The organism is Pseudomonas sp. SDO5532_S415 (assembly GCF_054071155.1).
This window is the reverse complement of the sequence record NZ_JBSVWS010000002.1, coordinates 54285-103090: the sequence shown is the minus strand read 5'-3', so window position 1 is coordinate 103090 and position 48806 is coordinate 54285. Positions and strand designations below refer to the sequence as shown.

The following is a 48806-nucleotide window of genomic DNA, read 5'->3' as shown; positions in this document are numbered from 1 at the left end:
CACCACGACTTTTCCTTGCCGTCGTTTACGCGATTGCGGATGGTCCAGGCCACGGCGATCTGGCCATTCAGACTTTCACCCCGCGCCTCCCCCCACAGCGTCCGCGCGAGGATGTCGCGGTCCTTTTCGGTTGCAGTCATAACGTTTCTCCGGACACAAAAAAAGCCGGCAATTGGGCCGGCGCATGGATTTTTCGGATACTGAACCAATGAGAAGGCGTTGCTCAGCCATTCGCAGCTCAGCAAGGTTGTGGTTTATCAGTGGTGACTCAGACAGAATGTCTCGGTTTTTCTTAAAAAATCACCATCAAGCTAAGCAAGGAAGCGCAAAAATGAAATTCGTCAGCATTCTGTTGGGAGCGGCCCTATTAACAGGCTGTGGGACGATCAACACCGTCTTCAGAAATGACATGGTCTCGAGCAACAAGCTTGCCCGCTGGAACTCTCATTGCGACTCAATTCCGCGAATCTACAGCGGTGCCTCGTTGAATTACTGCACCTTGGATGCAGAGCCTCGCCGCTCTGTGGGCTTTGATGGGTACCCTGCGGCGCCATTGATCGTTTTGGATTTGGCGTTATCTGGGGTCGCGGACACCGTAGTTCTGCCATACACAATCTACTTGCAGAACAAGTACGGAGATATTCCGAAAGCGCGCTTCGAATGACGCAGTCACTGTGAACCTCTGGTTTTTACAGGTGCTCACACCGGCGTTCGGGAAGATCTGCGGCAGTCGCTGCGCGCTGATCGACATACTTTTCTCCAGGCAAAAAAATACCCGCACAATGGCGGGTTGCTGTATCTGCTGCGTGGATTAGGACGGTCGAACAGGTCGATATTCCGCTTCTGGGAAGTGCTCAGCGTCCTCTTTCCAGGCTCTGACTTTTGTTCGGTGCGCTCTCCATTCGGTCTCCGTCACGGGGAGTGCTGAAGGGTCTGCGTCCTCCAACGCGATCAACTGGTCGGCGATAAGTGCCAGCTCGTCGGCTCGCCATTGATCCTCGATTACTGTCTGCTCGCGCTTGATCCTGTCCGCCTCCATCTTCTCATAAACCCATTGCGGGACGTCTTCGTAATAGGTCTCCCCTTCTTGAAGCTCCATATAAGGATCGATTGCGCGGAAACTTCCGTCGACTTTAATGGCGTATGGCATTTCTCTAACTCTTTATTGATTGTTAACGTTAGCCTCTGTAACCGGCATAAAAGCCCTTATCTTTCGAACTTGTAGCCGTAGACAAACGACGTGACCAGTGAGCCGGCGATATTCTGCGCTGACACCAGATAGTAGCCAGCTGTTACGCCGCCCCTGCGGTCCAGGGGGACCCATATATCGCTGAGGATGTTGAATGAGGTCGCGGTACTCCCGCATACCGTAACAAAGTGCGCTTGATCGCCTACAGACGCCTGCTCGTATGAGTAGAAGTAGGCCAGTCCAGTGGATTGCACCCCCAAATGGGCGTGCGTAGCTGTCTCTTTCGGGCAGATAGTGCTAGTTGGTTGCGGTGACGGCGATGTTCCGGCCCATGCGTTCGTGATCAGGAACGGAGCTGTCGGCGGCGACCCCTCAAGGTAAACCAGCTCATTACTCAATAGGACATGGCGGAACGCCCACATTTGCGCGCTACCATTGGTCAAGAAACTGCCCAGGTATCTGCGCGAAGTGTCACCGTTTTTGTGGTAGGCGGTGCCGAAGTATCGCACAGGCGCCGCCCCCGATACTTCGATGTCGGCCACCCCCGCGTTCTCGTACAAATAAACGTGATGCCATGCGGTTGCAGCCAAGGCCATACTGGTTAGCGCTTTGTCGGCAGACAACTCGACTATCTTTCCAAGGCTCGGGATGTAGGCCGAACCCGACCCTATGGTCAGGCTGGTGCGACCGGCATAAACCATCTGAAGGCCGGATATTTGACCCTTGCGGAACTCTGACGTTTTGCCTGTGCCGCCTTGGGCGACCGACATGGGCGTAGTAAGACCCGACAAGCTTGTGATGTCGCTGTTAGCTCCAGCCTTGGCCGATATACTCCAGGCGCTCCATGTCGGAGCTGAGGGGGTTCCCGTCCCGCCGCGCGTGGCTGTGGCGCCCGCCAATGATCTTAGCGTTTGCGTGTATTCGCCCGTAGTCGATCCATCGCCAGTCCGGACGCCGTAACTGATCGTGCTCGGAGAGAACCCGGCGGGAATGTCGGTTACAGCCCCCGCCGTCGAGTAGTTGCCCTGGCCGACGTTGGCGACGTTGTTCAGGGAGGCATTAGGCCAAACAACGACACTGTCCGCGCTTGTTGAACCCAGGCCGAAATCGCCAATCTTGGCTGCTCGACCTATTGTGGTGTCGGTCTGACTCGTGGTGATTGTCGCTGTAGCCGCTGTCCCAAGGCCGAGCCCAGTACGTGCTGTGCTCTGAGAATCGCCTCCTGTTCCGCCCTTGGTGATGGGCAGAATGTCGTAATTGCCGGTGGTGCCCAGGGCTGCCAACTTCTCACCGTAGGTGTTGACCAGCGCCCGCAAGGCATCCGCCGAATCCTTGACATAACCCTGCATGGGCGCCAGGGCGTAGACCCCGGCTGAATTTGGTGCGCCTTGGTAATTGGGCGAAATAGCCATGGCTGTGTCGCTGGCGATATTGGTGATCTCGTACCAACCGCCATCGGGACCGCGAAATGCATCACCGACTCGGCCATTGGCAATAAAAGCGGTACCGGCGCCGATCACAGCGTTCGAATTTTGGGCGACAGAAACCGTTCCTGATTTATACCAGGGCATGGGTTATCTCCAGAAAAATAAGGCTCAGGCCAGTAACTTGGCGCAGAGAAATGGCCGGTGACCTTGGTCAGTCCAGGCGTTGGTTGCGAGGCTGTACATCAAGATTCGGGCATTGGCGTAGTCGACGGCCAGGGCGCAGCCACCGCCGGTTGAGGCGTTATGGCAGTTCATCGCGAAGGGGTTCAGCGAGATGTACTCCCCAGCCCCAAGCAGTTTGCCAATGCCCCAGATGTAACGGCGCCCAACGGAAAGCACCTCGTCACCGAGATAAGCCCAGTTGCCGGCGGCGTGGGTCACCACCACCGCAGGGACTCCGCTGTCATAAACCAGCGCACCATCGGGCCCCCATAGCCGCATGCCGTACGTCGCTGTCCCCATCGAGGCCCAAGCCGCGACGAAATACAGACCGCTGAGACTGGCATTGACTACCGAGGCCTTCATTGAAAACCCGGTCCAGTTTCCCGGGCCGCCGGTGAACCACACCGATATCGGGACCTGCATCACACCGGCATCCGGACGGATGAAGACTATAGGAGGATCCCCGCTCGTTACGGGTCGAGCAAAAACGCCAGTGGCATCACCGCTACCGGCGTACGCCCCTTTTGTAAGCATGCACAACCGCGGCGCTTCGGAATCGATCTGAACAAATGCATTGTCGTTGATGCTTTGGAATCCATAGCTCATGTCGAAAACCTTATGGCGTAGCCCTTGGCGACAATCCTTGTCTGGCCAATGGAAGCGCCAGCGGAAGGGTTTTTTGGCAGGACAGTCACGACCCCTGCGCCAGTGGTGACATAGGGGTATGACTTCGTGTTTCCCAGGCCATCGTTCTCAGCGGATTGCACGTCCTGCGCTCTCGTCGGGATGATCATGAACACGCAGGTGGCCGGGTTGAACCCTGGAATGCTGATCGAGTAGCTGGGCACGGCTCCGCTGAAATCAATCACGCCCTGCCAGAGCACCTGGTAGGTGAACGAGTTGGTGTCCATAGCGAGCTGACCGCTCTCGTTAAAGACACGCAGGCCAAATAGAGCCATGAATTACCCCAAATAGCCGAGACGGACACGCAGCACGTTGTTTGCGTCGTAGACCGACACATTCAACGAGTTGATCACCAGACGACCCTGACCAGGGACGATACCGTTGATCTCCAGTGTTCCGTCTTTATTGAGAATCCAGCCTTGCTGGCCGGCGATGTAGTTGGTCGAGCTGATGTAGCTTCCAATCTTGGCGTTGGTGATGGTGCCGTCCTGGATGAACGCCGAGTTCATGAACACCTGCCCGCCTTGAACCGCAAACGGCACCGAGATGGCGCCGCCGGCGATGGTGTTGACGATGGCGAAGCGATCCGCACTCACCAGGAACTGGCTCTGGAAAACCCCATCGACGTTTTCAATGCCAAGCCCAATGCCCGCCGCGACATATTGCCCATTGGCGGTGACCGACATCTTCACCGACCACATGGTTCGCAAGTTGCCATCTAAGTCGGCGAAAGCCTCGGCGGTTTCCTGAATGGCTGACGTGTTTTCGCCCACCGTCGCCGTCAACTGGGTGATCGCCGTGGCGGTGGCTTCCTTTTCGGTGGCCACGACTTGTCGAAGATCGGTGACGTTCGCCTCGTTTTCCCCAACCGCGGCAGTCAGTGTGGTGACCTTCTGCGCCGTAGCAAGGTTTTCCGAGGCTCGGACCTTCTCTTCGCTGGCAATGGCGGCGGTACTGCTCCAGCCCTTCAGTGCATCGGCGAGGTCACCTTCTCCATCATCATCACGAAACGATGCGCGCAAAGCCTGAAACGCTGTGGCCTGAGCCGTAACGACACCATCGATCTCGGTAATATCAGCCGTGTTGGTTGCCACCTGCTGCGCCAGGCCGTTGGCCGTCTCGATCGTCTGGCCGACATCCAGCCAGTAAGTGGCATTGGGCGGCGGCGAGTTCAGTGGAACATCGCCAATCGCCTGATATATCCGCTTATCAGAAACCACCAGGTCGCCTTCAACGTAGGTGACATCAGGGTCGTATCCACTCAACCCATCCAGCGCATCAATCTGCGCCTGCAGGTCCGGGATCTTGCCGATCTCATCCAGAATGTCTTGGCCGAGTTCCGTCCGGCCAATCTCGCCTGCGATCATCTCCAGAATTGCCGCTGCATCCGCACTCGATTGACCCTGAACACCGATGCCCACCGGATACCAAGGACCGATGTTGCCGATCCGATCCACCAGGCGAGCCCAGAAATAGAAGGTCACGCCTGCACGCAAGCCCAGCATCGAGAAATCGCTTTGCGGATAGGACAAGTCCGTCAGCTTGATCGCGGCTTCAAGACTGGTCGTCGGGCTGTACCAGATTTCCGTCCGCTGGGTGTCCTCGGCTCCAGCCGGGAACCCCCATTTCAGATAGATGCCAAACAGTAGCGGCGTTGCCGTGAGGTAAGCCACCGCCGGCGGCAATCCCTGCTTGCCGCTGAGGTGGGTCAAGATCGAGTTACGCCAGATCGACGAGATGTCGAAGGCACTCACCGCGCGGACGCGCGCCACGTAGGCGCCGGCGTATATGCCGACCACGTCTACGCTGGTCATGCCGGTGCGCTGCAGCTTGATCCAGTTGCCACTGTCCTTGCGCCACTCGATGTCGTAGCCAACCGCACCCGGTACCGCGGGCCAACTGATGGTCATCGTGGCCACGGCCAACCCTTGGGAAACAGCCGAAGTAGATGTCAGCGAGACACTGGCCGGCGCAGGCACGACGGTGATCGGAATCACGCTGATCGGCCGTTCTTCCAGACGGGCGCCGGTATCGATGAAAGCAAATTTGCTTGGCTCGTACTGGAGCGCGCTAATTTCGAAGTCGCCATCGACTGTGCGCTTGGTTCGCAGCACACGATAGAGTGGGATTGCCAGATCATCAGCATCGAGCGCCCACTGCAGCTGCGGCATCGGCGCTTCGCTGTACGCCACTGTTACGGTGACGGCTCGGCCATTCACACTTTGAACAGTCCGACCTTCGGCGCGGCCACCCGGTAAGTTGATGATAAGCCGATCACCGGCTTTGGCCTGGGTGTCGCGATCAAGCGTCACGACGCGGCCAGCCGCCGCGGAGATCCGCCCACCCACTTCACGACCGGCGAGCAACGAATCCGCCACTGGGATGATGTGGCCCGGCAGCGGGATCACACCCTCCATGCCGGTCTTGAACGAAATGGTGCGGTCTTGGTTGTTGCTGAGGATCGCCCACTTACCCCGGCGCTGGGCCTCGGATGCGCGGGTGCAGCCGATGGCACTCAGCTCTGTCGGCCGATCACCGTAACGGCGCTGCAGGTCCAGATCGGCGAACGGAATGACGTCGGTGTCGTAGTTGTTCGCTGGGTTGTCGTAGCTCACTAGCGCGCGGGTGTACCTGGTCTTGGCCGACGCGCTGCCGTAGGAAAACTTGCCATCGATCACGTTGGCCCGGGTGAACACGTAGTCGAAGTCCTGGGCGCGCGGCATGTCGGCCTGCATCACCAGCTGGCCCTGCGCCCAGTAAGTCATGCCGCGGTAAATCCCGGCGATGTCACGCAACAGCGACCAGGCATCGGCCTTGCCCTGCAGGTTCATGTCGCACAGGAAGCGAGGCTCCAATCCGCCAAGGCCATTAGGCACCATCTGGTCTGCGTATTGCGCGATCCGGTAGAGCTCCCATTTGTCGACCATAAACGGCTTGATGCGCTTGCCCAAGCCGAAACGGTCCTCGGTGCACACGCCGTAGGTGACCCAGGCCGGGTTGTTGGTCCAGGCCTGCTTCATGGTGCCGTCCCACGTACCGGTATAGGTGCGCAGGATAGGGTCGTAATTGCTCGGCACCTGCCATTTGCGAGCGCGGCACTTCACGGTAACGGCCGGAATGTTGGTGAACTGCTCGGCGTCGAACTCGATGTAGAGCAGCGCGGTGTTCGGGTAGCGCAGCTTGGCGTCGATCACTTCAGTGATGCCGGCGATCAGCATGGTGTCGGCGATCTTGTTGCTGTTCTGGTTCGGTGTCAGGCGGCGGACGCGGATCTGCCAGCCGGTGGTAGCGTCCGGTAGATTGATGCGCGGCGAGCGCTCATAGCGCGTGGTGGTCTTGCCATCCACGGCATCGACCAGCACCTGCTGATAAGCGCCACCGTCGGTGGCCACGTCGATGGCGTAGTCGATGCGGTACCCGACGACATTGCCTTCATCGTCCTGACGTTGCAGAGCGGGCCAAGCGAGGCGCACGCGCGCGGCGGACAGCTGAATGTTGGTGAGCGAGCGCACCCAGGGCGCGTCGCTGCGCAGCTCGACGTTGAGCGAGGTTTCATTTTCCACCGACGGAATGCCAGGGATGTAGGTCTGATCGATGGAACCAGAGCGCCAGTCCCACTTGACGTTGGGGAAGTTGACGTTGCCGCTGGCATCGCGGATCGGCGTGTTGTCCAGGTAGATGTCGTAATCGGTCGGGACTTCATCGAACTCACCCTCACCCACGGCGATCAGCAGCTTGGCCACGTTGGTCGAGCGCAGGCTATCGCTGGCTTCGGTCTGTGACTTCGGCTTGCTGCTGCCGCCCTTCTCGCCGTGGATTTCGATCATCTGTGCTGAGCCCATGCTTTCCTCCAGGCGTAAAAAAACCGCCTCTTGGGCGGCCTGCGTGCTGCGTGGTGGTTTACGCTTTGTCTTGGGCGTAGATCGATGCCGAAATGATCATGCCACCCCACCGGCGTTCGCCGATGCAGATTGGTACCGGGTTGCCACTGGCTGTGGTGTTCTTGGCGCTGCCGAAGGCGTAGGACGGGGCGTTTTCTGGTGAGGAACTTTGTTTCAGGCCTGACGCTTGAGGGCTGAGCATTTGGATGACACCGCCAATAACCATTGCCGCGCCAATCTGGTAGAGAAATGGAGACGCGGCGGCAAAAGGCGTAAACGAAAGGACGAACGCGGCAGCAATGAGGACAGACCCAATAACAGTTTGCAGGGCTCCCGCCCTCTTGCTGCCGGTGATCACAGGCACTATGCGCAACTCCCTGGTCCCACCGAGTTCGAATCCATCTGCACCGACGTTCCTTCTATTGCGGAATATCGCAAAGGTCAGCCCCAATCGCTCAAGCCGCTTTAACTCTTCAGCAAACCCATCGATGGTTGCATTCAGCGCTCGGAAAACCTCCGCAGTGGTTCCGCCATCAAGAAGATATGACCTGCTGCGGAAGAATTTTTTTGCCAACGAGCCCGAAAACATAACCTTGGTCGTGGGGGTGTAGGTGATGGCTGAGCACATGCCCTTCTCCAGACATTAAAAAACCGCCCGTAGGCGGCTAATTCAAAGCGTTGTGGGGAGTATATCTATCTGCCCATCACCGCCGGTAAATACACGATATTTTTTAACGACGCCGTCCTTCACGATAGCCTCGCGCTCAATGCGCGCAGCTCCCATAGAGCAGATGCCAGAACCGGTATATGCCGCCCCCAGTGACACTGAATCAAGCGACAAATAGAACGATGCCTTCTCACCCGGGTCGAGCTTGGCCGCCTGCTTGCCGTCAATAAAAACCGCCATCGAGCAAAGACTGCCGGTATGTCCAGAGTCACGGATCACTTGAAGAGTGCCATAGGCTCCAGATGGCTTGCTTTGATACGCCACCACTTGGCTCAGTGGCGCCTGGCGCGCCTCACTGGATGGTGTGGGAGAAGTTGCGCACCCCGCCAACAGCGCTAACGCCAGCGCCCCTACGATAAATTTCATGCAGGTCACTCCTGTGGGAAAGGGTGCACTGTACCCCGACACTGTTCGGGCATCCAGCGTGGATGAAAGGACAGTGGAAAATTCGGATCCAGCCATAGTAGCGTTCTGAAACCATAGCCATTCACGCGTATTCAAAAATGAATTTAGAAGAAATTGTGGAAAACCTCGATGTACAAGCCGGTGTAAACACCGCCGTTATCGAAATTCTCAAAAGACTTTCGTGGACAATTACAGCAAGGCTTCCCGCAGAATTCCGTTCAGATTTTCAGGAGATGATTGCCGACCTTTCTAAGGACGAGGTAGTCACCCAGGAGCTCTCAGATCTACAGAAAGAAGCGTTCGACGAAGTAGTCGATGTTGTCGCCTCAACCATCGAGCAAGCCAACAGTAGCTTCAAGTAAAGGATTCCCCAGTCCTTTGCCTGCAAGCCCAAGGACTGGGATAGCGCCAATTTCGGCGCGCTTATGACCTGGAGGTCAATGTGAGCGGAACACCACCTGGATTTACAAGGAACGATGCTTTCAGCCTTGGACTCATTAAAACGATCCAAGCACTTACCGCAGTAGTCTATCGAGACGCACCAGAGAGAGATAAATTGGAATCTCAGCTCAGGACCTATCTGGCATCCGACACTGGATTGACCCCAGAGATGCACGACTTTTACAAGTCGCCTATTGAGGGTGCTCTTTTGGTTATCGAAGAGATAAAGGCAACACAACCAAAGGGCTAAGCTTCGTTTGACTTATCTGACATTGCAGATAATTAAGCACGGCTTGTGCATTGTCGATAATCACTGCGTCGACAATGCGCACCTGGCCATCAACAGTCACTTCAAAAGGCTGATTCATAAACTCTCCCGCGGCGCGGCCGCATCATTGGATTGATTGTGCATCTTTGTGCCTGAGGATCAGGCGCGCCCTATCGAGCCATGGCCCGCCGAACACAATTACTTCCGATGGCCTGCCGTACAGATGGTGCAGCAGGAATGGACCAGGGCCGAAGGTTGCCGCATCCTCACCAGGCAGTGCTGGATCAGTGCCGAGAAAAACCCCCGCATGGTTCGGGTAAACCGTCCGCCCCACTTCCATCACGATCATGTCACCGCGGCGTGGCTGGTCGACCTTGTAAAAGCCGGCAGCCTCGTAGTTCGCCTCGTACAGGCTGGTGCTGTCCTTGCTTTCCCACCAGCCATCGGCACGCTTGAAGGCTTCAAATTCAAGGCCCCACTCGCGTTTGTACCAATCGGCGCAGACCTGCCAACAGTCCCATGCACCGTGCACAAATGGCCGCTTGAGCAATGGAACATCGCCGGATGGCATGACTGTGCGCAAGTCACCCTCGGGCCAGCTAAGGATGTGCCAGGGCAGCCCAGTCGCCTCACACATGGCTAGGTCCCGCGGCGACGGTCGGCTTTTAGCGTCCGGGTGCGAATGAACAATGCCGATCACTTCGCCGACGTCTTCCGCTGCGGCGTATTCCTCGGGATCGATTCGAAATTCTTCGTTTGGCTCGGAGGCGACGTTTCGACACGGGTAATACTGCTGCTTGCGGCCAATGCCCAGCAGCAGCCCGCAGCACTCTTTCGGGTACTCGGCCGTCGCGTGAGCCTGGATCGCGTTCAGGATGTGCTTGCGCATGGTCAGCTCCGGGCAATCAGTGAAACGGCTGGGAAGCCACCGAACGGCAGCGGGTTGCCTTCGCCGAAACGCGGGATGCACCCTCGCCCCAGGGTGGCATCGCACTCGTCCAGTTCCGGGTTGTCGGTGACCACTCCATCCTTCGTGACATATGGCCCGGTGTAGCCGCAGTTAGGCCCGCGGTAACCGCCAGTGAGGCACCAGTGGCAAAGCGTCGTTGCCTGCCGGCCGATGGACTCGCTGCCGACGTCACCGGGGCTGGCCAACTCCCAGCTGACCGTCTCCCCGTCCTCGTTCGTTTTCTGGTCGATGTACCAGACCTCGATCGTCTCTTGGGTTGGGTCCGCAGTCGGGTTGCCGGCAGGGAAGTTCGCCGCGTCGAGATATGTGCCCAGCGTGTGGCGCATCGTCAACTTGAACTCGAGCAGATCGGCGAACGCCAAGCAGAGCGCAGTGATACGTCCGTTGACGTTGCCGACCGACAGCGTTGGCCGGACCGCCGTGCCGTCACCGTTCGCCTCGATGCCATCGATTTGCATGGGCCAGGCGCTGTATTCGTTGCCCTGCCAGTAGATCGCCTTCGCCGGAAGTTGGTCGGCGTCAGCACCGGCGGCGATCAGCTCAGCTGGCGTGTGCGGGATCGCATGCCCGTGGAAGCGCAACACATCCGCCCCATACTCCGTGCCGTCCAACTCAAAGAGCAGCACTTCGCTGCCAGGCTCAAGCACCTGGATGTCACTGATCAGTGGCATGGTTGCCCCTTATGGTTGGAACGCACGGTCAAAAGTGGCCGTGAGTTTGAAAACGCCACCGCCCACAGGAGTGGGCGCCGGGTTCTTGCAGGTGAAAAGTCCGAGCTCACCGAGCGGCGTCGCCCAGAGAAACGCTTTCGCACCGGCATGCCGATCCAGAAACCCCATGATTTCGACCACTTTGGCCTTCGACCCGGTGAAGGAAATCGGATAGGAGTCTTCTTTGTTGTTGGGGCCGTCGCCAGCATTCTGCGTATAGCCGCTGCCAAACTTCGAAGTCCGCACCCGATATGTAATCTCGGGTGAACTCCCGCGCTCTGTTGGCCAGGTGAATGTCTCGATTGCCATCAGGCCCTCCCATTGACGTTACGGAAGCTGGTACCACCCGGCCGCCACGATTCGGCTACAGCTTTTTCGGCTGCGGCCCTCATCTGCGTTTGAAGGTTTTGTGTCAGTGCCTGCTGATCGAGCTGCATCCCTTCAGAACTTCGATCTTGGGTGACAACGCTGACCGGCGCGTTGATGCTGATTCCGCCCTCTCCGCCGCCTCCACTCATTGCAGCAATACGTGCGCCGGAAGTAAGCGGAGTGACGCTACCGCCATTCGCGCCGGTCATGAGAAAAGACCGGCCGCCCTCGTTGTAGAGCTCCGGACCGAGCTCGTTGACCTCGTACAAGGAGTTAGGCGCGACCGGTCCGCCGGCTGCCCTGTACCCAGAAAAATCGACGTCGGAGTATCCGGCCTGGGTAGATCCCGCTGACGACGGCGTCGAGCCACTACCAGCGAAGTAACCAGTAGCCGCGCCGACCAGGCTGCCCAGCAGCGCAGAGCTGGCCTGCCGTGTGGCGATTCGCGCCATATCTGCGAGGATCGACTTCGTGAAGTCGGCGAACGACAGTTTCCCGGTCATGGCGAAGTTGACCACCGCATCCTCCATCGAACTGAACGCATTGGTGAACAGACTCTTCGTCTGCCCCGCGACATCCCGCGCCGATTCCAAGTAGTTCTGCCACGCTGACGATGCGCCGGCGCTCCAGTCACCCTGAGCAGCCGTCATGTCGTCGTAGTTGGCCCGCACGGTGTCGTGCAGGTCCTGCTGGGTAGCTTTCAGCGCTGCCAGCTTCTGTGTGTACTCGTCGAGGCTCATACCACGCGAGCCGTCGCCGTATTGGTTGGCCAGTTCCAGACGCTGCTGGTTGAAGCGGTCGTCGATTCCGTTCTGCTGATCAGTCAGCCCCCGCTGCCGGTCACCCTGGCCGAGGCTCGAAGCTGCGCGCAGGCCCTGCTGCCGAAGCGTATCGACCTGCTGCTGCAGGGCGCTTGTGTATGTGTTGACGGCCAGGGTCTGCTTGCGCAGGCGTCCCTCTTCGTTGGTAGCGATGATCGCCAGTTCGCTGTCACTGTCTTGCTGAGCCTTGACCATAGCGGTTCGGGCGTCGGCGATCTTCTGGTCAATCTGGATTATCTGGGCGCCAGTGGAGCCCTTCTTGGCCTTGGCCGCTTCGAGCGCATCGATCTCCGCCTGGTAGCCCTGGGCAACTTCGTCGGCCTGCTGCTTCAACAGGCCGATCCGCTGCTCGGTGTAACTGGCTTGGCTGATCACGCCAGCTCGCTGGGAAGCCTCCAGTTCTTTATCGGCGTTTTTGTAATAGGCCAGGGTTTCGGCCAAGGCGTTTTTCGCGTTGTTGAAGCCAGTGGTGTCAACGCTGCCAGCCGGCGTCTTGGCGTCTTTGAACTGGTCGTTGATGTTCGCAATATTCTTATCGATGGCGGCTTGATTCAGCCGAGGATCAGTCGGAGCGACCTTGCGAATGTCGTCGAGCTCTCGCTTGTAGTCCTTCAGTGCCTCGGTGCGCTTTTGCTCATTGCTCAGAGCGGATTTAGTCCGCGCATCGACTTTGCCCATGGCAATAACTGCATCACCCTGGGCTTTCGCTTGCTCCCCTTCCCACTTCGCAATATCGGCTTGGGCTGCTTTTTCATCTTCCAGCATGTTCAAGCGGTTGCGCCTGAACTCGATCAACGCATCCTTGGACTTCTGGCTCTGGAACAAGCCATCCATGTTTTCTGCTTCACGGAGATCGTTTTGCGCGGTCTCAATTTCCGAGTTGATATCGCGGCGGCCGATGTTCTTCAAATTGTCAGCCGCGCGCGCAACAGCGTTGTAACCCTCCTCCCAGAAACTCAGGTTTTCGAGGATCTTTGGCGTGCGCTCGTTGATGGCGTCGGCGTATTGCTCGGTTGCCAGCTTGACCGCGCCGGCGTGGTCGCCCTGCTTCTCCAGCGCGGCGATCTGCGAATAAACCGACGCAGTCAGGTAATGGTATTGCTCATTCAGCGCAGCCGAGGCCTTCACTGGGTCGTCGGCCAACTTGGAAAACTCAGCGACCGTTTCGCTGACTGCCTTGCCGGTGGCCTCCTGCATCGACACGGCAGCCTGGGTAATTCCGGCGAAGCTCTCGCCGGCGATCTTCCCGTTTCCCGCCAGCAGTGCGAGCACTTCGGCCGCCTGCCCGGTGGTGCCTACCGTGGCGCTCACCTGGCGAGCCATATCGCCCAACTGCGCAGCGCTCACACCTGCGGAATTGCCAGTAAGGATCAATCCCTTGCTGTATGCGTCCTGTTCTTTGCTGCCCTTGTAATAGGCAACGGCCAGAACGCCGACGGCAGCAGTGGCCAGGGCGATCGGGGCAAGTACAGCCAGCAGTCCGGCGGCGGAGGCTCCCGCACCGGCACCCAGTTGTGCCACGGCACGCACACCACTTCCCCAGTCACCAGACGACAACGCATTGCCAAGCTGGATGACGTTTTCCTGAGCCTGGCGAGACCCAAGGCGAAGTTTGTCGAAACCGGTGGCCGTTTTCTCGAGCGCCGCATAGTTGCCGTCAATCTTGCCAAGGGCAGCGTTGTACTGGTCCTGACTGATGCGACCAGCATCGAGGTGCTTGCCCAGCTGTTCAACTTGAGTGTCCAGCTTGGCTATGGCCGCCCGGGCCGGGTCAATTGCGCCTAGCAGACTATTCAAGGCCTTCTGTTCGTCCAGTGTGGACTTGGCCAGCGCCGCCTGCTGCTTGTCGAGCTGAGAGGTGATTTTGGTGAATTCAGCTTCGCCATAGGCACCGGTCTTGGTTAACTTCGCCAGGCTCTCACGCTGCTTGGCCAGTTCCTGCGTGGAGGTCGCGCCTTTCGACAGCGACTTCTCCAGCGCCTCCATCTCTTTCATCAGGCCGACGGCGGACTGCTCAGCTCGATCACCAGCCTTGGTCAGCTTGTCGAGATCGGTCGCAGCGTTGGCGGCATCAGCCGAATCGACCTTTATGCCGAGTTCTGCAATGTTCATCGACTCACCTTGAATAAATGCCCGTTGTCACGGGCTGTTGTTGCGCGCTTCAGCCATTACCGCGATGGCTTCCGATTCCATGACGCGGATGTCCTGGAATACGCCGGGACGGTCCTTCGCCGGGATGCCAACCAGTTTCATCACGTTGGGCAAAACGGCGTAGTCGAGGCCGGTCGCGCCGCATGCGCCTGTGCGCCACTGAGTCCCCATCGAGTCCATGACAAGGAATGACGGCCAGTTGTCCGGCCAGACTTCGATGGTTTCGTCGTAGTCCTCTGGCGAAAAGCCGAACATAGCCATCTGCTCGGCAGATCCTTCTGACTCATACAGCGCACGGGCAACGGCCGTCAGTTTCCCAGGCGGGCCTTTCCGAAGGCTTCGCTGTAGGCCTTCACGACCGCATCCGAGACTCCTATACAGCTTTTCACCAGAGCAGTAATCGACTCGTCGTTGAGCTTGTCGCCGAAGCCCCACGACGCCACCAAATCCTTGATCTGGTCGACGCCCTGCTCGACCTCCGCCGCGGTAACTTCCGTGAGGGTCGGTTCAGTGCCCTTGAAGCGCTCTCCGATGGCGTCTGCTTTTGCCTTCCAGGAATCGAATAGCTCGGCCAGCTCGGTACGATCGCGATATTTGAACGTAAACGGCACCATTGCAGGCTTACTGCCCACCTGCGGGATGGCCACATCGACGGTGAACGTCGGCTTTGGCGCTATCGAAAACTTTGCCATGCGGCCCCCTTAGGCGTTGTAGCGGGTTGGGCGGGAGGCGAACGACAGAGTGATGGTCCGCGTCATGATGTTGTTGCGGCTCAGCGTTGGGGTCGCAGTGATCGACACATAGGCGTAGTAGTAGATCGTCGCGCCGCCCGGGAGATTTGCGCGAATCAAGCGCGGCTCTTTGTCTTCGTCGGCAGCCTCTACGAGTGCGACGTATGCCTGGGCCGGATCATCGGCAACGGGCAGGGTCATGCTGCTGGCCGATTTGGTGGTGGGCAGCTGACGATCATCGTCGTCTTCGAGGAAGCCATAGGTGAGGAACTGCTGTTCGCCACCGTTGGCCGCTGGCTCAGTGATTTGCGAGATCTGGGTCCAACCAGAAGCGGATCGAACCTTTCCTGCACCGGAGCCTGCCGGGTAACTCTTCACGCTGGTGGTGTCGATGCCTTCCGCCGCGAAATCACCAGTATCCGAATCGATAACGCGAGCCGGCCGACCGTTCAGCTTCGCCCAGGCGGATTCGATCACGATCACGTCGCCATCGGCCAAGCCATGGGCGGCAGCGGTGAGCACCGCGGGACTGGCATTGCTGATGGCGGTGAACGCTTTCGGGGCGCTCAGGGTTGCCGCAATCTCAAATGTGGTGCCGTTGGGAATCTTGACGCTCATGGGTTTTCCTCTTTGCAGAAATGACAGAACCCGCTCAATGGCGGGTTCTGGGTTTGCCCAACGGGCTGATTCAGTCGGTGTCGGCTCGGTACATGAACGAGACGGGCACGGTGAAAGCGGTGTCGTCAGGAATGCCAGGGCCGGGATCTACCGGGCTCATGGTCACTACGGTAAGCGCGCCTTTCGTGATTCGCTCGTACAGAGGGAACAGCGCGGCAATTTGGTCTGCTATTGCACCGGCGGCGCCGCGGTATTTACCGGAAGGCGTCACGATGCTGACCTGAAACACTCCGGTGTACAGCTTGTGGTCGCCGCCGAGCGTATTGCTGGCGGTATCAGCCGGGAGCGTGAAGGCTTTCAGGTAAGTCGCGCCGTTGACGGGTGTATACGCCTCGTTCTCGACGACGACCTTTAGTGGCACCGGCAAAGCCTTCGCCCAGTTGATCAACTTGGCCTCGTAGATCGAAGCGATGATGTTGTGGCTCATACCTGGTTGTTCCTGATGGCCTCCTGCACGATCTGCTGGAAGCGGGCCACAGTGATGCGGACCATGCCGCCGGGTGCCTGGGTCGAGTGTCCAAACTCAAGCGGAATCGCGTACGGCAGGTTGTTCACAATGAAGGCTGTCTCGCCGGCCTTGAATTCAATTGCCCCGTTGACCAGTCGGGCAGTAGCAGCCTCGCCGGTCGGGTCTGGATGGATGCGGAAGCTGTTGTCGAGGTAACCGATTGAGAAGTTCCAGTTCCCCCGGAACCGCCCACCGACGTAATCCTTGCCGGCGACCAAGCCGTTCACATTGAAGTTCTGGTCGCGCTCAGTCTTGGTCAGCGGCTTGGCGTATTTCACGCCGCGCTTCAACTTTCCGGCCTTCGTGAAATTGCTCTCGTCCAGATTGATGAGCGTGTTCCGCACAGCGACCTTGAAGTCATAGTCATCGGCTGCCCGAGTGTTGGATCCTCGATGCGCGACGTTCGCCGCCCAGATCTCCGGGTTTCCAACCGGTGACATTCGGATCACGCTGCTGCCAATCTCGATGATGATCTCGCGCAAGCTGGCGTCGATGGCTTCAGTAGCCTGGGCCGCGAACTCAGCGAGACTCAGAGCGAAGCTGCCGGACTGCCCGGCACCCGCCCGGCTCATGACCGCACCTGCAATTCGTACAGAATGGGCGTGCCGGCTGGGTTGATCTCTTTCAGCGGCGGGACAATTGACCAGGTGCGGCCTTGGATGATGACCTTGTTCAGCAGGTCAGGCACCCACTCCAGCCCCCGCGCGGCGATCTTCAGTTTCTTGTCGCCCTGCTTGATCAGACTGTTGTTCTGGAACTCCTGCCCGGTGAAGTCGAGCAGGATGCCCTGTGCAGTCTGATCAGTAACCGTGTCGGGCGGTGCCGTCCCGGTGTCGGGGTCATACTCGCCGACAGTGATTGCCCGGATGGTCACGCTCTGGCCAAACTCTGTGATCATCTCCAGAGCCATCACGGCCATTTCGTCGTAGAAGGCCATGGCGGCTCCGTTTCATCTATGCGCGGACGGCGAACAGGCCCCGCTTCTGTAGGTAATCAGCGAACTGTGTAGCGCTCGGCCGATCCGGCGCCGCCGGCAGCAGCCGCCCGCTGGTGTTCGGGACCGTCGCGTATTCGCGAGTTACTGCCCCCTCAACACGCTCGAGTGTCACCGCGCCTTTGCGCTTCTCAATCGGATCGATGTCGTCCTGATGGATCTCGGCGGCCAGGGCCATCTGGCCATACTGAATACGCGCAGGCAGGTAGTTGTCGGGCTTGATCTCCTGATCCAGCTCGACGCCGCGGCGTGGCCAGGACAGTGCCTGCTCGCTGTTGGTCTTGCGCCCTTTCCACGTCTTGCCATCCATCGCCAAGGCGGCCCGGCGCAGCAGCGCTTCTTGCGCAGGCTCTTCCGCAGGAATGACGACGCCGTACTTCACCGCGTAAAGCGTCAGATCCTCGGTGGATGCGTAGCTTTCGGCGCCAGGCTTGCCAGTGCCGTCCTCGATGATCAGTGCCATGTGTCAGCTCGCTGTGTTTTTGGAGATCAGGCGCCGGTTACCCGGAGCCCGAAAAGTTAAGCCTTGGGCAGTTCAGCAACCGCCTTTTCCAGCGATTCTACCGAAGCGTTTGCCCGATATTGCACGTTGGCCGCGTCGAGTTGCGCTTTGAGGGCTGCGATCTTCTCGGCATTGTCAACGGGCTCCGCTGCCGCCTTGAGGCGTTCGATTTCAGCGCGGAGCAATTCGACCTCGCCCGCCAGAGTATCGCGTTCACCCTCGATGGTGACGACACCTTCGTGGATGGCTTTCAGCGCATCGAACAAGCGGATCGGTAGTTCGCCAGCACCCGGATGTTCCAGCTCCGACAGGCCTTCGGCCGCGTTGATCAGCAACACGATGCCGTCACGCTCCGCACTCAGCTTGTCGATCAGCTCCTGCAACGCAGCCGCATCACTGTCTTGATTGTCGATCAGCATTACCGACGCCGACTCAACCTGTCGAACCGTCACCTCCGGAACATCGTCAGCCTCATCCTCGCGGCTTCCGGTGGCGTTCGCGTCGACAATGCGCAGACCGTTTTCCTTGGCCAGCGCCTTCACATCTTCCTGGTACTGGTGGAATGGACCGGGCAAGTACCAGATGTTTTTATTGCTCATGATCATTACCTCGTCGAGCCGGGCACGTCGCCCGGCTCAACATTCAGGAGTTACTTGGAAGCGTCACCGATCAGAGCCACACCGGCGGTGTGCTTGATGCTGGTGGCAGTCTTGTCCCAGTTGGTACCGGTCGCCAGTTCGGCGTCGGTTGGCGACTTGCCGCCGGTGGTGGTGTCCCAGGTGTAACCCTTGAGGCCCAGGCCGAAGGTGTAATCGGTCTGGAGCGTGGTTTCGATACGCTCTTTGCCGTTGGTGGTCTGGACGTTGCTGATGATGTCGCGGCCGTCGTGGACCAACGCCGCGCCCTGCACCAAGGACAGGATGATTTCCTTGTTCGGGGTGCCGGCCTGCATCAGCGCTGGCGCGTCCGTCACAACCGAGATCTTGCCAAGGATGTCCACGACGCGAACGTTGCCCGCCTGGAACAGCTGCTGCTGGTTTGCCAGGTTCTGACCGACCAACTTGTGATAGCTGGTGCCCTGCATCACCTGGGTGACCAGGTTCTGGCTCGCGTCGCCGAACTTCGCATGGGCGTTGTTCAGACCAGCGTAGGTGATGCCTTCGGTAGCCGACACGTCGTTGACAGCGGCGGCCTGGGCGGTGATCGCTGCAACCAGTGCAGCGATTGCGGTGTTCAGTTGGTCCTTTAGCAGGATCTCAGCGAACGCGCGGCTCGCGACTTCGACGCCCTGGGCAGTTGGGCGCTCCAGCCAGGTCATCTGCGATGGCTCGTAGCGAATCGGACCGAAGCCGCCGGCTACCTTCACAGAGGTGTTCTTCAGCTCGGTCAGGTCGGTGGCAGCAACAGCGGCGTTTGCACTGTAACGATCCACTCGACGCTGGGCAGCCGCCAGGGTCTGGAAGAACGACTCTTGGAGGAAGTCGCCCGTGAAGCCGTCCGGAGACAGCACGATCGCACCGCGGCTTGCGGCGTTGAAAGAGGCGAGATACTGATCCAGCGTCTCGAGAGTCGCCGGCATGATGTATTCGTTGAAAACCTGCATTTGCGACAGGGACATGAGTTATTCCTTACGATTGAGGGAGATCCGGGAACCGGCTCGCGATTGCGGCCGTGCGTTCCTCTTTGGTGCCGCCGATTTTTCCTTTTGCGGCCCCGCCGCCACCTCCAGCACCAGCGGCCCCGCCGCCCGATGCCTTGCTACCCGCGATCAACGGCGCGAACGCCGTGTCGTTTGCGAATTCCGCTTTCAGCTCATCCAGCGTTGCCGCCGAGAGCTTGCCCTGAGGGTCGAGCACGACAACCACAGGCTTCCCATCGCGCTGCTCGACGCCCAAGCGGCGCTCAATGTGCGGCAACAGGGCTTTTGCGCTGCCTGGGATTGCCAGAGCAGACGCGATATCAGTAGCGGTACGGCCGACAGTCAGATCCCGGATCTGTCCATGCGCCATAGCGCGCTCCTGCTCCAGCGTGCCGCTCAGCTCAGCTTCGCGACGAGCGTATTTCTCGGACCAGGACTTCTCGAGCTCTTCGACGTTGCCGGACTTGCGAGCGGCTTCCTCGCGATCGAGGCGGGCCTGCTCTTCAGCATCCTTGCGCGCCTTATCGGCGGCCTTCTTCTCGTCCAGAAGCTCCTGGACTTTGGATTTCAGGCCGGATACGTCTTCTGGTTGCGGCAGGCCTTCGATACCGAGGACAAACTTGCCTTCCTTCTCGGTGTATAGCGATTTAACGGAGTCATCGAGACCGTCAAGAGTGTCCAGCTGATATTTCAAACCCATTTGCTTGTCTCCCAGAGACGATTTGCAGGCCCTGCCCGCAGATATGAAAAAACCGGCTCATGGCCGGCTTGTAGAATTCGAAGCTGGATCAGTCGATCAACTGCCAATCATCGGCGAGCATGTCCGTCTGCGAAGCGAGCCAACCTGCCACCAACTTGTTGTCGGCGGTTTTCATGCAGATGGTTGATACAAACTCTGGCTCTCCCACGTACTCACCGAAGCCGTATTTGAGGCCTGATTGCAGCTCGCTCGCTTTGATCAGATAAAGGAACATGCCTTTACCATTCCAGCCGGCACGAGCAACGCGCTTACCAATCTTCAGCGCTTCTACGGCAAGACCGAAGCTCATTCCGCTCGTTGCGCGGTAGGCCTTATCGAACTGCTCCTTTGGCGACCAGCTGATGTAGCCGGCGTGGTCTGGATGGTTCGGAGCACCGCCGTCGGTGTACTCGACCAGGTAACCATCATCCGCACCATTCTCGTCGGCGGGCAGGCTCCAGCCCCGGTATTCGTTGTAGGCGAGCCTGGTCATTGCCAGCGCCAGGATAATTTTGGTACCGATGTAGTGCTTGCTCATGCGTGTCTCCTGGTTAATTGATCCCCGCGCGCTCGAACGCCAAAGGCTCAAGCGCCTTCATCTGTACGAGGGTTAGAGGTGAAAAGTTGCGATCAAGCTGCAGCTCAGCAAATCGCTCAACAGTCAGTCCGCCATCGCGAAACAGCTTCGCCCGGACCGGGCCGATGGCTTTGTCTTGAAACGCCGCTGGCTGCTGCTTAAGCCAGTCGTAGTAGCTGAGGTCTGCCCTCACCTGCTGAGCGCCACCATCGCCGATGGATGCCCGGGTGGCGTCCTTGGCGAACAGGGCGCTGAAGCGCGTCACCGCTACCACCGTCGAGCGGCAGTTGATGTGGATCGGAGGCCGCGGCCCCTCGGTCAGCTTGAACCGGCGCTTGTCGAGCGTTCGGCACTGGCTGGTCGTCTTCGAATCCAGGGTGCTGACCCATTCCACCGACTGCACGACGTCGCTGTTTTCCTTCAGCGTCTCCATGCGCGCCTGGGTGGCGACGTGCTGTACCGCCGTCCGCACTACGGCACCGGCGTTCCGGCTGGTCGTGGCCAGGATGCCGTCGTTGTACTGGAGTGCCTTGGTCCCGCGAATGTTCTTGATGATCTGGAAGTTGGTTTGGCCTTCGAAGAAGCCCTGCCGGATCGCGCCAGTGAGGCGTTGTCGCTCGGTGGCGGTGAAGCCATCGATGAAGGTCTTGAGCAGCTTGCCGCCATCTGCGCCGCGCACGCTGAGCGGGTTGCTGAGGATTGCCGCCCTGATCGCGGTAGCGCCAGGCACCGCCGCATCAAACGAGACGCCCACTGGTGCCGCTCGGGTCAGGCTGGTCGCTTCGAACTCGGCCTCGTAATTGGCAATGTCCACCAGGTCGAGGTTCAGCTTCTCGCTGTAGCGTTCGAAGATGCCCAGCAGCAGGCTGTCCACCTCGCTCAGCAGTCGCTCCAGCCGAGCAACGGTGTAATCCGTCAGATCGGTCCGGGTCAGCCGCTCCCGTATCGAGCGGTCGATCTCCTTGAGGAATGGCGCAAACTTCGCAACCTCTCCCGACTTCAGTTGCTCGAGGAAAACAGCGTGCCGAATTGTGGCATCAAGGATCGCCTGGTTTACCGCCATTCGGGATTACCTCGTCGTCATCCAAGTCAGGCCCGGGGTTCTCGGCTTCCAGTTCGTCGCGGATCTTGTCGTCGGTCTTTTCGGGATCGATAACCCCGCGATCACGCAGGTACTGCCAGAAGTCGCCCGCCGGCAGCTTGCCGCCCTGCACTGCGTTAAACAGTGCAGAAAGGATCGTCGCGTCCAGGGTGATCTGGCTGAAGTCCTGATCGAGCTTGTAGAGCGCTTCGCCGGGAGCGTTCACGAACTCAGCCATCCAGACCAGACACTGGCTGTAGGCCTCGCTGACGTTGCTCACCACCAGCGATAGGACGCTGTGTTCGGCTGCGCTGTCGTTATCAGCCTGGGTCGCAGTCTTCACCGCGCTGCCGCGCTCGATCAGCCTGGCGCCGAGCGACACCATGTCCTCTTTCTTGGCGTCCATGGCCTCTTTGGCCACGGTGTTTGGCTGAGCCTGCCAGACGCCGCACGTGCCGCTGACCGGTAACAGCCAGGGTGCACGGGAGCCGAGGAAGATGCCGTTCTTCTCCATGTGATCACGCCACTGCTCATCGAGCCCCGCCATCCACGGTTGAGGCTGGCCCACAAGGTAAGCCGCCTCTTCGTAGTCAGCGCTGTTGCGATAGTGGCCGACGTTGACTTCGGCCATGTCGTACAGCGGCGAATCATCGATAGTCGTGTCGTTGTTCTCGCTACCCAGAAACTGAAACGGGATCACGCGCCACGGCTGACCAAGGCCATTCAATGGGGTGAAGGGAGCGATGATCATTGCCGTTTGGCTGGAACCCTCTTCCCATACTTCTTGCGTATAGACGCCGGAGGCATCCAGACGGAGCACGCGGTATTGGACGATCTGCTCACTACCAAAGCCGTCATCAGTGTCGACGTCGACCGTCTCGCGCAGCACGACAAGGCACAGCTGGTGCTGCCCGCCGACCTGGCGTGTCTTCCAATTGATGATTGCCTCGGCCGGGTAGCTGGCGACGTTCGCTCGAGCCCGGCCGGCTTGTTCATCCGCCTTGCTCACCGTGCCTGCCTGGACAGCCGCGTAATCCACCAGCAGTCCGTGGCGGCCAACTTCGAGCAGATGCCCAATGATCGATTGCGACTGCTGGTAGATGCTCACACCCTGACCGTCAATGTCCTTCGACACGTAGTCAAGAGCTCCTGGAACAGTCAACGTTGGCCAAGTGCGAAACACCGCGCCAACCAGACTGTGCTTCGTCCGGCCCGTGGCGTTGTAGAAGACAGCGCGTTTCTTGTACGCGTCGTAGCGGTCCCGGTTGTCCTGGCTGGTGTCCGATGCGTTCGGCCGCGGCAGATATCGGTCACCAGCAGCCTTGATGGTTTCCGAACCTTTGCAGACGTCGCGCACCAAGCGCCAGCGGTACTGCGCCGCGTCGTACTCAGGACGGGTAAAAGTGACGTCCGTCATCGGGCGACTCCCATTTTCATTGAGGTGACCGGCTTCACGATCGGGTACTCGCGGTGGATGAAGTAACCGCCGCCGTCGTTGGCGTGGTCGTTGCCTTGGCTCTTGTCCGGCTCACCATTGGGCGCCCAGATCTGTTGCTCAAGACCGTCTGCATAAGTCGGACAGGTGAATGGATTGACCAGGTAGCGCCGCTCGCCCTGCGCGTTACAGAACATGGCGTTCATGGCGTTGATCCGGTCCTTCACCGGTGGGTTAGCCGCCGGCGCGATGATTGCGAAACCGGCCTGTTTAAGCATGGCCAGGTCTGTGACGCTGGCGTTGACCGACTTGCGCGAGTCGCCCGAGGCGTCCGGGTATATCCGGATCTCGCAGGTTTTCTCATAGTCGTTGCCGTTGTGGCGCCAGTAGCGCTCCTTGATGCGGCGGATCATGTCCGGCGTGTCGTAGCCATCCATCAGCTCATCCACGGCGCGCGGCAGACCCTGGTCACGTTTGACATGGGTGATCGCCGCCATCTTGCCGACGTTGAAGTCCATGCCAATGAAAAGTGGTTCACCGGGCTGCACAGTGTCGAAGCACTGATTCAGCTTACGGTCGTACGCGTGGTAGATCGAACCGGACGTCAGGTTGACGAATTGGCCATTGAGGTATGCGCGGATCAGCTGCTCGGGGTACGACTCCATCAGCGATGGGATGTAGTCGTCCGGCAGGTTCAATTCGTTGTCGAACGTGCTGGCCTGAATCAGGCCGTACATATCCTTCAGCGCCGGCTTGTCACGCAACTGCTTCACGAACTGGAGGAAGACGAACTTGAAACCTTCCGGCGTCGTGGTTACATCCACGCCGTTCTTCAGCCCGCTCAGGTTGTAACGCATCCGAGCGATGATCTTGCGCCAAGCCTGCTGTGCCTTGAGCGACGTCAACACGTCCAGCTCATCCACCAGGGCGTGGCCGATCTTGAAGCCGACGATTGTCTGCGGCTTCTCCATCGAGCGGCAGATCACAGTGCCGCGATACTGCCGGCCACTGTAGATGTGAACCTCATGGTTCGCCTGATTGATCTTGGTCTTCAGCCCCCAGTCGTAGGCCACCTCTTCCATCGTCGGATAGAAGATGTCGCGAATCTGCGGGTAGGTCGGTGCGAAGTAGCCAGCGTTGACGCCTGGCCACTCCATGAAATGCTTGCTCAGTGCCGAGCATCCCACCCAGGTCTTCCCTGAGCCGAAGCCAGCAACGAATGCGCGAAACTTGTGAGGCAACAAAAGGAACTGCGACTGCGGAACGTTAAGGCTCGGCATTCGGCTTCCTCGCATCCACAACATCCACCTGGATACGGGTCGGGATCGCCGGCTCGTCGTCAGGTTCGTCCTTCCGATTGCGGTTGACGTAGATGTCGCCGACTTCCTTCGCGGCCTGCTCCAGAATCTGCATGGCCAGGCCGATATTCTTCATCGTCTCGGCCCGCTCGACAAACCGGCCAAGTGCTCGGAGCCTGAACGCACGATTGGCGATCGGAATCTCGGCTGTCTCCTCACGGAAGCGCTTCCGGGTGTCGTGGAACAGGGTCACCCACTTCCCTGCCAGATTCACACCAGCGCGCTTGGTGGGGTCGTGCTGCTCCACCTGTTGCCGTGTCACATCAACATCGAATTCTTGCTTCACCGCTTGCGAGACTTGGGTCGGGGTGTCGAAGCACGCCAAAGCCTGAACGATGAAGGCTTTCACATCGTTTTTCAGGGCTGCCATAGATTGGTTTCCGTCTCATACCTGTCTCACATCAGGCCGACTTGAGCAGACAGGTTCCGCAGGCCCTCGCAATGTTCAAATTCCCTACCTCGGCAGGTTTGTTTGCAGCATCCACTAGCGCCTGGACATCAGTGCTCGCACCGTAGCGGCGGACGACACCGACGAACTCTTCAACGTCGTGTCCACGCAGCCTCAGTTTGGGCATGCCTTCTTCGGTGAATGCTGGAGCTCCGTACTTATCTGTCGCATGAGCGATGTGGTACAGCTCGTGTTCGACCAGTGCGCAGAAGTCGATGTCACTGCAGGTGGAGCAGTAATCGGCAGCCAAGGTGATGATGAATGCCGGCACCTCGCCGAACCAGTCACGCATCTGTTGTTCCATCCGAGCTTTCTGCCAGCCGCCGGCACGGAACACTACCTGCTCGGCCTGACCGAGGACTGTTCGGCCCTGTTTTTCGAAGTGCGACGACGCCCACATGACCTGAATGTCTGCATCCAGTAGATGGGCATGGTCTTCGTTGTGAATGCTGCCGGCGTCGGCAAGGATCTCGGCCTGAAGCCAATCCCAGACTTCAGGAGCCGGGGTCAGGCGAATGCCGAAGCCGGATAGGTCTGAGAACTGCACGACCGACGCTGGCGGCATAGGCCTTGTCATAACTCACCGTCAATTAGTTATAAATCCTGCCCTGCACGCCGATTCGTGAATGACTGTTTTTGACACCGCATTCGATGGCGAATTGCCACATGTAGTGGTTCAATCAATCCGCACTTAAAACAAAGGAGCCGTGCAGTGGACTTTTTCAAAGCATTCAGCGTGTTTTCGTTTGGCCTTTACTCGCTGTTGGGAGCAGTGGCAATGATCGCCATGTATCTGGCTTTTTTCGGAGCGAGGTGTGCCGACATGTGGATGAAGCGGCAACCAATGCCGACGGATAGAGTGTGGGCTTACGTTGTTATCGCCGCTATCTTGGGCTTGTGTGTTGGAAGCTTTGTACAAGGCATGGTCGACATCCAAGCCGAATGCACTGCGTACGGCCAGAAGCTCGGGCCTTGTCTTTTCAATTCGATAAGCCAGTGATCAACTGATGATCTAGACCTGCCTGGGAGGCGCATCAGTCGGCTCCCAGTCGGGTTGCTTGGTTACCATTTGAAACTCCAGATACAAGAAACCCCGCACTTGGCGGGGCTTCAGCATACTTCGGTTACTGTTTGAAAGTCGGAGTGCTGGCAATGCAATACAGCAATGATTTGGCTGCAGCACTGATAGCGTTATTGTGAGGGCGTGGATTCGCAACTTCGATAGAAATATCGCCCTCGTCGCCGAGCAGGACGTCTCCATCCCGACTAATTCTGAACGACCATATTGGAACCCAGATGTCCTTCCCTTCCTCCGATACCACGCTTTTTTCGATGACGTATCGACCGGCGACCACTTCATCCACTAGCTGGATACTTAGGCGCCCTCTAGCCTCCCCGTATGGCGTGGTTATCGTGGAAGTCAAATCATCATTCGCTTTAAAGACCACATCTAAATTTAGTCGAGTATGTTCAAACGCGAAGAACTTAGAAAGCTCAGCCAGCAGGTAACCGCAATTGGCCTGAATGGTGCCGCAATCGCTTGCGGTGTTTTCAATTAATCGTTGCTTACTCAGTTCTATATGCTGAAAAACCATGACCTACTCCCATCCTGTTTGGATGGTCAGTATGCCTACACATGGACTCAGCGCACCACTCGCACTCACCTGCGGCACCTACTCTGCCTTTCCTCGCCCAATGACCTCTGTGCGGATCGTGCCGCCGGTGTAGATATCCCGCTTCATCGCGGCGCGCACCGCATCCTCTGCGCTTGCCCCCATATCCATTGCAGCAAGGGCATATGCAGCCCCACTCCCAATGGCATCAGGGTTGGACGGGTCAAGCGCCTGCTTCCAGATACCTGTTTTGTCGTCATGACCGACCATCATCAACTTGCCGCCATCGACGACATAACCCGAGCACTCCACAGGAACTGGCGATGGAGTGCCGAAGTAGGCGGCGGTCAAAGCCTTCTCATCGCATACAGCGCCCGACAGGAAGAAGCTGACCCCATCGACAACCTGGCACTTCAGCGCGCTGTCAGAAACGATGCGATCGTTTCGGGTCTGGCGGGAGTCGTAGGCGATTACGCCGTCTTTGTAAGCAATGGTCGTCATTCAATTCACCATGATGCTGGTCTGCACCTGGGCGTGCCCGTGCAAGATCGATACAACTAAACCCTGAGGCAGACCAGCGGCCTTTGCTGCGTCAATTGCTTTGGCGACAGCGTTATCCAAGTCAATGACAGCTGTGTTGATGGCAGAGCTCAATGGCAGCGCATGATACAGGCGCGTAACCGTGCTCATCAGCTGAAAGGATCAGCAGGCTTGGCGATCGAGCGCACGAACCACATGAAACCTTGCTGCAGGTTTGTTTTCGCCAGGGCCAGCAGGCGCGGATCGACGCTTTCAATTTGGCCTATCTGCTTGAACAGCTCGCCCGCGTCAGCCTCCAGGGCTTTGATCGAGTTCATGCCGTCGATTTCAGACTGGGACAGGTCGCGGTAGCCGGTGATCTTCTTGTGCTGGATATCCATCCTACTTTCCTCGTCGCATGTCGCGACACGATTTGAATATTCGCGAAACGTGTCGCGCACTAAATTTCGTCAGCCTTTCTTTCAGCCCAACGCTTGCCAAGCTGACGGGCCTGCTCAACGCCAAGTACGCCAATGAATCCGGCAGTGGCGAATGACCAGGCAATGCTGAAGCCGAACTCTTTCACCGTCAGGCCGACCACCATCACAATCAGCGCGCCGAGTGCTGCCTCAATCAATTGACGCAAAGGCCTGGTCTCCTTGCCGTCGTACTGAATGCGGAGCCATGTCAGGGCGAAGGTCAGCCCCATGGCCAAGCCGTTCTCTCTCAGGGCGGTCAGTACCAACACCCAGAACGACGGGTCTTTTTCTGGCATGTGTGGCATCTCAGGTTCCTCCCCGATCAGGGAGCCATGAACGAAAAAGCCCCTGCATGTGCAGAGGCCCTGAATAGGTGCGCTCGTCTTTCCGAGCTGTCTGCCAAAGACTTTCCCAACGTCGACGCCCTATTGCATCGATCTCGCTGATCCAGTCTCGCGCCACCCCAACAGCATGTGAGGTAAGGGTACGCGGGCTGCCGGTGTTGATTCCGTACGTCGCACTATCCGGCTATCGACGTCCAGGCCTTCCCGAGGGCTGTCCTGGCTACAGTGAAATGGCTGGTACGGGAGGACTCGAACCTCCGACCGGGCGGTTAACAGCCGCCAGCTCTACCAACTGAGCTACGTACCAATCTGGTGCCGCCACGAGGATTCGAACCCCGGGCCATTCGCTTACAAGGCGACTTCTCTACCGCTGGAGCTATGACGGCAAATATGGTTGCGAGGGATGGATTCGAACCATCGACCTCCGGGTTATGAGCCCGGCGAGCTGACCACTGCTCTACCACGCAATTTCAGGCAATAAAAAACCCGGCGCGATGGCCGGGTTTTCTTGAATCATGAGTAAGTTGCCGGAGGCAAAACTCTAACAGTGGCGAAATCATGCCATGAGCCGCACGGGAACGCAATAGGCCCTCAAGCGGCCTCGCGCATTTCGTAAATTACTGCCGCAACTGGACTCAGTGCGCTGCGATCCAGATCCTCGCAGCACTCGAAAATCAACTGCAGCACACCGCCCCAATCCCGCTCCCAGTTGCACGACTCCAACCGAACCCCGTACACCCGCCACAGCCACGCCCGAAACTTCTCGGCGTTGGCGAGCGGGTCTTCGTTGGCCGACTGGCCGCCCTGGTGCATGTAGCGGTACCGGCTCATCACCCCCTTTACCACGAACTCCAGTTTCTCGCGCTTGGCCGCTGTCATCCGCGGGGATCTGCTCAGCACCAGCAGGAACACCACGTCTTCGGCTGCCTCCCGGATGTCGTCGCTCTGCTCGGCGGCGTACATGAAATCACCGAAGATACGGATCTGCGGATGAAGCCGAGCGATTACTGATTGGATGTGTCCGGCCATGGCGCCATGTACCGCATGGTTTGCTGTAGGGCCGCGCTCTGTGTTCTGCACTACCACGCCAAGCTGGACAACATCCGAGGACTGGCCCGGGGCTGGGTTGTATTTGCAGTCGTGCCAGGCTTGGCGCGCCGAGTTTATCTTCATGCTGCTCTCCCCTTCAGTTCACGAATCAGCGCCCGGTAATGCGCCTTGATGTCTTTGATTTCTTCGACGGTGTACTTGCGGGCCTGATGAGGCCCTTCAATCCATGCCACCTTTTCGGCGCCGATGCGTTGCACCAGGCGGATGCGGTACTCCACGGCATTGCCGGAAAGATTGCGGTTGCACTTCACGCACTGCCGGTGGATGTTCAACGGCTCGAAACGCAGCTCAGGGCAGGCGCCTACCGATCGGTAGTGCCCGGCATCCCAGCGGCTGCCAGTCATGAGGTCGTTGTCGTTCGGTAGAGAGTCGCAGCTGATGCACGGCAGGTGGGCGTCACGCAGTCGCACATACTCGTTCACCGCCGCCTGTGCCTCGCGCAGGTGTTCTGCCCTGTTCTTCAGCTTCTCCTTGCGGACCCTGATCTCGCGGCGCTCGCGCTGGTCGATGGCCTTGCGTGCTTTTTCGCTGTTGGCTGGAGCATGATCCAGCGCACATTTCGGACTGCACACCACCTGCGTGGTGTTGAACATTGGAGCGAACTTCTCGCCGCAGGCCTTACAGGTCTTTTGCTTCACATCCTTGATCGCTGTTCTCACGCGGCCTCCTGGCTCAGCAGGTCATCGAAATACACGCCCTGCGGTGTAAAGCGCGCGACGATGCGGTCGGTGTAGGCGATGCCCTGGGCGCGATTGAACAGGCTGGTCACCGGGAAGCCGTCCGGGCCGAACAACTTGTGCTCGCCCATCAAGGCCAGCTTCTCCTCGTAGGGCAGATGGCGCATCACCCGGTACCAGGCCGCCTGGAACCCCGAATCCTCGTTGAGCAGGATCTGGACGCCGAAGTGCAGCTTGCAGTAGCGGCGGGCGTCAGCCTCGTCGCCGATCTGGGTCATCTCGGCGATACGTTTGTACATCGCGAACCACAAACGGTTTTGATCCAGGGTGCGATCCTTGCCCGGACGCAGAGACACCACCACGAACTTCTTGTCGCGGAACATCGTGCTGAGCTTGGTGATGGCCTCGGAGAGCTTGGCCTGGCAGTTGACGCTGATTTTGTCAGTCATGGCGGACCACCTTGTTCGCCAGTCCGCCGATAGTTTCACCGAGCAGCTTTGTCAGCCGTTCGTTTTCAGCCAGCAGCTCCAGCGCCACTTCCTCCACGGTCTTCTCGCCGAGGAAATCTTGCAGTGCCTCGGTGTTGCGCTTCCAGTCGGCACAATCGGTCCGGTACGACGCGGCTTCGGCCCAAAGCAGCTTCTGAAGTTTCTGTTTGTCGATGGTCATTGCGCCGCGCTCCTTGCTTCCAATTGTTCGGCCTGCTGAGCCAGTAGCGCCCGGCGATCAGCCAGCTCGTTGGCCGCTTGAATTCGCAGTTCTGTTTTTTTCTCGGCCGACGCTCTCCGCATGGCGAGCATCGAGTCCCTCACGGCCGCGAGTTTCACGCGCAGCTTTGGTGATGGCCTTGCAACCTCGCCGGTGAGCAGTGCTACCACTGCCCGGCCGTCTTCGGTGACCGGTGCGACGCTCAGGTCTGCCAGATACTGCTGAGCGCGCTCCTGTGGGATGCGCTGCATCTGCGCTGCCTTGCTGATCGCCTGAACACGGCGATTGGCGTCGAAGCCAACAGACACATGCCAATTGACTTGCTTGTTGTCCTCTCGCGCCTGGCCCACCAGACGCTCGTAGGTGCTGATGAAAGCCATGCGTGCACCGACCTTATCGCCGGCATCGAGGACAGGTTTCGCGGCAGCCAGCGCCAGTTGAATTTCGTCGGTCAGCACTACGGTTTCGAACTCGTCGTTTGTGGTCATGGCGATCGCCCAGGCTTCGTCTTTGCCCGGGCGCCCGTCGCTGGCTTGCACGCGCTGCAGGATGTCAGCCATAGCCAGCTTGCCCTTCACTTCAAAACGGCAGGCCTTCAGCGCCGCTTTGACGACAGGCACGGAGTAAGCGCACAGGTCCTCGGCCATCATTGCCGCAGTGCCCGGGTTCATCTCTTGGCCCATGGCTTCAGCGGTGGCGCAGATCGCCGCTGCCAGACCGGCAACCTGCTGGTCATTCATCTCAAAGGTACTCATTGCGTGCTCCCGCCTGGCGCTTGGCCAGAACCATCTGAGCGGCCTGCTCTGCTGCTGATGCGTTCGCTTCGGTGCGTTCCAACTGGCGCGCAGTGGCACCGTTGATGCGCTGACCGGTCACCCATTGCGTGTGGTAGCTCTCGGCGTTGGCCAGCAGTTCGTTGAGGCTGTGGCACTTGCGGAGGACGGCGGCATCGCTGGTTTTCAGAAAGTGGGCCGCGACGTGGTGAGCGACATCGGCGCCGAGGCGGTCAACGAGCTGGCCGAGCTGGCCACCGACCTTGGCATTCCACACGGGCCAGGTGCTGTAGCGTTTGCGGTAGGCCATGGCGTAGTTCGCCCAAGCCTTGAAGGTTTTGCAGGACTGGTCTTTGGGGCCTGGCATGTCGGCGGGGATCTCGACCCGGGGACCGTCGTTACGATCAACCACCAGGACCAAGTTGCGGGCCGGCTTGTCCGGGCCGTCCTGCAAGTCCTGACTGGTATCCTGATTGGTACCCTGATGATTGGTATCCTGATTTGTCGGAGATTTTTCCGACCCTCGCTCGGATTTTTCTCCGACCTTGCTCGGATTTTTTTCCGAGGTAGATCGGATTTTTTTCCGACCTTTGTTTTCTGGTGGGGTCGGATATTTTTCCGACCCATCAAGCTTCTGGTTCCACTCGACCGCCTTCTCGGTCAGGCGAAACAGCGTGATGTTCGAAGTGCTGGAAAGCTCAATCAAACCGGCCTCTTCCAGGGCCTTCAGCATGCGGTAAGCGGTGTCTGGCTTATCGGTGAGCAGTGGTAGCTCCTCAATGATCTTGGCCTTGCTCAGCGCGAAGAAGATCCCGTCATCAGTCTTGATTGGCTTGGTCCAACTCGGGCAGCCGTAGACGAACGCGAACAGCAGGGCCTGCTGAGAATTCAGCCCCCACTCCAGCGCTTTCACCTGGTTGATCGTCACGGTGAATTGCATATCAGGCCTTCCCGACCAGTGCGGCCAGCTCGAGGAAACGATCGACGTACCAGTGAGGTTGCGTCTCGCGGGGGGATTGAGGGTTTGTGAGATTCTTACCGTAGGACATGCCCTTCTCGGTCACGCACCAGAAGTCGACCATGACCTGCTTGGAATTTTTGCGCTGGAGTTGCTTGAGGAGGCCCTTGGCGGCGAGCGCACGATTGAAAGCGGCGGCGGTACTGGCGATACCGTGATCTTTGATCAGTGCGGTGACGGCCTTGGTCGGCATGGAGCTGCCGCCAGTGGCGTCTGGTGCTGCGTCAACGGCGTAGCCAGGCAGGAACTTGGCATCGAGCCCGTTGTTCGCGGCGATTTTGGCCAGCATCAGCATCTTGCTCGACGGCGCCGGTTTCAGCAGGCGGTCGAAGCATTCGAGAATTGCCAGTTCACCGACAATCTTCGAGTTGTTCGGCAGGTAGCGAGCGCGCTCCTGATCTTCCAGGGCAGTCATGCGATCGAAGACCATCGCCTGCATGTCGTAGCTGTAAGACATAGCCATAAGGCAGGCTTCGCGCTTCGGAAAGACGAAGCACTTTTGCTGGCGGCCGCGCGAGTCGAGGTAATCGGCTGAATATTTAGCCGATTGATCGGCGCCCAAAACGCGAGGCACTTTTGCGATGAAGTTCTTGTGAGTCAGAACTGGCTCATCAGTCTTCCGCTTTGAGTTGATGAACTGGACCAGCTCAAGACTCGACATCGAAACGGTACGCGACACGTTTTCTGAATTGTTAAAACGTGTCGCGACCTGTCCGGTATTGTCCCGTTGTGTCTGTGCGTGCATAATCGGCTCCACTTGCTTTATTGCTGTTGAAAAAGCCGACCTCGTACGTCGGCTTTTTTGTGCCTGAGATTCAGGCGGCTTTAACCGACTGTTTGAAAACTTCGAGGCTGACGATCACTTCCTCAGCCTCTTTGAGCAGGACTGACTTTTCGCGAGAGCAGACGCGGCCATCTGCCTGGGCGTCGAACGCGAGACGGGTCACGTCTGCCAGATCGGCGTGCAGCCGAAGCAGCGCGGTGTTCAAGCTGATACCTTCCGGCTTTTGCTTCGGGACCAGGTCGAAGCCAAAGGACTCAGCCCACGCTTTCAGTGGTCGGAAGTCCTGGGTGAACTTCATGATCCGGTGCAGCTCTTCCACGTTCATGCGGTGAGTGTCGTAATCAGGGTTAGCTTTCTGCGAAAGCAGGGTCCGGGACTTAAAGTCAGCGCCCTCAGCAATTTTCCTGGTGCCGTGGTCATCGACCACTTCGTAAATCGCCTTCATCAACTCCTGCATGTCACACCTCTGAAATTGTTACGTGGCCCGCTGCCACCAGTTCCGCGATCATTCGTTCATCAACTGATCAGGGCTGAACCCATGACCTGCTTTTCTTATTGGCCCCTAATGAGGTGCCGGCCCCGCTTAATTCAGTCCCTGCTGCAATGGCCCCTAATAAGGGACCGGACTGTTACCTCGCAGGGAAAATCGAAATCACGTTTTCTGCATGCGCCCCTTGCGCGGAGTGCTCAGAGAGACGGCTACGCAGCGCCGCTTTATCTGCTGCTAGGCGAGAAGCGCTACGCCGCTCGACTGCACGCTCTGTCATTTGCAGGATTTGGTCGGCCAACTGATCGACGCCAATACCGACCTCGTCGGCCCACTTCTCAAGCCCGTCCTTCTCATCCTGCGTGTACTGCCCTACTTCTGGTGATGCAGGCATTGGCGCCTCCTCCATGGCCTGGTCAGGCACTGAGTTTTTTGTCGCTGATTTGGGGAATGGCGTCCTGCTCTCGCTTGGCCTGCAGGGCTGACCGAATGAGTTCGCGCGCCAGTGCGCCGGGTTGAATTTTCAGTTCGCGGGCCAGTTCGCCCAGCGCCGGGAAGCCGTCCAACTCGTTATCGTCGATCAGCGGGAAGTAGCCGTAATCCCGCTTGAACTGCAAAGCCGCCAGAGTTAGCTCGCGAACCAATGCGCCCGGCTGAGTCTCCCGCTCCACCGCCTCGGTCAAGAGCTCGGCGTATGCGTCGTCATTGAGGCGAGACTTCATCTGGTGGGTATTGCGGTGCTTTTTTTGGTTGTAGGCCATGGGCTCTCTTCCGCTGGATGAGACGGGATTGGGTTAAGCGGCGGCTTTCTTTGGATGGGCTTCCGCGAGCAACCAAGACGGCTCGAACGGCTTTCCATTGGCGGCAGCTAGAGCAGCAATTCGCTCGGCATAGCGCGTCTCACCGGTGTATTCGGTGCGCGGCAGGCAATCAGCGGTAAGCCACTTGTAAACGGCCCGGGGAGACTTTCCGCAGGCAAGGGCAACCACTGGCACGCCGCCAGCGTCATCTATCGATTTCTTGAGCGGCCGCATAAGGCCTCCGGGTCAATTATGAACTTACAGTACATATTATGTCGGAACTGAAAGTACATGCAAGGCCATGCGATGCTGAACCAATGGTTCAGATAGAAGATATTCGCGCAGCGTTCATTGCTCGCCTCAAAAAAGCGTTATCCGCCCACGGCATTGACCAGTGGGGCGCAGGCGCTCGACTGGCAGAAATTGCGAAAGTCACGCCTAAGGCTTCGAGCAAGTGGCTGAATGGTGAGGCCTTGCCGGGGCCCGCCAAGATGAGCGCTATTGCGGATGCGCTAGGTGTAAAAGTCGAATGGCTTCAGCACGGTTCGGGAGAAGATCCGGCGCTCTCACGTATGCCGCGTGTCGACGAGCAAGACGGTGCCGAGGTGAAGTCTGCCGCCGATATCGTGCGCGAGATGCTTGCCAAGCAGGGTAAGGGGCTTTCTGAAGATGCCCGCCGACGGCTGCTTGCGGTGGCCGAAGCAGATGACGGCGACGGTGTCATCGAGCTCGACTACTACCGCCCAGGCGCTGTAGGCGATGAAGTGTGGATCGCGCATTACGACGTGCGCGCTGCAATGGGCGGTGGCCAGATCCCGCACGACTATCCCGAGATGTTTCAGGACGTGCGAGTCAGCCCCCAGCATTTGCGTGAGATGGGCGTAGAGTTCAAAGAGCACTTTCACCTGAAGATGGTTACCGGCTGGGGCCAATCAATGGCGCCCACGATTAAGCACCGCGACCCGCTCCTCGTCGACGTCAGCATTCGCGAGTTTGTAGGTGACGGGATCTACATGTTTTCCTGGGAAGGTCATCTCTACATCAAGCGCCTTCAGTGGATTGGCGACGATCAGATCAAGATGATTTCCGACAACGATAGGCACCCGCCGCAGACGATCAGGGCGGATGAGACCTACATTCAGGCGCGCGTGCTTCTTGTCTGGAATGCTCAGCTCCTGTAGATCTTCCTCGGGTACAGGGGCTCTGAAAATGACAAAGAAGCAGGCAGCAGATATCAAATCAGCAAATGCTGCTGACATCGAAAGGTCTATTCAAGCCCTGAACAAAATGGCTGAACGTTTATGGGGAGATGGCCGGGAAGCAGAGGCGAAAGCCCTTCTCGATGCCTTGGATGCATTGAACCGGGCGCTTGATCGAATCAGGATTGGTGAAAGCCGCAAGACTCTTCATTAAGGTGCAAGAGGCGGGTCAGGTATCGGATTTAAGGGCTGACTGAGATGGCGCATTCACTTCAATACCACATAGGCGAATCCGTCAACGCCATAGAGGTCGAGATAGTGAAGCTGCTCGATGTGGTGGACGCCCTTAAAGCAGCTGGCAATGAAGATCTGGCGTCGGTCGTCTTGGCTCAGGTGCAGAAGCTTCTTGAGGCTGCGGTAGCGCTTAGAATTGCTGCGTCTAGCTAAATGCCATGCTGATGAGGGGAATGCGGGGAGGGTTGTGCGGGGCGAGCCCATGTAAACGCGCGATCTTCCGCGGCGGGATGCTGTAGGGGCGAGCGGGCAAACTTTAATCCAGACACAAACAGTGCATTGAACATGGAAGACACCTAATGCCTGAGAGCATTACAGCGATTGAAATCGTCCGACAGAGTCATCAGGGATACTCTATCAAGCCATTCATCGTCCGTGGCGATGATGGTCTTTCTTACTTCGTGAAAGGGCTCGACAAAGCCGGAGGGTTTGCTCTGATTTCAGAGGCAATAGGCGCCGAACTCGGAAAAGCACTAAATTTGCCGATACCTCCCTGGCGCTTGATGCACATTCCTGAAGACCTAATTGCGTTCAGTGCAATACCAAACGTTGGGGATCTTGGCGGAGGGTTGGCTTTCGCCTCGCTTGCAGTAGAAAACGCTTCTGATTTCAATCTCAGCAATATCAACCGCACCCCCATCGACCTCCGAAGACGAATCCTTCTGTTTGATTGGTGGATTCGAAATGAGGACCGATGCCTTGGTGATCGCGGCGGTAACGTAAACCTGATTTTGGATGCAAACGGCGACCTCAATGTCATTGATCATAATCTTGCGTTTGACAGAACGTTCGACTGCGATGCATTTATAGAAGCGCACGTTTTCCGCGAATGCAGGTCCTTCTTCAGAGACCTTATCGTTCGTCAGGACTGCGAGCAAATGCTTGGCGAAGCTATGGATAAGTGGGGTACGATCACTGCCCTTTTGCCTGATGATTGGCTGTATCGGGATCGTGACCACATCGACGAAACGGAGCCAACGCTAGCTGAAAGGCTACAAATGCTGGAAGTGTTCAAGGAAGAGCGGTTCTGGGGAGCGCTATGAAGTACATTTGCAACTATTCAATTCTGAGGTTTTTGCCTTACCCCGAAACAGGCGAATTCGTAAATATTGGCATCGTGTTGATCGCCAATAATGGTGATTTTCGCTTCAAAATTGAGAAAAAAAGGCAGCGCGTTACTAATTTCTTCCCCAGCCTCGATGCAAAAATATTTGTAAGAGCTCGTAGGGAAATCGACGTCGAGTTGGCGCGCCTAAGCGGATTCCTAACCGTAAATCGTGAAGATACCGCACTGCTTCTCTCCACTTTTAAGCATTTGATTCACCCTCGTGAAACGATGATGAGATTTAGCGATCCAGGAACGATGGCCACAAATAGCGCAGACCAAGCTCTGGGCACTCTCTTCGATCACTACGTGAATCACAGCTTCGCTACTAAGGAGTACCAAGAGACTGTTTTGGAGCGTCAGCTTGGAAAGCTCCTGTCGGCCTCAAATCTGAAGCAGCGCTACAGTGAGCAGAAACTAGGTAATGTGGATTATCCAGTAAAATTTCCGTTCGTCCTTATGAACGGGACCGATCCCGTACAGGCCCTAAAGCCTATTCATCTCGGTCACGATGAACCTAACAAAATTATTGAGCACGGCGATGCTTGGATCTCCAAAATAAGACGCCTGAGCGCAGCCGGCCAGCTTGCGAAAGACACCCTTTTTATAGCAGGTCCACCCGAAGAAGGCAGACCGAAACTACTGAAAGCGTACAGGGAGATTTCAGAAGAGTTAAAGTCTTTTCCAGGCATACGCGTCACGAGCTCAGAAGAAGGAAAATCAGTGATTCTTGATCAGATCAAGCAAGGCATCCCTGGCACACTTCATTAACGCTCAAGCCCGGCCCCAGCGCCGGGCTTTTTATTTTTGCCCTTCACTGCCTACGCGCGCACCAACCGGTCCCCCTTTACACTCCGCCCTCAAAGACTAGTCTTACTCCGCTATGGGTCCCGTCATTGGAGAGGAAGCATGGACACGATGAGCAAGAGTGAACTCGAAGCAGAGCTCTCGAGTCGCTTGCCACAATGCACCGTCGTTTGCTCGATAAATGCAGATGGCAGCCTGTCTCTCGAAGTGACCGGGCCGGATGGCCACCAGTTCACGATCGCCAACATAGACAGGTCGCATTATCGCGGTGAAGCCGGGATCACCAAGCTGGCACGCGAGGTTCTGCAGGAAATGGTTTTTTCGCGACAGTCTTCCAACCTGACGTAAGCTCATCGCTGCAGAGTTCGTAATTTCAGTATCGTCACACCCATACAGCACAATGCAGTCAGCCAAATGGAATTGGCCCTGCCTTTAGAAAGCCCGGTCTAGCGCCGGGTTTTTTACTCCACACCTTCACACATTTTTCACGCTCACGAGCATAGGGTGAAGGTAGCTCCTTATGATCCTTTCAGCCCGCGCTCCCCACGTGGGCTTTTCTTTGTCTGTGGGGCGATTTACTCTACGTTTCCACTGCGCGCGCGTAGGTGATTGTTGCAACCTCTATCAATGTCCTGCGCTCCTCCAGATCAATAATTCCCTTCTCACGAAAATCATCAGCGAGCCGAAGCAATTCATCGTACCGTTCTTGAGGATTCATCCGGGCTTCGGGGTTTACCAGTACTTCATGCCAGGCAGAAAGCGCCTTCACTTTCGCATCCTCGTACATAGCCGATCTCCGGGGTGTGTTTCGGTAGATCGACTTTCGATCTGCTGCGTTCACTGACCGCGACGCACGGCAGCCAGATCTCTGAGCTTTACTTTGCTGGCTGCTACGCTTTTCCTCACACAAAGGAGGATCAAGCCATGCCAACCAACGACCTCATCCCATCCCTTATCTATAAGCTCAACGAAAACCAACTCGCCATAGCTGCCGCTGTAGAAGACCTTTCCGTTTGGATTGAACAGCTGCATGGCCCTGCCGAGGACGGAGCGAGAATCCGCAACTCCCTAACGAAGCTCGATGAGAACCTAGAGTTCATCACTCGCGGGGTAGCCGAGCTGTTGAACGATCGATAGCTCTCGGAGCCTATTCCCTTTTTTTTTGGAGGAACAGACATGCCAGACGACCTCACCCCCGCCCTACTCCACCGCCTCAATCAGAACATCATGGCCATCGGCTGCGCCGTCGAAGAGATCGGGATTTGGATCGATCAGCGCGGCTCTACGGAGGTGGCGACCAGGATTGAGGATCACTTGGCGGTGCTCTCCGAGAATGCGGACTTCATTGCTGAAACCATCGTTGAGCTGATTGCCAGGTGCGAGCCTGACGAAGAAATTGATCCGGAGGACTGAGCACTACAATGGTGGCCGTGCGCCATGAATGTTAAAGTGCAGCACCTTACATGGAGCGTTTTTTGATGAAAATCCTCGGGTTGGTACTTCTCGCACTGGTGTGCTTGGTCAGCTTTCTTATAGGAAGTGGCACCAACGGCATCGCAATGTTGGCCAGCATCGTCTTTTTCCCTTCCGCAATCGCCCTGTACTTCTATCCAACAATTTGTGCTGCCGGGGAGCATCCAAAGGTCACTCCGATATTCGCGCTCAACCTCTTGGCCGGATGGACGTTTGTAGGCTGGATTGCTGCCTTCATATGGGCGCTAAGTACGCCAACCCCTATTGAGTGGGCTAAAACAAGCGGCTTCCCCGAGGCACCGCTCGGTGCTGGTACTGCTGCCTTAGAAGAGGTGAAGAGCTGCCCATACTGCGCAGAAACGATCAAGGCCGCAGCAATTAAGTGTAGGTACTGCGGATCGGATCTTGAGCATCAGCCCGTATAAGCTAATTGCAACGACAAGGAGCCCGCCCAGCGCGGGCTTTTTTCTGTCTATTAGAAAGGAGCGACCTCCTCCATCTCCAGCCCATCCTCCACTTCGACCACGCGATCTTCTTCGGCCTGAGGCTCCCACCTTAGCGTCACCGATGCATCATCATTGAATGTCATGTCTATGCCGTCCGTCTCGGATAGCAGCCCCATAACCTCTTCCCATTCGCGCTCCCCATCCGTGTCCAGGCGATGAATCGTCACCCAGCGCTGAACCTGCGCGACCGGGTGATTGATCATTGAAGACACTCGCAGACCTAAGCGCTCCATACCGGACATCTCAACTCGTGCTGCTGGTTTCGCTTTGTTCTGCGCCATGCTGATAACCCCCAAATACTGTACATACATCCAGTAATAACAAAGGATAGCGAACCATTGGTTCGCGGTAAATCCCCCTACAGCCATTCGTTCCAAATCCTACAAATCTGTACCTTCATAAAAAATATGTACTTTTGGTACTTGACCCAATGTGAACCGATAGTTCATATTTCACCCATCGCAACCCGGAACCCAATCAGGTGCCAGCTGCGAAGGGTCGAGAGACCCGCCGTTCTTTAGCGACACCCCTTGCCGGATCACCACCGGCCCAGATTCGAAGGCAGCGATGAACCGGCCTCAACGGTTCAGAGGGTTGGCAACTGACCCGGGCGTGCAGCGTAAAGCGCCGAAAGCAGTTATCCAGCGGGAGAACAAGCCGAAAGGCCCGCGGCTGGAGGAACAATTTGAGATTCAAGCCGATGACTGCGCCAGTAGCGGGTCACGGAGAACAGATTTCCTCGATGCGCTTGGTAGCAGGCGCATCCGGAAAATCAAAACAGAGGTACGGAAATGGCTCAGTTCAACATTGATTCAAGCATCAGCAACGGCAAGAGCTTGGAATGGCTTGCGCTTCCTGCTCGCGGCGAATCGGCGACGGATGTCGAAAGCCAGGTTCGGCAGGCGGCAGTGAAGAAGTTCGGCTTTGCGGTCTGGCCGAATCGCTGGGAGCTCGTCGTGGCCAGCAACGGCTACGTCACCGTGCGGATGTATGCGTGATGCGGTACTTCAAGCCTATGAAGGGCTGCCGCATCTTCGCCAGCGACAAGCACATGACTAAACCAGCCGGCGAGTTCATCGGCTGGTGCGAGCATGTCGAGGACAGCATCTGTGTCTTCCGCAACGACTCGGTCGTAGACCGCATCATCTGGCGCTTCAGCAAAAGAAATGGCGGACACGAACTGAACACCTGGCACGAGTATTCAGCATGAAGCATCACCTCTGCCCATTCAGCGAGTGGGCAGACGGATGCGGACGAAACTGCGGCCTATAACCGCCCACCTGCATCAAATCCCAGAATCGGTTGTTATCGAGCGCTGGCGAACTGAATACGGCCGTGGAACTCGGCGCCGGAGACGTGACCGGCTTTCTGCCAACTAGAGACGTAGTTGAGGCATTGCTGGTTTTGCCAAAGGACACCAGCCCGATCACCTCGAAAGAGGCTCCATCGGAATGTCGGCGGGCCATGAAAAAAGCAGTTCTCAGATGGCGAGCAATGCGACTGCCCGGACGCAGCCATCGTACGGGTCTGGACCGACATTCCAATGCAGCTTCGATAGGTGGCCACTGCCTGCCCAGTGAGCGAGCGATAGGAGCGACAGCCATGAAGTAGGTCAACGCTTTCCCCGTGTGGCGCAGTAAGCCTGAAGGCTGCGCCCAACACCCATACAGGCAGCGGACACTTGTGTCGTCGATGTCACCGCGCATCGGCCGGGCAACCGGTAGGCCACCCCATCGCATCAGGACAACTTGACGCTGCAAACCCAGGCCGTCGCCAGTAGCGGGCCTGGGCACCCTCCCCCGACAAATCCCGCATGCGAACTCCCACGGCGCCCTCCGGCAGCTGGCCGTGCTGTGAGTTCGCAGCCGAGTTTTGTCGGATCAACACCGCCACTCTGGAGGCGACCATGGCAACGAGCTATGCAGACAGCGCACAGGCCCGTGACTGGGATAGGCGCTACGACGCTTGGGGGCGCGAGAAGAAATCGCGCCCTGAAGAGTTCCACGACTACGAGGCCGCCGCGCAGATACGTACTCAGGCCCTGATCGTCCGGGAAGTGCGCTTACTGGAAGAACGGAAAAGCCTGAAACGGCGGATTGGCCTGGCCATGTCGAAAATGGAAATGGTCTGTCCACCGAAAGGAGGCACAGCGTGAACAATTCACAACGCGACCACCGGACGGCGGTCACCTGGATCGAGGGTGAGATCGAGAACCTGATTCGGGACCTCGGCAAGCCTAATGCCAGCGCGGCTGCGACATCAGCAATCACCCTCGCTTTCTTGCTTCGCGCAATCAGCGACGAAGAGCAGCGGAACTACCGGGCGCGAATCGACCAGATCTACGCCACTTTCAACACATCGAATAAGCAGGGAGCAGCCGCATGACTACGTCACCAGTGAAAAACCTGATCGATGAGCAGCTCGACGAAATCGAACGCAGCCTGGCTGTGATCGGCGCGGGTATTCCCCGTGAGTTGCCTGTGGCTGCTCTGCCTCCGAAACTGGTTGCGGCGATCAAGGCCGGACGGATCACTGTGAGGCCTCGACCATGAAGCTAACCTACTGGGCGCTCGTCGCTGTTCTCGTTGCCGCGGTTGCCGCCTATAACGCCGTCCGGGAATCCACCAGCATCTGCCAAGTGCCGCACTCGACCACCTACCGGGTGTTCCGGTGATCAGTCGCCAGTGGGAGCGCCGCTTGCTGATCTGGCGCGGCTCCTTCTCCGCCATCTCCTTCTTCACATTTCTGATGCTACTCGGCGCCCTCGCCGATCGCGTCACTTCTTAAACCAAGCATTTGAAAGCCGCACACAACGCGGCAAGGAATAGTCATGTCGAAAAATACTGCACAAGCCCTCGTGCAAGAATCGCTCGCAATGAACGAAACCAACGAGGCACAAGAATCCAAAAGTGTATCGCCTGCAGAGGCAGTCACCGATATCGCCGAATATCGGCCGCATGAGGAACAGATCGTTCGCTTGGAAACCACTTACGCGAATCTGGTCGTTGATTGCTCGACCAGCGAAGGCTTGGCGAATGCCAAGGAAGTTCGCGTTGATATTCGCGATGTCCGTTATGCCCTGGCCAACACCACCAAAACGGCGCTGGTGCCTTATCAGCAGGCGGTTAAAGACGCGCAGGCTCGTGTCAACCAGGTGAAGGAATTCGGCGAGGCGCTGAAGGATCGAGTCTTGGCGATCGAAGCACCGGTTGACGAGGCCATCAAGGCCGAAGAAAAGCGCGCTGCTGACGCCAAGGCCGAACGCGAGCGGATAGAGGCTGAGCGTGTCGAAGCAATCCGGGCAAAGATTACCCGGTTCAGCTCCGCCGCTGCCGCATATGCAAACCGCAGTGCTGCCGACGTCGCAAACGTCCTGCAAAACGTCAAGGAGTCGGTGATCCTGCCCGAGGAATATGCCGAGTTCGAGGCCGAGGGCACCATCGCTCGCGACAACGCTATTGAGCAGCTTGAGACACTCCACAAGGCTGCCGTTGATCGCGAAGAGGCCGCAGCCAAGCTCGCCGCCCAACAAAAGGAACTGGATGAGCTGCGCGAGAAGCAACGTATTGCTGATGCTGAAGCGGAGGAACTGCGCAAGCAACGCGCCGAGGAAGACCGCAAGCGCTTGAAGCAACAGCAAGATGAGCTGGATCAGCAGCGCCGAGACATGGAGGCACTGCAACGCCAGCAGCGTGAGCAGCAGGAAGAGCAACAGCGCCAGCAACGCGAACGTGACGCGCAGTATGAGCGAGACCAGGAAGAGCTGGCCCGTCTGCGCGCGCAAGCTGCTGCACCCGCTACAGCAGCAGCTGTCGTCGCGGCTCCAGTGGTTGCTGACCCGGCAGCAACAGTCGTAGTGGCAGTTGATCCGGCTCCAGCGGCGGACGCATTCACTGACTCGAACATTCCGAGCGCCAGCGAAGTGGTTGAGGTTGTAGCCATGGCCTTCTGCGTCACCAATGACGAGGCTTCAGCCTGGCTGCGCGCCCTGTCCTTCTAAGTAACCCCGAAACCACCCCGGAGGCCGACCTAAGTCGTCGGCTATGGAGTTAGCAATGAACGCTCAAACCCAGATCGCCACAGTACCATTGGACACCAGCCCGACCGGGCTGATCCTCAACCGCGAAAGCATGCAGTCGATGACGGAACTCGCGGGCATCATGGCTGGGGGCAAAACCACCCTGCCAAAGCACTTTCACGGCAACACTGCCGACTGTATGGCGGTGATCATGCAGTCCATGCAGTGGGGTATGAACCCCTTCCAGGTGGCGCAAAAGACCTTCATCGTCAATGGCGGCCAACTGAGCTATGAAGCACAACTGGTCAATGCGGTCATCACCACGCGAGCGCCCACCCTTGATCGAATCCATTACGACTGGTTTGGCGACTGGGACAAGATCATCGGCAACTTCCGTGAAATCGAAAGCAAAAAGCAAACGGATGACCACGGACAGCCGAAGAAGTATCGCGTTCCAAACTGGAACATAAACGACGAGAAAGGTCTTGGCGTCCGCGTTTGGGCGACGTTCGTGGGCGAGGACACGCCGCGCGAACTCACCACCTTGATGACTCAGGCGCGAACCCGGAACTCAACACTGTGGGCGGACGATCCGAAGCAGCAAATCGCATACCTAGCCCTCAAAAAATGGGCTCGCCTGTATTGCCCTGACGTGATCTTGGGCGTGTACACCCGCGACGAACTGGACGACGGCTACACGCTTCTGGAAACAGACGTTACCCCGAGATCTACCAAAGAAAAGCCAGCAGACGTGGGCGCCGCGTCAGTTCCTCAAGGCGACTCAACCGACGCGACTACGGACCTGTTCGAGCAATTGAAAAAAATCGCTCAGGAGCAGGGTATTGAAGGTTACGAAAAGGCTTGGAAGGGACTAAAGCCGCAGCAGCGCGGCGCCATTGGCGTAACTCGTCACGGTGAACTGAAGACGATTGCGCAGACCATAGATGCGGAGTTCACGAACGTCAGCGAGAGCGCCGACGTTAATGCTGACAGCGATCAGCAAGGCGGCGATCAATGAACGCCGCTGTAGATCTTCAGCGCACCGAGCAGTGGCATCAGGACCGCAGCGGGCGCCTAACGGCAAGCAGGTTCAAGGATGTGATTGCTTGGGGCGATCGTGACAGGCACGGAAAGCGCAAGCCGCTCGCGGCCCGCACCACTTACATGCGCGAACTGGCATTCGAGCGACTGGCCAACCGATCAAAGCATTCGGTCAGCAGCAAATCGATGGCATGGGGCACCGAGGTTGAGCAGTCGAGCCACGACTTCTACGAAATCCTGACCGGCAATAACGTCATCAAATCTGGCTTCGTAGTTCACCCCAAATACGACTGGCTTGGCTGTTCGCCTGACGGCTTGATTGGCGAGGACGGGGGCATTGAGTCGAAATGCCCATTCAATGAGGCCGTCCACGTCCGCACCTGGCTCGAAGGAATGCCCGATGAACACAAGCCGCAGGTTCAGGGCTGCATGTTCGTCACAGGCAGGGAATGGTGGGATTTTCTGTCGTTCGATCCGCGCCAGGATGAAGATTGCCGCCTGTACATCGAGACCATCAAGCGCGACGAAGAATATATCGCAATGCTTCACCAAGAGCTGGTCCAGTTCAACCTTGAGCTTGGCCGGATGGTTGACGAAGTCGCGGACAAAGCTCGGGCACAGGCCCATAGATTAGGAGCTTGAGCATGATCAGCAACCACCTCAATCTGGTGGAGCAGCACAGGCCAGATGCTGAGTCGATCTCTGAACGAGTCGCCCAGTACCTCGCCTCCGGCGGGCAGATCGCCCAGCTGAAAAGCCCGCCGCGCAATCCGCTGCCACCCCGCCGTTCGGGAAAAATAGACCCTGAAACGGTCCTCAAGCGGCGCCCGAAACCAATCTCGGCTGCCGACCGCAAGGCCCTGCGCAAGATGGCGGAGTCACTATGAAATCAAAACGGAAGCCCAACAACGGTTTCGCCCGGGCCGAACGCAGCTGCCGGGCGTTGCTCAGCACCAACCACGTCGCCGTGGTGAACATCGACCCCAGCGGCACGCAGGTCATGGTGAACTGGAAGAACTGCCGGCAGATCCGGAGTTTGGCCATCGCCAACGCGATTTTCGACTTTGCCTACCGCTGGACGATCTACATCGGCGCCATGTGCCGCGATGAACTCGGAACCGAGTACATCAAGTCCGTGGAGATCTCGCCCGAGGGTGTCTACAAGGTCGAGCGCCTGACGGATGCCATCGAGCATTACTACCTGGAGCTGCGCGGCAGCTGCAACCCGAACCACCTGCTGGCATCGGGATGGATCGCCGTTCCCGCCGAGGTCACGCTCGAAGAGGCACAGGCCGCAAAGCTGTTCTACGCCGCCGGTGCTTGGCATCAGGTGAAGGTCGCAGCATGAGGCGCATCAGCAACCAGGTGCGCCAGCGCCGACGACAGACATGGCTGGATCTACCGGCCCACGGAATTGAAGAGGAAGGCCATGGCCGAGGAACAGCAGCAGCCGACGGCGGAAGCCATCAAGCAGCGCAAGAAGCGCGAGAAAGCGAACGCCAAGAATGCCGCGCTGGGTATCGGCAAATTTCAGATCGAAGTGGCCGGGGTGTTCAAGCCTGATCTGCAAAAGGTCATGAAGGCCCACGGCATCAACAACCAGCAGGACATTCACCAGCGGCTGCTGATGAACCTGATCGCCGCTGATTTCGATACCCAGGCCAAGATGCTTCGGTGTGTCACGACACCTTTTGTTGTTAGCGAAAAGGTGTCTCGACTAATCGAAGCGGCCGGGATGAAGTCACTCGCTGACGATCCACCAGAGCCTGACGATGAAATCGAGAAACCCGAAACTATGGCAACGCCGGATCGGGCGGGTAAGGCCCCATCACCTTGCTGATGTTTGGCCAAACCATGTAAGCCTTCCAGTTTTCGTTATCTCGGGAGCAGTACACGAGGTATTCGCTATCGCTACTGCGGCTGACCCTGTAACGATAAATGCCGCAGCCTTTCACTTTTGCCTGAACCAGCGCTCCGGTGATGGCGTTGTTGAAATCCCAGACCCAAGGCCCCGGATACATTTCCTTCACCGACTCGGCCGAGGCCGCCATCGGCACCAGTATGCCGAGCGCGAGCAGCAATCGCTTCAATTTGAAACTCCTTCCGGCTCCATGCCGGGCCGAACACAAATACCCCACTTCAACGAATCACGCCAGCCGGAGAGGCAGGCGCGCAAGCAGGAGCAAGCCATGAGCAGCTACCACTACAAAACCACATCGCCTTCCGCTTTGGCTGCCGTGTCCGCTTGGGAGTCCAAGAAAGCGGACTTCCACGCGAAGCGCGAAAAGCTGAAGGACGTATTCGGCGGCCCTGGCTCTCCGATGTACTCAGGCAACGACAGCTACGTCGGCGGCGTGAAGATCAGCGACAGCCGAGCATTTGACGTTCACTGGCGTCGGCCCGATGAATACGGTTACCGCGCACTGCGCAACGCCCCGAAGCCTGAGAAAGGCGCGTCGAAGGAAGCGCGCGCAGCTTACAAGGCTGAGCACGAACGCCTGATAGCGCTGTGGGACGAACACTGCCCGGATCGCATCAGCAAGGATGACGTGTGGAAAGCCCTTGGCATCGACTGGGGCAGCGTCTGGCTGAGTGGCGGCGTGTTCTTCAAATATGACGGCGCCATCTACCTGAATCTTGGGTTTCAACTGAAGGAAGGCAGCGAACAGGTCGAGGGCGCCACCGAGATCATCGCGAGTGAGTTTGAGGCTGCTCGCCAGCAGGTCCTGGATCAGCGCAAAGCCGCCTGACACCACCACCCTCCACCGCCCGGGCATGACCCGGCATAGGACGCCCCATGCCCACAGAAAACAAACCGGCCGAGCCGCTGCCGACATTAGCGATCGGCGCCGTGCTTGATGCCTCGACCTGGACCGACTTCGTCGAACGCCTCCGTTATCACTGCAACGGCGCCGGCGTTAAATGGCACCACACTGCGGCCGCGATTTTCACCGTGCAGACCAAGCGAATCGATTACGGCTACGAGATCGACTACGCGGAAGGTCGAGTTGTCTGCCTGGAGGATCAGCACTGGTTCAGCCCGAAAGAATACTGGGACGACCTCGACGACGAGGAGCGCGCAGAAATAGACCAGGCCCTGATGGCTGATCGGGAATGCAGCTTTATGGACCTGGACGAGGACGACCAGTGGGAATATCTCGCCGAGTGCGATGACCACACCGTCACCGGCTGGAACAAGCGCTGGGAAATCGTAAATAGCCACTTCACCAGGGATGCCGCCGAGGCGTTCATCCGACGCAAGCAGCACGACTACGGCGAGATGCGCGTCTACGTCGAATCGCAGTATTACGCCTGGGAGTTCGAAGCCATCAAGGAAGCGATCCTCGACGGCACGCTGACCTACACGCCGAAGGTGGCCGCATGAAGCGCATCTACCTCAGCGGGCCAATGACCGGCCTGCCCGCCCTCAACTTCCCAGCCTTCGCCGCAATGACCGCCAACCTGCGGGGCGCTGGCCACGCCGTCACCAACCCAGCCGAGCTTAACCCTGACGGCGGTTCCTGGAACGACTGCATGCGCCGCGACATCGCCGCCCTGATGGACTGCGACACGGTGGCCACGCTCCCGGGCTGGGAGTATTCAAAGGGCGCACGCCTCGAAGTGCTTATCGCTGAACGCCTCGGCATGACGGTTGTGAATGCCCATGATCTGGTACCGATGGAGATTGCATGATGGGTGACATACAAAAAACTCCGGCAGCAAAGTGGCGGCAAGAAGGCCAGGCCGACCCGCACGGCGAACACTACAACTGCCAGCGGGCGGCACTGACCCTGGGCGAGCTGACCGATGACGAACTGGCCAACGGCGTATTCCTCCACGGCAACGAGCCGCTGAACATCAACGCCCTGCTCCGCAAGACGCCTGGCTATCACTCGGCGGTTGTCTGGCTCACCGCCGGTAAAGATCGAATCCGCTGGCTTTCGAGAGCGCTCGAGGAATCGAAGGCTCGCGAACACGCCCTGCAGGAGCGCCTGAACGAAGCGGATCAGCGGGTTGATGAGCTGACAGCAGAGATTGCAACAGTGCGCCAAAGCCCCTGCAAGATGATCGTCGGGGACGAACTGCCATGACCAAG

General features: G+C 58.1%; 77 protein-coding genes and 3 tRNA genes (2 of these 80 cut by a window edge). 29 read left to right on the top strand and 51 right to left on the bottom strand.

Features of this window, described 5'->3' with window-relative positions; all coding sequences use genetic code 11:
- Nucleotides 1-140, bottom strand: partial view of a cell wall hydrolase gene (locus ACW9HW_RS01940; protein ID WP_457397909.1) — the 5' portion only. It extends 286 nt beyond the left edge of the window; only the first 140 of its 426 coding nucleotides appear in the window; the start codon lies at nucleotides 138-140; its stop codon lies off the left edge, out of view.
- Nucleotides 141-331: 191 nt separating this feature from the next.
- Between ACW9HW_RS01940 and ACW9HW_RS01935 the strand changes: the two genes are divergently transcribed.
- Nucleotides 332-664: a YceK/YidQ family lipoprotein gene (locus tag ACW9HW_RS01935; RefSeq protein WP_457397906.1), complete on the top strand. Its 333-nt coding sequence runs from the start codon at nucleotides 332-334 to the stop codon at nucleotides 662-664.
- Between the two features lie 147 nt (nucleotides 665-811).
- On the opposite strand, the gene ACW9HW_RS01930 is transcribed toward ACW9HW_RS01935, so the two are convergent.
- From ACW9HW_RS01930 to ACW9HW_RS01900, 7 genes are all read right to left on the bottom strand, one after another.
- A complete protein-coding gene (locus ACW9HW_RS01930; RefSeq protein WP_457397903.1) occupies nucleotides 812-1150 on the bottom strand; it encodes a hypothetical protein in 339 nt (112 codons plus the stop codon).
- A gap of 56 nt (nucleotides 1151-1206) precedes the next feature.
- Complete coding sequence (locus tag ACW9HW_RS01925; RefSeq protein ID WP_457397900.1) at nucleotides 1207-2760, bottom strand: hypothetical protein; 1554 nt, start codon at nucleotides 2758-2760, stop codon at nucleotides 1207-1209.
- Nucleotides 2761-2784: 24 nt separating this feature from the next.
- Nucleotides 2785-3261 (bottom strand): hypothetical protein, encoded by a 477-nt coding sequence (locus tag ACW9HW_RS01920; protein WP_457397898.1) that lies wholly within the window; start codon nucleotides 3259-3261, stop codon nucleotides 2785-2787.
- 179 nt (nucleotides 3262-3440) lie between these two features.
- Nucleotides 3441-3797, bottom strand: a complete 357-nt coding sequence (locus ACW9HW_RS01915) for a hypothetical protein (protein WP_457397895.1) — start codon at nucleotides 3795-3797, stop codon at nucleotides 3441-3443.
- Nucleotides 3798-3800: 3 nt separating this feature from the next.
- Nucleotides 3801-7364 (bottom strand): host specificity protein J, encoded by a 3564-nt coding sequence (locus ACW9HW_RS01910; RefSeq protein WP_457397892.1) that lies wholly within the window; start codon nucleotides 7362-7364, stop codon nucleotides 3801-3803.
- Nucleotides 7365-7422: 58 nt separating this feature from the next.
- The gene (locus ACW9HW_RS01905) at nucleotides 7423-8031 is read right to left on the bottom strand and encodes a tail assembly protein (protein ID WP_457397890.1); all 609 of its coding nucleotides are present in this window, start codon (nucleotides 8029-8031) and stop codon (nucleotides 7423-7425) included.
- Between the two features lie 42 nt (nucleotides 8032-8073).
- A complete protein-coding gene (locus ACW9HW_RS01900) occupies nucleotides 8074-8496 on the bottom strand; it encodes a hypothetical protein (RefSeq protein WP_457397888.1) in 423 nt (140 codons plus the stop codon).
- A gap of 137 nt (nucleotides 8497-8633) precedes the next feature.
- Between ACW9HW_RS01900 and ACW9HW_RS01895 the strand changes: the two genes are divergently transcribed.
- Complete coding sequence (locus ACW9HW_RS01895; RefSeq protein ID WP_457397885.1) at nucleotides 8634-8897, top strand: hypothetical protein; 264 nt, start codon at nucleotides 8634-8636, stop codon at nucleotides 8895-8897.
- Between the two features lie 291 nt (nucleotides 8898-9188).
- On the opposite strand, the gene ACW9HW_RS01890 is transcribed toward ACW9HW_RS01895, so the two are convergent.
- The 21 genes from ACW9HW_RS01890 to ACW9HW_RS01790 form a co-directional block, all read right to left on the bottom strand.
- Nucleotides 9189-9344 carry a hypothetical protein gene (locus ACW9HW_RS01890; RefSeq protein WP_457397883.1) on the bottom strand — a complete coding sequence of 52 codons (156 nt, stop codon included), beginning with the start codon at nucleotides 9342-9344 and terminating at the stop codon, nucleotides 9189-9191.
- 24 nt (nucleotides 9345-9368) lie between these two features.
- Nucleotides 9369-10133, bottom strand: a complete 765-nt coding sequence (locus ACW9HW_RS01885) for a C40 family peptidase (protein WP_457397881.1) — start codon at nucleotides 10131-10133, stop codon at nucleotides 9369-9371.
- Nucleotides 10134-10135: 2 nt separating this feature from the next.
- Nucleotides 10136-10885, bottom strand: coding sequence for a phage minor tail protein L (locus tag ACW9HW_RS01880; RefSeq protein WP_457397878.1), 750 nt, complete (start codon nucleotides 10883-10885; stop codon nucleotides 10136-10138).
- A 9-nt stretch (nucleotides 10886-10894) separates the two neighbouring features.
- A complete protein-coding gene (locus ACW9HW_RS01875; RefSeq protein WP_457397876.1) occupies nucleotides 10895-11233 on the bottom strand; it encodes a phage tail protein in 339 nt (112 codons plus the stop codon).
- Nucleotides 11233-14226 carry a phage tail tape measure protein gene (locus ACW9HW_RS01870; protein ID WP_457397874.1) on the bottom strand — a complete coding sequence of 998 codons (2994 nt, stop codon included), beginning with the start codon at nucleotides 14224-14226 and terminating at the stop codon, nucleotides 11233-11235. Before ACW9HW_RS01870 ends, ACW9HW_RS01875 begins: the two co-directional genes overlap by 1 nt.
- 27 nt (nucleotides 14227-14253) lie before the next feature.
- Nucleotides 14254-14526, bottom strand: a complete 273-nt coding sequence (locus tag ACW9HW_RS01865; RefSeq protein ID WP_457397871.1) for a DUF1799 domain-containing protein — start codon at nucleotides 14524-14526, stop codon at nucleotides 14254-14256.
- A 47-nt stretch (nucleotides 14527-14573) separates the two neighbouring features.
- Nucleotides 14574-14957 carry a phage tail assembly chaperone gene (locus tag ACW9HW_RS01860; protein ID WP_457397868.1) on the bottom strand — a complete coding sequence of 128 codons (384 nt, stop codon included), beginning with the start codon at nucleotides 14955-14957 and terminating at the stop codon, nucleotides 14574-14576.
- Between the two features lie 9 nt (nucleotides 14958-14966).
- Nucleotides 14967-15614 (bottom strand): phage tail protein, encoded by a 648-nt coding sequence (locus tag ACW9HW_RS01855; RefSeq protein WP_457397866.1) that lies wholly within the window; start codon nucleotides 15612-15614, stop codon nucleotides 14967-14969.
- Nucleotides 15615-15684: 70 nt separating this feature from the next.
- Complete coding sequence (locus ACW9HW_RS01850) at nucleotides 15685-16101, bottom strand: phage tail terminator-like protein (protein WP_457397863.1); 417 nt, start codon at nucleotides 16099-16101, stop codon at nucleotides 15685-15687.
- Complete coding sequence (locus tag ACW9HW_RS01845) at nucleotides 16098-16754, bottom strand: hypothetical protein (protein ID WP_457397860.1); 657 nt, start codon at nucleotides 16752-16754, stop codon at nucleotides 16098-16100. The genes ACW9HW_RS01850 and ACW9HW_RS01845 overlap by 4 nt, the downstream gene beginning before the upstream one ends.
- Complete coding sequence (locus ACW9HW_RS01840; RefSeq protein WP_457397857.1) at nucleotides 16751-17119, bottom strand: hypothetical protein; 369 nt, start codon at nucleotides 17117-17119, stop codon at nucleotides 16751-16753. The genes ACW9HW_RS01845 and ACW9HW_RS01840 overlap by 4 nt, the downstream gene beginning before the upstream one ends.
- Nucleotides 17120-17135: 16 nt before the next feature.
- A complete protein-coding gene (locus ACW9HW_RS01835) occupies nucleotides 17136-17639 on the bottom strand; it encodes a DnaT-like ssDNA-binding protein (protein WP_457397854.1) in 504 nt (167 codons plus the stop codon).
- Nucleotides 17640-17695: 56 nt separating this feature from the next.
- Nucleotides 17696-18277 (bottom strand): hypothetical protein, encoded by a 582-nt coding sequence (locus ACW9HW_RS01830; RefSeq protein ID WP_457397852.1) that lies wholly within the window; start codon nucleotides 18275-18277, stop codon nucleotides 17696-17698.
- A 50-nt stretch (nucleotides 18278-18327) separates the two neighbouring features.
- Nucleotides 18328-19296, bottom strand: coding sequence for a major capsid protein (locus ACW9HW_RS01825; RefSeq protein WP_457397849.1), 969 nt, complete (start codon nucleotides 19294-19296; stop codon nucleotides 18328-18330).
- A gap of 10 nt (nucleotides 19297-19306) precedes the next feature.
- Nucleotides 19307-20017, bottom strand: coding sequence for a hypothetical protein (locus tag ACW9HW_RS01820; protein WP_457397846.1), 711 nt, complete (start codon nucleotides 20015-20017; stop codon nucleotides 19307-19309).
- Nucleotides 20018-20105: 88 nt separating this feature from the next.
- A complete protein-coding gene (locus ACW9HW_RS01815; protein ID WP_457397843.1) occupies nucleotides 20106-20594 on the bottom strand; it encodes a DUF2829 domain-containing protein in 489 nt (162 codons plus the stop codon).
- 13 nt (nucleotides 20595-20607) lie between these two features.
- Nucleotides 20608-21696 (bottom strand): minor capsid protein, encoded by a 1089-nt coding sequence (locus tag ACW9HW_RS01810; protein ID WP_457397840.1) that lies wholly within the window; start codon nucleotides 21694-21696, stop codon nucleotides 20608-20610.
- On the bottom strand, nucleotides 21671-23131 hold the full coding sequence (locus ACW9HW_RS01805) for a DUF4055 domain-containing protein (protein WP_457397837.1): 1461 nt from the start codon (nucleotides 23129-23131) through the stop codon (nucleotides 21671-21673). Before ACW9HW_RS01805 ends, ACW9HW_RS01810 begins: the two co-directional genes overlap by 26 nt.
- Nucleotides 23128-24429, bottom strand: coding sequence for a terminase large subunit domain-containing protein (locus ACW9HW_RS01800; RefSeq protein WP_457397834.1), 1302 nt, complete (start codon nucleotides 24427-24429; stop codon nucleotides 23128-23130). Before ACW9HW_RS01800 ends, ACW9HW_RS01805 begins: the two co-directional genes overlap by 4 nt.
- Nucleotides 24416-24877: a DUF2280 domain-containing protein gene (locus tag ACW9HW_RS01795; protein ID WP_457397832.1), complete on the bottom strand. Its 462-nt coding sequence runs from the start codon at nucleotides 24875-24877 to the stop codon at nucleotides 24416-24418. The genes ACW9HW_RS01800 and ACW9HW_RS01795 overlap by 14 nt, the downstream gene beginning before the upstream one ends.
- Nucleotides 24878-24908: 31 nt before the next feature.
- Nucleotides 24909-25532: a putative metallopeptidase gene (locus ACW9HW_RS01790; protein WP_457397829.1), complete on the bottom strand. Its 624-nt coding sequence runs from the start codon at nucleotides 25530-25532 to the stop codon at nucleotides 24909-24911.
- A 135-nt stretch (nucleotides 25533-25667) separates the two neighbouring features.
- Between ACW9HW_RS01790 and ACW9HW_RS01785 the strand changes: the two genes are divergently transcribed.
- Entirely contained in the window at nucleotides 25668-25955 is a 288-nt protein-coding gene (locus tag ACW9HW_RS01785) for a hypothetical protein (RefSeq protein ID WP_457397827.1), read from the top strand.
- Between the two features lie 124 nt (nucleotides 25956-26079).
- Here ACW9HW_RS01785 and ACW9HW_RS01780 read toward each other — a convergent pair whose 3' ends face one another.
- The 19 genes from ACW9HW_RS01780 to ACW9HW_RS01690 all read right to left on the bottom strand — a co-directional run bounded on the left by ACW9HW_RS01780 (nucleotide 26080) and on the right by ACW9HW_RS01690 (nucleotide 34501).
- Nucleotides 26080-26550: a hypothetical protein gene (locus tag ACW9HW_RS01780; protein WP_457397824.1), complete on the bottom strand. Its 471-nt coding sequence runs from the start codon at nucleotides 26548-26550 to the stop codon at nucleotides 26080-26082.
- 78 nt (nucleotides 26551-26628) lie between these two features.
- A complete protein-coding gene (locus tag ACW9HW_RS01775) occupies nucleotides 26629-27069 on the bottom strand; it encodes a proteasome subunit beta (protein ID WP_457397822.1) in 441 nt (146 codons plus the stop codon).
- Nucleotides 27070-27258 (bottom strand): hypothetical protein, encoded by a 189-nt coding sequence (locus ACW9HW_RS01770; protein ID WP_457397820.1) that lies wholly within the window; start codon nucleotides 27256-27258, stop codon nucleotides 27070-27072. It abuts the gene before it with no gap.
- Complete coding sequence (locus ACW9HW_RS01765) at nucleotides 27258-27488, bottom strand: Acb2/Tad1 domain-containing protein (RefSeq protein WP_457397999.1); 231 nt, start codon at nucleotides 27486-27488, stop codon at nucleotides 27258-27260. The genes ACW9HW_RS01770 and ACW9HW_RS01765 overlap by 1 nt, the downstream gene beginning before the upstream one ends.
- Before the next feature lie 59 nt (nucleotides 27489-27547).
- The gene (locus ACW9HW_RS01760; protein ID WP_457397817.1) at nucleotides 27548-27862 is read right to left on the bottom strand and encodes a phage holin, lambda family; all 315 of its coding nucleotides are present in this window, start codon (nucleotides 27860-27862) and stop codon (nucleotides 27548-27550) included.
- Nucleotides 27863-28141: 279 nt separating this feature from the next.
- A tRNA-Asn gene (locus ACW9HW_RS01755) sits at nucleotides 28142-28217 on the bottom strand.
- A gap of 3 nt (nucleotides 28218-28220) precedes the next feature.
- A tRNA-Thr gene (locus ACW9HW_RS01750) sits at nucleotides 28221-28296 on the bottom strand.
- A 5-nt stretch (nucleotides 28297-28301) separates the two neighbouring features.
- Nucleotides 28302-28377, bottom strand: a tRNA-Met gene (locus ACW9HW_RS01745).
- A gap of 124 nt (nucleotides 28378-28501) precedes the next feature.
- Entirely contained in the window at nucleotides 28502-29083 is a 582-nt protein-coding gene (locus ACW9HW_RS01740) for a hypothetical protein (RefSeq protein ID WP_457397814.1), read from the bottom strand.
- Nucleotides 29080-29658, bottom strand: coding sequence for a recombination protein NinG (locus ACW9HW_RS01735; RefSeq protein ID WP_457397811.1), 579 nt, complete (start codon nucleotides 29656-29658; stop codon nucleotides 29080-29082). Before ACW9HW_RS01735 ends, ACW9HW_RS01740 begins: the two co-directional genes overlap by 4 nt.
- A gap of 17 nt (nucleotides 29659-29675) precedes the next feature.
- The gene (locus ACW9HW_RS01730; RefSeq protein WP_457397808.1) at nucleotides 29676-30146 is read right to left on the bottom strand and encodes a hypothetical protein; all 471 of its coding nucleotides are present in this window, start codon (nucleotides 30144-30146) and stop codon (nucleotides 29676-29678) included.
- On the bottom strand, nucleotides 30139-30366 hold the full coding sequence (locus ACW9HW_RS01725) for a hypothetical protein (RefSeq protein WP_457397805.1): 228 nt from the start codon (nucleotides 30364-30366) through the stop codon (nucleotides 30139-30141). Before ACW9HW_RS01725 ends, ACW9HW_RS01730 begins: the two co-directional genes overlap by 8 nt.
- Nucleotides 30363-31160, bottom strand: coding sequence for a hypothetical protein (locus ACW9HW_RS01720; protein WP_457397803.1), 798 nt, complete (start codon nucleotides 31158-31160; stop codon nucleotides 30363-30365). Before ACW9HW_RS01720 ends, ACW9HW_RS01725 begins: the two co-directional genes overlap by 4 nt.
- The gene (locus ACW9HW_RS01715; protein WP_457397800.1) at nucleotides 31147-32118 is read right to left on the bottom strand and encodes a phage replication protein; all 972 of its coding nucleotides are present in this window, start codon (nucleotides 32116-32118) and stop codon (nucleotides 31147-31149) included. The genes ACW9HW_RS01720 and ACW9HW_RS01715 overlap by 14 nt, the downstream gene beginning before the upstream one ends.
- Before the next feature lies 1 nt (nucleotide 32119).
- Entirely contained in the window at nucleotides 32120-32941 is an 822-nt protein-coding gene (locus ACW9HW_RS01710) for a Rha family transcriptional regulator (RefSeq protein WP_457397798.1), read from the bottom strand.
- Nucleotides 32942-33011: 70 nt separating this feature from the next.
- Entirely contained in the window at nucleotides 33012-33437 is a 426-nt protein-coding gene (locus ACW9HW_RS01705; RefSeq protein ID WP_457397795.1) for a phage regulatory CII family protein, read from the bottom strand.
- 172 nt (nucleotides 33438-33609) lie between these two features.
- Entirely contained in the window at nucleotides 33610-33861 is a 252-nt protein-coding gene (locus ACW9HW_RS01700) for a hypothetical protein (RefSeq protein WP_457397792.1), read from the bottom strand.
- Between the two features lie 22 nt (nucleotides 33862-33883).
- Nucleotides 33884-34228 carry a hypothetical protein gene (locus tag ACW9HW_RS01695; protein ID WP_457397789.1) on the bottom strand — a complete coding sequence of 115 codons (345 nt, stop codon included), beginning with the start codon at nucleotides 34226-34228 and terminating at the stop codon, nucleotides 33884-33886.
- A gap of 33 nt (nucleotides 34229-34261) precedes the next feature.
- Nucleotides 34262-34501 (bottom strand): helix-turn-helix domain-containing protein, encoded by a 240-nt coding sequence (locus ACW9HW_RS01690; RefSeq protein WP_129444656.1) that lies wholly within the window; start codon nucleotides 34499-34501, stop codon nucleotides 34262-34264.
- A gap of 83 nt (nucleotides 34502-34584) precedes the next feature.
- Between ACW9HW_RS01690 and ACW9HW_RS01685 the strand changes: the two genes are divergently transcribed.
- The 6 genes from ACW9HW_RS01685 to ACW9HW_RS01660 all read left to right on the top strand — a co-directional run bounded on the left by ACW9HW_RS01685 (nucleotide 34585) and on the right by ACW9HW_RS01660 (nucleotide 38020).
- Nucleotides 34585-35448, top strand: a complete 864-nt coding sequence (locus ACW9HW_RS01685; protein WP_457397996.1) for a LexA family transcriptional regulator — start codon at nucleotides 34585-34587, stop codon at nucleotides 35446-35448.
- Between the two features lie 28 nt (nucleotides 35449-35476).
- Nucleotides 35477-35680 carry a hypothetical protein gene (locus ACW9HW_RS01680; RefSeq protein WP_457397786.1) on the top strand — a complete coding sequence of 68 codons (204 nt, stop codon included), beginning with the start codon at nucleotides 35477-35479 and terminating at the stop codon, nucleotides 35678-35680.
- 44 nt (nucleotides 35681-35724) lie between these two features.
- Entirely contained in the window at nucleotides 35725-35913 is a 189-nt protein-coding gene (locus ACW9HW_RS01675) for a hypothetical protein (protein ID WP_457397783.1), read from the top strand.
- 146 nt (nucleotides 35914-36059) lie between these two features.
- Entirely contained in the window at nucleotides 36060-36803 is a 744-nt protein-coding gene (locus ACW9HW_RS01670; protein ID WP_457397780.1) for a HipA family kinase, read from the top strand.
- Nucleotides 36800-37636, top strand: coding sequence for a DUF3037 domain-containing protein (locus ACW9HW_RS01665; RefSeq protein ID WP_457397777.1), 837 nt, complete (start codon nucleotides 36800-36802; stop codon nucleotides 37634-37636). Before ACW9HW_RS01670 ends, ACW9HW_RS01665 begins: the two co-directional genes overlap by 4 nt.
- 138 nt (nucleotides 37637-37774) lie before the next feature.
- A complete protein-coding gene (locus tag ACW9HW_RS01660) occupies nucleotides 37775-38020 on the top strand; it encodes a hypothetical protein (protein ID WP_457397774.1) in 246 nt (81 codons plus the stop codon).
- Between the two features lie 232 nt (nucleotides 38021-38252).
- Here the strand turns inward: ACW9HW_RS01660 and ACW9HW_RS01655 are convergent, their stop codons facing one another.
- Nucleotides 38253-38459, bottom strand: a complete 207-nt coding sequence (locus ACW9HW_RS01655; protein WP_457397771.1) for a hypothetical protein — start codon at nucleotides 38457-38459, stop codon at nucleotides 38253-38255.
- A gap of 137 nt (nucleotides 38460-38596) precedes the next feature.
- Between ACW9HW_RS01655 and ACW9HW_RS01650 the strand changes: the two genes are divergently transcribed.
- The 3 genes from ACW9HW_RS01650 (at nucleotide 38597) to ACW9HW_RS01640 (ending at nucleotide 39570) form a co-directional block, all read left to right on the top strand.
- Complete coding sequence (locus ACW9HW_RS01650; protein WP_457397768.1) at nucleotides 38597-38809, top strand: hypothetical protein; 213 nt, start codon at nucleotides 38597-38599, stop codon at nucleotides 38807-38809.
- Nucleotides 38810-38848: 39 nt separating this feature from the next.
- Nucleotides 38849-39085, top strand: coding sequence for a hypothetical protein (locus ACW9HW_RS01645; RefSeq protein ID WP_457397765.1), 237 nt, complete (start codon nucleotides 38849-38851; stop codon nucleotides 39083-39085).
- 65 nt (nucleotides 39086-39150) lie between these two features.
- Nucleotides 39151-39570 (top strand): superinfection immunity protein, encoded by a 420-nt coding sequence (locus tag ACW9HW_RS01640; protein WP_457397762.1) that lies wholly within the window; start codon nucleotides 39151-39153, stop codon nucleotides 39568-39570.
- Between the two features lie 50 nt (nucleotides 39571-39620).
- Here the strand turns inward: ACW9HW_RS01640 and ACW9HW_RS01635 are convergent, their stop codons facing one another.
- Nucleotides 39621-39932: a DUF1654 domain-containing protein gene (locus ACW9HW_RS01635; protein ID WP_457397993.1), complete on the bottom strand. Its 312-nt coding sequence runs from the start codon at nucleotides 39930-39932 to the stop codon at nucleotides 39621-39623.
- Between the two features lie 510 nt (nucleotides 39933-40442).
- Here ACW9HW_RS01635 and ACW9HW_RS01630 point away from each other — a divergent pair.
- From ACW9HW_RS01630 to ACW9HW_RS01575, 12 genes are all read left to right on the top strand, one after another.
- Nucleotides 40443-40649 (top strand): hypothetical protein, encoded by a 207-nt coding sequence (locus ACW9HW_RS01630; protein ID WP_457397760.1) that lies wholly within the window; start codon nucleotides 40443-40445, stop codon nucleotides 40647-40649.
- Nucleotides 40649-40861 carry a hypothetical protein gene (locus tag ACW9HW_RS01625; RefSeq protein WP_457397757.1) on the top strand — a complete coding sequence of 71 codons (213 nt, stop codon included), beginning with the start codon at nucleotides 40649-40651 and terminating at the stop codon, nucleotides 40859-40861. Before ACW9HW_RS01630 ends, ACW9HW_RS01625 begins: the two co-directional genes overlap by 1 nt.
- 696 nt (nucleotides 40862-41557) lie before the next feature.
- Nucleotides 41558-41806 carry a hypothetical protein gene (locus ACW9HW_RS01620; protein ID WP_457397754.1) on the top strand — a complete coding sequence of 83 codons (249 nt, stop codon included), beginning with the start codon at nucleotides 41558-41560 and terminating at the stop codon, nucleotides 41804-41806.
- Nucleotides 41803-42036 (top strand): hypothetical protein, encoded by a 234-nt coding sequence (locus tag ACW9HW_RS01615; RefSeq protein WP_457397751.1) that lies wholly within the window; start codon nucleotides 41803-41805, stop codon nucleotides 42034-42036. The genes ACW9HW_RS01620 and ACW9HW_RS01615 overlap by 4 nt, the downstream gene beginning before the upstream one ends.
- Nucleotides 42033-42203, top strand: coding sequence for a hypothetical protein (locus tag ACW9HW_RS01610; RefSeq protein WP_457397748.1), 171 nt, complete (start codon nucleotides 42033-42035; stop codon nucleotides 42201-42203). The genes ACW9HW_RS01615 and ACW9HW_RS01610 overlap by 4 nt, the downstream gene beginning before the upstream one ends.
- Nucleotides 42200-42325: a hypothetical protein gene (locus ACW9HW_RS01605; protein ID WP_457397745.1), complete on the top strand. Its 126-nt coding sequence runs from the start codon at nucleotides 42200-42202 to the stop codon at nucleotides 42323-42325. The genes ACW9HW_RS01610 and ACW9HW_RS01605 overlap by 4 nt, the downstream gene beginning before the upstream one ends.
- Nucleotides 42326-42481: 156 nt before the next feature.
- The gene (locus tag ACW9HW_RS01600) at nucleotides 42482-43651 is read left to right on the top strand and encodes a hypothetical protein (protein ID WP_457397742.1); all 1170 of its coding nucleotides are present in this window, start codon (nucleotides 42482-42484) and stop codon (nucleotides 43649-43651) included.
- 55 nt (nucleotides 43652-43706) lie between these two features.
- A complete protein-coding gene (locus tag ACW9HW_RS01595; protein ID WP_457397740.1) occupies nucleotides 43707-44687 on the top strand; it encodes a RecT family recombinase in 981 nt (326 codons plus the stop codon).
- The gene (locus ACW9HW_RS01590) at nucleotides 44684-45352 is read left to right on the top strand and encodes a lambda exonuclease family protein (RefSeq protein WP_457397735.1); all 669 of its coding nucleotides are present in this window, start codon (nucleotides 44684-44686) and stop codon (nucleotides 45350-45352) included. Before ACW9HW_RS01595 ends, ACW9HW_RS01590 begins: the two co-directional genes overlap by 4 nt.
- Before the next feature lie 2 nt (nucleotides 45353-45354).
- Nucleotides 45355-45597 (top strand): hypothetical protein, encoded by a 243-nt coding sequence (locus ACW9HW_RS01585; RefSeq protein WP_457397732.1) that lies wholly within the window; start codon nucleotides 45355-45357, stop codon nucleotides 45595-45597.
- Nucleotides 45594-46058, top strand: coding sequence for a hypothetical protein (locus ACW9HW_RS01580; RefSeq protein WP_457397730.1), 465 nt, complete (start codon nucleotides 45594-45596; stop codon nucleotides 46056-46058). The genes ACW9HW_RS01585 and ACW9HW_RS01580 overlap by 4 nt, the downstream gene beginning before the upstream one ends.
- An 81-nt stretch (nucleotides 46059-46139) precedes the next feature.
- A complete protein-coding gene (locus ACW9HW_RS01575; protein ID WP_457397727.1) occupies nucleotides 46140-46550 on the top strand; it encodes a hypothetical protein in 411 nt (136 codons plus the stop codon).
- Here the strand turns inward: ACW9HW_RS01575 and ACW9HW_RS01570 are convergent.
- Nucleotides 46504-46800: a hypothetical protein gene (locus tag ACW9HW_RS01570; RefSeq protein WP_457397724.1), complete on the bottom strand. Its 297-nt coding sequence runs from the start codon at nucleotides 46798-46800 to the stop codon at nucleotides 46504-46506. The two genes, ACW9HW_RS01575 and ACW9HW_RS01570, sit on opposite strands and share 47 nt — an antisense overlap.
- 99 nt (nucleotides 46801-46899) lie before the next feature.
- Between ACW9HW_RS01570 and ACW9HW_RS01565 the strand changes: the two genes are divergently transcribed.
- The 5 genes in view from ACW9HW_RS01565 to ACW9HW_RS01545 are tightly spaced (at most 47 nt apart) and all read left to right on the top strand, a layout consistent with a single transcriptional unit that may run on beyond the window.
- A complete protein-coding gene (locus ACW9HW_RS01565; RefSeq protein ID WP_457397721.1) occupies nucleotides 46900-47460 on the top strand; it encodes a hypothetical protein in 561 nt (186 codons plus the stop codon).
- A 47-nt stretch (nucleotides 47461-47507) separates the two neighbouring features.
- Nucleotides 47508-48095, top strand: a complete 588-nt coding sequence (locus tag ACW9HW_RS01560) for a hypothetical protein (protein WP_457397718.1) — start codon at nucleotides 47508-47510, stop codon at nucleotides 48093-48095.
- Entirely contained in the window at nucleotides 48092-48403 is a 312-nt protein-coding gene (locus ACW9HW_RS01555) for a DUF4406 domain-containing protein (protein ID WP_457397715.1), read from the top strand. Before ACW9HW_RS01560 ends, ACW9HW_RS01555 begins: the two co-directional genes overlap by 4 nt.
- Nucleotides 48403-48801, top strand: coding sequence for a hypothetical protein (locus ACW9HW_RS01550; protein WP_457397712.1), 399 nt, complete (start codon nucleotides 48403-48405; stop codon nucleotides 48799-48801). Before ACW9HW_RS01555 ends, ACW9HW_RS01550 begins: the two co-directional genes overlap by 1 nt.
- Nucleotides 48798-48806, top strand: the 5' end (the start) of a protein-coding gene (locus ACW9HW_RS01545) for a hypothetical protein (protein ID WP_457397710.1). Its footprint extends 228 nt past the window's final position; 9 of the gene's 237 nt are visible here — the first part of the coding sequence; it begins with the start codon at nucleotides 48798-48800; its stop codon lies beyond the right edge, outside the window. The genes ACW9HW_RS01550 and ACW9HW_RS01545 overlap by 4 nt, the downstream gene beginning before the upstream one ends.

Coding starts and splice junctions, on each gene's coding strand:
- ACW9HW_RS01935 (WP_457397906.1), top strand. CDS start 332: ATGAAATTCGTCAGCATTCTGTTGGGAGCGGCCCTATTAACAGGCTGT.
- ACW9HW_RS01930 (WP_457397903.1), bottom strand. CDS start 1,150: ATGCCATACGCCATTAAAGTCGACGGAAGTTTCCGCGCAATCGATCCT.
- ACW9HW_RS01925 (WP_457397900.1), bottom strand. CDS start 2,760: ATGCCCTGGTATAAATCAGGAACGGTTTCTGTCGCCCAAAATTCGAAC.
- ACW9HW_RS01920 (WP_457397898.1), bottom strand. CDS start 3,261: ATGCAGGTCCCGATATCGGTGTGGTTCACCGGCGGCCCGGGAAACTGG.
- ACW9HW_RS01915 (WP_457397895.1), bottom strand. CDS start 3,797: ATGGCTCTATTTGGCCTGCGTGTCTTTAACGAGAGCGGTCAGCTCGCT.
- ACW9HW_RS01910 (WP_457397892.1), bottom strand. CDS start 7,364: ATGGGCTCAGCACAGATGATCGAAATCCACGGCGAGAAGGGCGGCAGC.
- ACW9HW_RS01905 (WP_457397890.1), bottom strand. CDS start 8,031: ATGTGCTCAGCCATCACCTACACCCCCACGACCAAGGTTATGTTTTCG.
- ACW9HW_RS01900 (WP_457397888.1), bottom strand. CDS start 8,496: ATGAAATTTATCGTAGGGGCGCTGGCGTTAGCGCTGTTGGCGGGGTGC.
- ACW9HW_RS01895 (WP_457397885.1), top strand. CDS start 8,634: ATGAATTTAGAAGAAATTGTGGAAAACCTCGATGTACAAGCCGGTGTA.
- ACW9HW_RS01890 (WP_457397883.1), bottom strand. CDS start 9,344: ATGAATCAGCCTTTTGAAGTGACTGTTGATGGCCAGGTGCGCATTGTC.
- ACW9HW_RS01885 (WP_457397881.1), bottom strand. CDS start 10,133: ATGCGCAAGCACATCCTGAACGCGATCCAGGCTCACGCGACGGCCGAG.
- ACW9HW_RS01880 (WP_457397878.1), bottom strand. CDS start 10,885: ATGCCACTGATCAGTGACATCCAGGTGCTTGAGCCTGGCAGCGAAGTG.
- ACW9HW_RS01875 (WP_457397876.1), bottom strand. CDS start 11,233: ATGGCAATCGAGACATTCACCTGGCCAACAGAGCGCGGGAGTTCACCC.
- ACW9HW_RS01870 (WP_457397874.1), bottom strand. CDS start 14,226: ATGAACATTGCAGAACTCGGCATAAAGGTCGATTCGGCTGATGCCGCC.
- ACW9HW_RS01865 (WP_457397871.1), bottom strand. CDS start 14,526: ATGGCTATGTTCGGCTTTTCGCCAGAGGACTACGACGAAACCATCGAA.
- ACW9HW_RS01860 (WP_457397868.1), bottom strand. CDS start 14,957: ATGGCAAAGTTTTCGATAGCGCCAAAGCCGACGTTCACCGTCGATGTG.
- ACW9HW_RS01855 (WP_457397866.1), bottom strand. CDS start 15,614: ATGAGCGTCAAGATTCCCAACGGCACCACATTTGAGATTGCGGCAACC.
- ACW9HW_RS01850 (WP_457397863.1), bottom strand. CDS start 16,101: ATGAGCCACAACATCATCGCTTCGATCTACGAGGCCAAGTTGATCAAC.
- ACW9HW_RS01845 (WP_457397860.1), bottom strand. CDS start 16,754: ATGAGCCGGGCGGGTGCCGGGCAGTCCGGCAGCTTCGCTCTGAGTCTC.
- ACW9HW_RS01840 (WP_457397857.1), bottom strand. CDS start 17,119: ATGGCCTTCTACGACGAAATGGCCGTGATGGCTCTGGAGATGATCACA.
- ACW9HW_RS01835 (WP_457397854.1), bottom strand. CDS start 17,639: ATGGCACTGATCATCGAGGACGGCACTGGCAAGCCTGGCGCCGAAAGC.
- ACW9HW_RS01830 (WP_457397852.1), bottom strand. CDS start 18,277: ATGAGCAATAAAAACATCTGGTACTTGCCCGGTCCATTCCACCAGTAC.
- ACW9HW_RS01825 (WP_457397849.1), bottom strand. CDS start 19,296: ATGTCCCTGTCGCAAATGCAGGTTTTCAACGAATACATCATGCCGGCG.
- ACW9HW_RS01820 (WP_457397846.1), bottom strand. CDS start 20,017: ATGGGTTTGAAATATCAGCTGGACACTCTTGACGGTCTCGATGACTCC.
- ACW9HW_RS01815 (WP_457397843.1), bottom strand. CDS start 20,594: ATGAGCAAGCACTACATCGGTACCAAAATTATCCTGGCGCTGGCAATG.
- ACW9HW_RS01810 (WP_457397840.1), bottom strand. CDS start 21,696: ATGGCGGTAAACCAGGCGATCCTTGATGCCACAATTCGGCACGCTGTT.
- ACW9HW_RS01805 (WP_457397837.1), bottom strand. CDS start 23,131: ATGACGGACGTCACTTTTACCCGTCCTGAGTACGACGCGGCGCAGTAC.
- ACW9HW_RS01800 (WP_457397834.1), bottom strand. CDS start 24,429: ATGCCGAGCCTTAACGTTCCGCAGTCGCAGTTCCTTTTGTTGCCTCAC.
- ACW9HW_RS01795 (WP_457397832.1), bottom strand. CDS start 24,877: ATGGCAGCCCTGAAAAACGATGTGAAAGCCTTCATCGTTCAGGCTTTG.
- ACW9HW_RS01790 (WP_457397829.1), bottom strand. CDS start 25,532: ATGACAAGGCCTATGCCGCCAGCGTCGGTCGTGCAGTTCTCAGACCTA.
- ACW9HW_RS01780 (WP_457397824.1), bottom strand. CDS start 26,550: ATGGTTTTTCAGCATATAGAACTGAGTAAGCAACGATTAATTGAAAAC.
- ACW9HW_RS01775 (WP_457397822.1), bottom strand. CDS start 27,069: ATGACGACCATTGCTTACAAAGACGGCGTAATCGCCTACGACTCCCGC.
- ACW9HW_RS01770 (WP_457397820.1), bottom strand. CDS start 27,258: ATGAGCACGGTTACGCGCCTGTATCATGCGCTGCCATTGAGCTCTGCC.
- ACW9HW_RS01765 (WP_457397999.1), bottom strand. CDS start 27,488: ATGGATATCCAGCACAAGAAGATCACCGGCTACCGCGACCTGTCCCAG.
- ACW9HW_RS01760 (WP_457397817.1), bottom strand. CDS start 27,862: ATGCCAGAAAAAGACCCGTCGTTCTGGGTGTTGGTACTGACCGCCCTG.
- ACW9HW_RS01740 (WP_457397814.1), bottom strand. CDS start 29,083: ATGAAGATAAACTCGGCGCGCCAAGCCTGGCACGACTGCAAATACAAC.
- ACW9HW_RS01730 (WP_457397808.1), bottom strand. CDS start 30,146: ATGACTGACAAAATCAGCGTCAACTGCCAGGCCAAGCTCTCCGAGGCC.
- ACW9HW_RS01725 (WP_457397805.1), bottom strand. CDS start 30,366: ATGACCATCGACAAACAGAAACTTCAGAAGCTGCTTTGGGCCGAAGCC.
- ACW9HW_RS01720 (WP_457397803.1), bottom strand. CDS start 31,160: ATGAGTACCTTTGAGATGAATGACCAGCAGGTTGCCGGTCTGGCAGCG.
- ACW9HW_RS01715 (WP_457397800.1), bottom strand. CDS start 32,118: ATGCAATTCACCGTGACGATCAACCAGGTGAAAGCGCTGGAGTGGGGG.
- ACW9HW_RS01710 (WP_457397798.1), bottom strand. CDS start 32,941: ATGCACGCACAGACACAACGGGACAATACCGGACAGGTCGCGACACGT.
- ACW9HW_RS01705 (WP_457397795.1), bottom strand. CDS start 33,437: ATGCAGGAGTTGATGAAGGCGATTTACGAAGTGGTCGATGACCACGGC.
- ACW9HW_RS01700 (WP_457397792.1), bottom strand. CDS start 33,861: ATGCCTGCATCACCAGAAGTAGGGCAGTACACGCAGGATGAGAAGGAC.
- ACW9HW_RS01695 (WP_457397789.1), bottom strand. CDS start 34,228: ATGGCCTACAACCAAAAAAAGCACCGCAATACCCACCAGATGAAGTCT.
- ACW9HW_RS01690 (WP_129444656.1), bottom strand. CDS start 34,501: ATGCGGCCGCTCAAGAAATCGATAGATGACGCTGGCGGCGTGCCAGTG.
- ACW9HW_RS01685 (WP_457397996.1), top strand. CDS start 34,585: ATGGTTCAGATAGAAGATATTCGCGCAGCGTTCATTGCTCGCCTCAAA.
- ACW9HW_RS01680 (WP_457397786.1), top strand. CDS start 35,477: ATGACAAAGAAGCAGGCAGCAGATATCAAATCAGCAAATGCTGCTGAC.
- ACW9HW_RS01675 (WP_457397783.1), top strand. CDS start 35,725: ATGGCGCATTCACTTCAATACCACATAGGCGAATCCGTCAACGCCATA.
- ACW9HW_RS01670 (WP_457397780.1), top strand. CDS start 36,060: ATGCCTGAGAGCATTACAGCGATTGAAATCGTCCGACAGAGTCATCAG.
- ACW9HW_RS01665 (WP_457397777.1), top strand. CDS start 36,800: ATGAAGTACATTTGCAACTATTCAATTCTGAGGTTTTTGCCTTACCCC.
- ACW9HW_RS01660 (WP_457397774.1), top strand. CDS start 37,775: ATGGACACGATGAGCAAGAGTGAACTCGAAGCAGAGCTCTCGAGTCGC.
- ACW9HW_RS01655 (WP_457397771.1), bottom strand. CDS start 38,459: ATGTACGAGGATGCGAAAGTGAAGGCGCTTTCTGCCTGGCATGAAGTA.
- ACW9HW_RS01650 (WP_457397768.1), top strand. CDS start 38,597: ATGCCAACCAACGACCTCATCCCATCCCTTATCTATAAGCTCAACGAA.
- ACW9HW_RS01645 (WP_457397765.1), top strand. CDS start 38,849: ATGCCAGACGACCTCACCCCCGCCCTACTCCACCGCCTCAATCAGAAC.
- ACW9HW_RS01640 (WP_457397762.1), top strand. CDS start 39,151: ATGAAAATCCTCGGGTTGGTACTTCTCGCACTGGTGTGCTTGGTCAGC.
- ACW9HW_RS01635 (WP_457397993.1), bottom strand. CDS start 39,932: ATGGCGCAGAACAAAGCGAAACCAGCAGCACGAGTTGAGATGTCCGGT.
- ACW9HW_RS01630 (WP_457397760.1), top strand. CDS start 40,443: ATGGCTCAGTTCAACATTGATTCAAGCATCAGCAACGGCAAGAGCTTG.
- ACW9HW_RS01625 (WP_457397757.1), top strand. CDS start 40,649: ATGCGGTACTTCAAGCCTATGAAGGGCTGCCGCATCTTCGCCAGCGAC.
- ACW9HW_RS01620 (WP_457397754.1), top strand. CDS start 41,558: ATGGCAACGAGCTATGCAGACAGCGCACAGGCCCGTGACTGGGATAGG.
- ACW9HW_RS01610 (WP_457397748.1), top strand. CDS start 42,033: ATGACTACGTCACCAGTGAAAAACCTGATCGATGAGCAGCTCGACGAA.
- ACW9HW_RS01605 (WP_457397745.1), top strand. CDS start 42,200: ATGAAGCTAACCTACTGGGCGCTCGTCGCTGTTCTCGTTGCCGCGGTT.
- ACW9HW_RS01600 (WP_457397742.1), top strand. CDS start 42,482: ATGTCGAAAAATACTGCACAAGCCCTCGTGCAAGAATCGCTCGCAATG.
- ACW9HW_RS01595 (WP_457397740.1), top strand. CDS start 43,707: ATGAACGCTCAAACCCAGATCGCCACAGTACCATTGGACACCAGCCCG.
- ACW9HW_RS01590 (WP_457397735.1), top strand. CDS start 44,684: ATGAACGCCGCTGTAGATCTTCAGCGCACCGAGCAGTGGCATCAGGAC.
- ACW9HW_RS01585 (WP_457397732.1), top strand. CDS start 45,355: ATGATCAGCAACCACCTCAATCTGGTGGAGCAGCACAGGCCAGATGCT.
- ACW9HW_RS01580 (WP_457397730.1), top strand. CDS start 45,594: ATGAAATCAAAACGGAAGCCCAACAACGGTTTCGCCCGGGCCGAACGC.
- ACW9HW_RS01575 (WP_457397727.1), top strand. CDS start 46,140: ATGGCCGAGGAACAGCAGCAGCCGACGGCGGAAGCCATCAAGCAGCGC.
- ACW9HW_RS01565 (WP_457397721.1), top strand. CDS start 46,900: ATGAGCAGCTACCACTACAAAACCACATCGCCTTCCGCTTTGGCTGCC.
- ACW9HW_RS01560 (WP_457397718.1), top strand. CDS start 47,508: ATGCCCACAGAAAACAAACCGGCCGAGCCGCTGCCGACATTAGCGATC.
- ACW9HW_RS01555 (WP_457397715.1), top strand. CDS start 48,092: ATGAAGCGCATCTACCTCAGCGGGCCAATGACCGGCCTGCCCGCCCTC.
- ACW9HW_RS01550 (WP_457397712.1), top strand. CDS start 48,403: ATGGGTGACATACAAAAAACTCCGGCAGCAAAGTGGCGGCAAGAAGGC.